Source organism: Streptomyces sp. NBC_01465 (genome assembly GCF_036227325.1).
Lineage (GTDB): Bacteria > Actinomycetota > Actinomycetes > Streptomycetales > Streptomycetaceae > Streptomyces.
In genome coordinates this window covers 738,904-796,574 of record NZ_CP109467.1, presented here as the reverse complement: position 1 = coordinate 796,574, position 57,671 = coordinate 738,904, and the positions used below count along the sequence as shown (strand labels likewise).

Genomic DNA, 57,671 nt, shown 5'->3' with positions numbered 1-57,671 from the left:
GACTTCACCGCGGGCTCCGTCGACCTGCTCGGCCGGATCGTCGACGCCACCGCCACCCGCGCCCGCGCCCGGGACATCCACGCGGGCGCCGAGCGCCGTACGCGCACCCTCGCCCGCAGGCTCTCGGCCAGGGCCGGCGAGGAACGAGGGCGCGCCGCCGACCTCGCCCAGCAGGTCACCGCCGCGGCCCACACGGTCACCGAGGCCGAGTCGGTCCGCGGCCGCCGCGCACTGATCGCCGCCGAACTCGCCTACCGGCACGCCTCGTTGGCGCTGACCGTCGCGGAGAAGTCGGCAGCCGCCCAGCGCAAGGAGCTCGCCGACGCCCGTACGCTGCACTCCGCCTGGCAGGCCGCCGAGGCCGTACTGCGCCACCGCGCGGCCGCAGACCGCTCCGCCCGGGTCGCCGTCGCGATCCGCGAGGCCGAGCGGGACGCGGCACCGGCGCTGGCCGCACGCGCCACGGCAGCCGCCGAGCTCGTACGGGCCCTGCACACCGCCGCCGAGGACGGCGAGCGCATCGCGGGTGAGCATGAGGAGCGCTCCGCCGCACTCCAGGAGGCGGGCGAGGCCGCGCACCGCGACGCCACCGCCGCCGCCACCGAAGCACAGCGCGCCCGCAGCGAGGCCGGACATCTGCGCCAGCGGCTCACCGAGGTCGAGCAGGAGACCGCCGAGGCGGTACGCGCGGGATGGCTCGACGACACCGCCCCCGACGCCGACCCCGCACGGGCCGCCCTCGCGGCCAGCGATGCGGAGAAGTCGGCGGTCGCCGCCTGGGACGCTGCCCGCGAGGCGGCCCGTACGACGGGGGAGCACGCCAAGGAGGCCGCCGGCGAGGAGAACCGCGCCGAGCTCGCGGCCGCCCGTGCCGCGGACGCCGCTACGGCTGCGGAGAACGCGTACGAGGCCGAGCGCCGTACGACGGAGTCGATCGCGGCGGACCCCCGTCTTGGCGAACTGCTCAGCCTCCCGCCCGCAGCCGCGGCCGGACTGCCGGGGCCCCGCCGGGGCGCGGGCGTCACCGGCGCCGAACGCGGCACCGCAGCGAGTCAGGACCCGGACGGATCGGGTGCTGCCCGTACGGAGGCGCCGTTCACCGCCGAAGAGCTGGACCGCAGCGCCGACGAGCTGCGGGAAGTCCTCGACCAGGGTGTGGCGGCCGCCGAGCGCCAGCTCTTCGAGCTGCGCACCGCGGCGGCCGACGACGCCCGGATCCTGGGCGCGCTCGGCGACGGCGGGCTCCTGCCGGCCGGACCCGATGTGCTGGCCGCCGTCGAGTATCTGGGCGAGCACGGCATCCCGGCGCTCCCCGGCTGGCGCTATCTCGCGCAGGCAGTCGACCCTGCCGACCATGCCGCTGTCCTCGCCGCCCGGCCCGAACTGGTCGACGGTGTGGTGATCACCGACCCGGCCGCGCACGTCCGGGCACGCGAAGTCCTCAGCGGTGCCGCCCTGTTGCCGCGCTCCGCCGTCGCCGTAGGAACCACCGCCGCCCTCCTGGCACCCGTCCCGGGGCCGGGCACCGGCGCCGACGGTGACGTCTTCCTCGTACCACCGAACCCGGCCATGCACGACGAGCACGCAGCCGACGAGGAGCGCCAGGCGCTGCGGTCCCGCACCGCCGAACGCGACGAGGAGATCCGCAACCTGGCCGCCCGGCTCGCCGGGGACCGCACGCTCGCGGCCCGGCTCGGCTCCTGGCGCGCGGACTGCCCGCCCGGGATGCTCACGGAACTCGCGGGGGCGGCACGGACGGCCAGGGACGCCGCCGAGGCCGCAGAAGCGGTCCTCGCCGAAGCGCGTACGGTACGGGCCGAGACCGAGGAGGCCGCCGCCGACGCGGCACGCGTACGGGACGAGCGCCAGGACACCGCACAGCGCGCCCGGCGCGTGGCCGACGTCCTGGCCGGACTCGCCTTCCGGCTGCGGGAGCGCGCCGGCTGGCAGGCGAAACTCCGCGAACTCGCCGACGAGACGGCCGAGTCGGAGGCCCGCGCCCACACCTGTCTGGAGCGGGCCAGGGCCGCCGACGAGGACCGCCGGGCCGCCCAGCGCACCGCCGACGACGCACACCGCACCGCACGCGCCCTGCGCGCGGAGCGCGCCGAGATCGCCGGTGTGCCCGAGAACATCCCCGACCCGGAGCCCGACGCCCCCCGCACGGCCCTGCCCGCCCTGCGCGAGGCGTACCGCGCCGCGTCCCAGCTGTACGAGAAGGTCGGCGTGGGCGCCGACCTCCGGGCCGAACAGGCCAGGGCCGAGAGCGACGAGAGCGCGGCCCTCGCCGAACTCGACCGGCTGACCAACAAGGTCCGCACCCGCGCCGCCCAGCTCCTCGAATCCACCGACGGCGCCGACGGCCCGTCCCGACAGGCGGCCGCGGCCCGTGCCGAGTCCCTCGTCCAGATGCTGGAGACCAGGGCCTCGACCGCGAGCGAGCAGCTCGGACGGCTGCGCGGCGAGGCCGAGCGCCTTGCCCCCGCCGACGGGGAGGACACGCACACCGAGCTCCCCGAGGAGCAGGTGCCCGCCGACGCGGACGCCGCCCAGGCACTGCTGCGCACCGCCACCTCCGAACTGGCCGCCTGCGCCGATGCGTTGGAGACGGCCCGCGCCGCCCACGCCGAACTGCTCCACGCGCACCGTGTTTCCGAGGACGCGGCGGGCGGTTTCGACGAGACCGCGGCGCTGCTGCGCGATCTGCTCCGCGACCGTCACGACGACGAGACGGACGAGTCGGAAGAGGCCCCCGAGCCGTACCCCGGCAGCCTGGAGGAGGCGCGCGGGTCCGCCGCCGAGACCCGCCGCTCGCTGCGCGGCTGCTCGGGAGACCTCTCCGCCGCCGAGGCGGCCGTCCGCGAGGCGAGCGACATCCTCGTACGGCACGCCAACTCCACCCGCTACGAGCAGGTGCGCACCCCCGCACGTCAGCAGATCCGCGAACTCCCCGCCTCCGCGCTGCCCGAGCACGCCGAGAAGTGGGCGGCGGCCTTCGCACCCAGGCTGCGCGTGCTCACCGACGAACTGGAGCAGCTGGAGCGGAACCGCGACTCCATCGTCGACCGGCTGCGCGGCCTCGTGGAGTCCGCGCTGACCACCCTCCGCTCCGCCCAGCGGCTCTCGCAGCTGCCCGAGGGGCTCGGCGAATGGTCCGGCCAGGAGTTCCTGCGGATCCGCTTCGAGGAGCCGGACCAGGCGACGCTCACCGAACGCCTCGGCGAAGTGATCGACGAAGCGACCCGCGCCGCCCTCAAGAAGAACTCGGACCTCCGCAGGGACGGTATGTCCTTGCTGCTGCGGGGCGTTCAGGCGGCACTGGAGCCCAAGGGCATCGCGGTCGAGATCCTCAAGCCGGACGCCGTGCTGCGTGCCGAGCGGGTCCCCGTCGGTCAGATGGGCGACGTCTTCTCCGGCGGTCAGCTGCTCACCGCGGCTATCGCTCTGTACTGCACGATGGCCGCCCTGCGCTCCAACGACAGGGGCCGCGACAAGCACCGCCACGCAGGGACGCTCTTCCTCGACAACCCCATCGGCCGCGCCAACGCCACCTATCTGCTGGAACTCCAGCGCGCGGTCTCCGACGCCCTCGGCGTCCAGCTGCTGTACACCACCGGCCTCTTCGACACCACGGCGCTCGCGGAGTTCCCGCTGGTGATCAGGTTGCGCAACGACGCCGACCTCAGGGCCGGGCTGAAGTACATCAGCGTGGAGGAGCATCTGCGGCCCGGACTGCCGCAGCAGGACCCCGACGGCGAAGTCGTGCACGGCGAGATCACCGCGACCCGCATGTTCAAGCGCGCCCCGGCGGCCGCCGGACAGGAAGCCTGACCGGGCGGGGGCCCGCGCATCCCGGGGCGGGGTTCAGGACTGCGGCGTCAGCCGCACCGGACCCCGCCGCCGTATCCGCTCGGCGTCCCGCGCCTCCTGCCGAGCCACCCGCCGCGCCTGCCGCCGCTCGCGCCGCAGCCGCCGCGCCGTACTGCTCGGCACCGACATCACGCCATTGCGCTGGTTCCACACCTGACGCGTGACCCAGACGTCCAGCACGCTCCAGGTCGCGACCACCGTACTGACCACACTGCTCACCACCATCGGGAAAGCCAGCCAGGACCCCGTGATGGTGGACAGGAACGCCACCATCGCCTGGATGGTCGTCACCGACACGATGAGCACGGCGCGCACCGCTGCCGTACGCACAGGATCGGGCAACCTCGGCCGCACAGCGGGCTCTTCGACCCACAGCGGACGCAGCGTGCCCCTCTCGTTGCCCTCTTCGATGCTCATGGACCCCTCACTCCCCGGTGCAGTCCGACACCCCTGTGGCTGCCCGGCTTGCGCCGTTTTACGCACCGCCCCCGTCCCTCGTACAGAAAGACGAACGATCCGCCCCGAAGATTCCCGGTCCGGGACAATTTTGGTCATCCATCCCCACAAAGCGGGTGTCGGGCGGGTGGCATATGGTCAACACCCTTGCCATTGGCCGAAAATGGTCCGGACGTGTCTTCGAGTTACCTGTGTGGCAGTAGTAGGCTCACGCCGTTTGTTGCCGGATTACCACCCCGCCTCGCGGGGTTGAGCTGGGGGAGGCCATGCGCTTTCGCGGGAAGTCCATCCGCCGGAAGATCGTGGCGTTGTTGCTGGTCCCACTTGTCGCTTTGACGGCAATCTGGGCCTTCGCCGTTTTTCTCACCGGGCGTGACGCCCTTCAACTGATGCGCACCGGAAGCGTCGTTGAGGATGTGGGCTACCCGCTCGTCGACTCCGTCCAGGAGATCCAGGAAGAACGGGCACTGACGCTGCGGTACCTCGCGGACCCGGGGGCGTCCGACGTTCTCACCGCCCTGCGGCAGCAGCGCCTCTCCACCGACTCGGTCCTCGCGCAGCTGCGCCGCAACGCGGAGCGCAGCAAGGGAAGTTCCGATCTGTCGACGAGCGACGCGAACCAACTCCGTTCCATTCTGGACGGATTCGCGGGACTCGGAGCCCTCCGGCAGAACGCCGGAGACCATTCGGTCACCCGTCGTGATGCCTACGACCAGTACAACCGGCTCGTCGACCCGGCCCTCACCTTCCTGCTCGCCCTGCCGACGCTCAACAACTCCGAGCTCGACAAGCAGGCGCGCGCGCTCGTCGGCATCAGCCGCGCCCGCGAGACCCTCTCCCGCGAGGACGCGCTCTTCGGCTCCGCACTGGTCGCCGGCCGCATGGACCCCAGGGACCTCCGCGACATCGGGGACCTCGCCACCGCACGCTCCGTCTACTACTCCGTCAGCCTGCCCCAGCTCCCCCGGCACGACCGCGACGCCTTCACCGCGTACTGGAAGGGCCCCCGCACGGTCTCCCTGCGCAACGCCGAGACCAACGCCCTCGCCGCAGGCCCCTCCGGCGCCGCCCGCTCCATACCCGCCGCCCGCTGGAAGGCGACCGCGTCGACCGCCCTCGGCGACCTCGACCGGATGGGCACCGAAGCGCGCGAGTCCTTCCAGGACCGGGTGAAGCCGGCCGCCGTCAACGTCATCGTCAAGCTCGCGGTCGCAGCCGCCCTGGGCATCGCCGGACTGACGGTCTCCCTCATCGTGTCCGTACGCATCGGCCGCGAGCTCGTCCGCGACCTGCGCCGGCTCCGCAAGGAGGCCCACGAGGTCTCCGGGGTCCGTCTGCCCAGCGTGATGCGCCGCCTCGCCTCCGGCGAACAGGTCGACGTCGAGACCGAAGCACCGCGCCTGGACTACGAGAAGGACGAGGTCGGCCAGGTCGGCCAGGCCCTCAACACCCTGCAGCGCGCCGCGGTCGAAGCAGCCGTACGCCAGGCCGACATGCGCCGAGGCGTCTCCGAGGTCTTCGTCAACCTCGCCCGCCGCAACCAGGTCCTGCTGCACCGCCAGCTGACCCTCCTCGACACCATGGAGCGGCGCACCGAGGACACCGAGGAGCTCGCGGACCTCTTCCGCCTCGACCACCTCACCACCCGTATGCGACGCCACGCCGAAGGCCTGGTGATCCTCTCCGGCGCCTCTCCCTCGCGCCAGTGGCGCAAGCCCGTCCAGCTGATGGACGTCGTACGGGCGGCCGTCGCCGAGGTCGAGGACTACGAGCGCATCGAGGTACGGAGGCTCCCGCGCATCGGCGTCGGCGGCCCGGCCGTCGCCGACCTCACCCACCTCATCGCCGAACTCCTCGAGAACGCCACGGTGTTCTCGCCCCCGCACACCGCGGTCCAGGTGCACGGCGAGCGCGTCGCCAACGGCTTCACCCTCGAAATCCACGACCGCGGACTCGGGATGGCGGCCGAAGCACTCCTCGACGCCAACCTCCGGCTCGCCGAGACCCCCGAGTTCGAACTCTCCGACACCGACCGGCTCGGCCTCTTCGTGGTCAGCCGCCTTGCCCAGCGCCAGAACGTCCGCGTCTCGCTGCAGCAGTCGCCGTACGGGGGCACGACCGCCGTCGTCTTCATCCCCGTCGCCCTGCTCACCGACGCCTCCGACATCGACACCAACGGCGTCGGCTTCCGCCTCGACCGCAAGGCTTCGGGCCCGACCGGCGAGCCCCGTGTGCGCGCCGCCCTCTCCCCGGTCCGGCCGGGGCTCCAGGACCCGCCGCCCCTCATCGACGGCCCGGTGGAACTCGAGGCGCCCGTCGAGGCGTTGACGTACGGCCAGACGCCCTTCGGGGACGAGGACAGCGAGCCCGGCGGGATCTTCCGCGGCCGCGAACAGCACCAGCAGGCACCCGACCAGGCACCCCGGGCCAGTGAGTCGGCGCGCCCCGACGCGACCGTCCCGCTGCTGCCCAGGCGCCGCAAACCGCAGCCGCCCACTCTGGTGTCCGACCACGGCCGCCGGGTGGACGTACCGGCGCCGAGGGCCCCCGAGCCGGCGGCGGCCGTACCCACGGACGCCCTGCCCCGCAGGGTGCGCCAGGCCAACCTGGCCCCGCAGCTCAGGGACACGACCGCGAGCGAGCAGCCCGCTGCCGCCGCGGACGACACCGAGCGCGACGCAGACGAAGTACGCAGCCGGATGGCCTCGCTCCAGCGCGGCTGGCAGCGGGGCCGGGAGCAGAACGGTGACGACGTCACCGCGAGCCCGGCCGAAACAGCACCAGGAACCACATCGGAGGGGACCGGTCGATGACCGCATCGAACGCCGCAGCACAGAACGCCACAGGGAGCTCCGGTGAGCTCAACTGGCTGCTCGACGAACTCGTCCAGCGAGTCGGGTCGATCCGCAAGGCGCTGGTGCTCTCCGGCGACGGCCTCCCGACCGGGGCCTCCAAGGAGCTGACCCGCGAGGACAGCGAGCACCTGGCCGCCGTCGCGTCCGGCTTCCACAGCCTCGCCAAGGGAGTCGGCCGCCACTTCGAGGCGGGCCGGGTCCGCCAGACCGTCGTGGAGCTGGACGACGCCTTCCTCTTCGTCACGGCGGCGGGAGACGGCAGCTGTCTGGCCGTCCTCTCCGACGCCGACTCCGACGTGGGCCTGGTCGCGTACGAGATGACGCTGATGGTCAAGCGCGTCGGCGCGCACCTCGCGACCGCGCCACGTTCCGGCCTGATCGCCGGAGGGTGAGTGGGATGCGATGACTGATCCGGCCCACTGGTTCGACGACGACGCGGGACCTGTAGTCCGTCCGTACGCGATGACGCGCGGCCGTACCAGCAGCGCGAGCAGGCACCGCCTCGACCTGATCGCCCTGGTCGTCCCGGAGCCCGCGGCGGACGACCCGGGCCGGGACCAGCGGCTCTCGCCCGAACATGTGGACATCGTCGAGCGCTGCGGCGACGCACCGCAGTCCATCGCCGAGCTCGCGGCGGGGCTCGATCTCCCCGTCGGGGTGGTCCGGGTCCTCGTCGGCGATCTCGTCGACGACGAACTCGTCCACGTCACCCAGCCCGTTCCGCCGGCCGAACTGCCGGACGTCAGCATCCTCCGTGAGGTAATCAATGGCCTTCGGGCGCTCTAGCCGCAGAACGCCGCCCATCGAGCCGGTGACCCTCAAGATCCTGGTCGCGGGCGGCTTCGGGGTCGGCAAGACCACCCTGGTGGGCGCGGTCAGCGAGATCAGGCCGCTGCGCACCGAGGAGACCCTCAGCGAGGCCGGCCGCCCCGTCGACTCGGTCGAGGGCGTGGAGCAGAAGAACACCACCACGGTCGCCATGGACTTCGGGCGCATCACGCTCCGCGAGGACCTGGTGCTCTATCTCTTCGGCACACCGGGCCAGGACCGCTTCTGGTTCCTCTGGGACGAACTGGCGCAGGGTGCGCTGGGCGCCGTCGTCCTCGCCGACACCCGCCGCCTGGAGGACTGCTTCGCCGCGATCGACTACTTCGAGCGGCGCTCCATCCCCTTCACCGTTGCCGTCAACTGCTTCGACGGGGCCGACCGTTACCCGGGCGACACGATCAGCTCGGCGCTCGACCTCGACCCCGGGGTGCCGGTGATGATGTGCGACGCACGCGACCGTGAGTCGGCGAAGGCCGTACTGATCGCCGTGGTCGAGCACGCGCTGGCCCAGGCGGGCAGGGCCCGCGAGCACGCCACCACGTAGAGCGCGCCGGTGCGGCCCGCACCCCCGCCGACCGGGGTACGGGCCGCAGCTCCGGGAGCGGATGCCTACTGCGCGTCCTCCTCCAGCCAGCCGAAGGAACGCTCCACCGCCTTGCGCCAGTTGCTGTACTCGCGCTCGCGCACCGAGCCCTCCATGTGCGGCGTCCACTCGACGTCGCGCTGCCAGTGCGCCTTCAGCTCGTCGAGGTCCGACCACACACCGGTGGCGAGCCCGGCCGCGTACGCGGCGCCCAGACACGTCGTCTCGGACACCTTCGGTCGGATCACCGGTACGCCCAGCACATCCGCCTGATGCTGCATCAGCAGGTTGTTGGCGGTCATCCCGCCGTCCACCTTGAGGGTCGTGATCTGTACCCCCGAGTCCTGGTACATCGCGTCGACGACCTCGCGGGTCTGCCAGCTGGTCGCCTCCAGGACCGCGCGCGCCAGGTGCCCCTTCGTCACGTATCGGGTGAGGCCGGTGATGACACCGCGGGCGTCCGAGCGCCAGTAGGGCGCGAAGAGACCGGAGAAGGCGGGCACGATGTACGCGCCCCCGTTGTCGTCGACGCTCGCCGCGAGGGTCTCGATCTCGTCCGCCGTACGGATGATGCCGAGCTGGTCGCGGAACCACTGCACCAGGGCGCCGGTGATCGCGATCGACCCCTCAAGGCAGTAGACCGGCGCCTCGCCGCCGATCTTGTACCCCATGGTGGTGATCAGCCCGCTCTTCGAAGGCACGGGCCGGTTGCCGGTGTTGAGCAGCAGGAAGCTTCCTGTGCCGTACGTGTTCTTCGCCGTGCCCGTGTCGTAGCAGGCCTGCCCGAAGATCGCGGCCTGCTGGTCGCCCAGCGCGGAGGCCACCGGTACACCTGCGAGCTGGCCGACGGCCGTCCCGTACACCTCCGCCGAGGACTTGATCTCCGGGAGGACCGCCTCGGGGACGTTCATCGCGGAGAGGATCGAGGCGTCCCACTGGAGCGTCTCGAGGTTCATCAGCATGGTGCGCGAGGCGTTGGTGACGTCGGTGACATGAACCCCGCCGTCGGTGCCGCCCGTGAGGTTCCAGATCAGCCAGGAGTCGATGGTGCCGAACGCGATCTCGCCGCGCTCGGCGCGCGAGCGCAGCCCGGGTACGTTGTCCAGCAGCCAGGCAGCCTTGGGCCCGGAGAAGTAGCTGGCGAGCGGCAGCCCGGTGAGGTCGCGGAAGCGGTCCTGGCCGTCGGAGGCGCCGAGTTCGTTGCAGAGCGCGGCGGTACGGGTGTCCTGCCAGACGATGGCGTTGTGCACGGGCTTTCCGGTCGCCCGGTCCCAGAGCACCGTCGTCTCGCGCTGGTTGGTGATGCCGAGGGCGCTGAGCTGGTCGGCGCGCAGCCCCGCCTTGGCGAGGGCCCCCGCGACCACGGCCTGGACCTTCGACCAGATCTCGGTGGCGTCGTGTTCCACCCAGCCCGGCTTGGGGAAGATCTGGCGGTGCTCGCGCTGGTCGACGGCGACGATAGCCCCGTCGTGATTGAAGATGATGCACCGGCTCGATGTGGTGCCCTGATCGATCGCTGCGACGAACTTGTCCGTCATGGCTGTCCCCTTGGTCGGACGACGTGTGGGTGGGCGGTCAGAAGGCGACGTTGTAGATGAGCCCCGCGAGGGCCCCGCCGATCAGTGGCCCGGCGACCGGCACCCATGCGTAACTCCAGTCCGAGGTGCCCTTGTTGGGGATGGGCAGCAGGGCGTGGACGATGCGCGGCCCCAGGTCACGGGCCGGGTTGATGGCGTAACCCGTGGGCCCGCCGAGGGAGAGGCCGATGCCGACCACGAGGAGGGCGACGACCAGGACCGTCGTGCCGGACGCGGCGAGCCCCGTGGTGCCGCCGAGGGCCAGCAGAGGCAGCACGAGCCCGATCGTGGCGATGATCTCGGTCATCATGTTGGCCACCGGGTTACGGATCTCCGGGGCGGTGGAGAAGATGCCGAGTGTCGGAAGCGCGGTCTCGGTGTCACGGTTGGCCTGGAACTGTGCGAAGTAGGTGAGCCAGCACAGGACGGCGCCCAGCATCGCGCCCACCATCTGCCCCAGCAGATAGACCCAGACCTTGTCCCACTTGCCGGTGTCGATCGCGATGCCGATCGTCACGGCCGGATTGAGGTGTCCGCCCGAGAGCGGCGCCGCGGTGTAGGCCCCGGCGAGAACACCGAAGCCCCATCCGAAGGCGATGGCCACCCAGCCGGCGGCCTTCGCCTTGGAGTGGTTGAGCGTGACGGCGGCGCAGACGCCCGCGCCGAACAGAATCAGGACTGCTGTACCGATGAATTCGCCGACGAAAATATCCCCATTGCTCATGGCGGCTCCTTGTCCCATGCCCGGGACAGGTGGGCCCCGGTCCTCCGTGCAGGGTGCGTTTCCCATGGCTACGGAGCCGGTGGCGGGCGTTCCCGCGCCCCGCGCGGCCTCCGTGACGGGCGTGCCGTGTCCGTGTGGGCGAGCCGCGTCCGGCGGCGCCGACAGACAACGGGAAGTGTTCACCGGTGGTGATGGAGCGTCAAGGTCGCGGGACGAACGGGCGTCCGGTGGCCCGAAATCCCCTTGCCCCGACCGGAGTTCAGCGAACGGCGATCACCGAGGAGCCGTGCCCGAAGAGCCCCTGGTTGGCGGTGATACCGGCGCGCGCTCCGGCCACCTGCCGTTCCCCGGCCGCGCCGCGCAACTGCCAGGTCAACTCGCAGACCTGAGCGATCGCCTGGGCCGGCACGGCCTCCCCGAACGACGCCAGACCGCCGCTCGTGTTGACCGGGACGCGGCCGCCGAGCGCGGTCGCCCCCTCGCGCAGCAGCTTCGCGCCCTCGCCCTCGCCGCAGAGCCCGATGTCCTCGTACCACTGCAGCTCGAGGGCGGTGGACAGGTCGTAGACCTCGGCCAGCGACAGCTCGTCGGGACCGATGCCGGCTTCCTCGTACGCGGCCCGGGCGATCGAGGCGCGGAAGGACTCCCCGGACGCCTCCACGGCCGCCGCCGAATCGGTCGCGATGTCCGGCAGGTCCAGTACGGACTTGGGGTAGACGGGGGTGTTGGTCGACACGGCACGGATACGGACGGGATCCGCGGCCCCGTGCCGGCGCGCGAAGTCCAGGCTGGTCAGCACCAGCGCCGCCGCTCCGTCGGAGGTCGCGCAGATGTCGAGGAGCCGCAGCGGGTCGCAGACGACGGCGGACGCGGCGACGTCCTCGGGTGTGACGGTCTTGCGGTAGCGGGCGTTGGGGTTGAGCGCTCCGGCTGCCGCGTTCTTCACCTTCACCTGGGCGAAGTCGTCGGGCGTATCGCCGTAGAGGGCCATCCTGCGTCGTGCGTAGAGCGCGAAGTAGGCGGGGTTGGTGGCGCCGAGCAGCCGGAAGCGCAGCCAGTCGGGGTCGTCGGGGCGCTCGCCGCCCGCGGGGGCGAAGAAGCCCTTGGGCGCGGAGTCGGCGCCCACCACGAGGGCGACGTCCGCGAGGCCCGCGAGGATCTGGGCCCTGGCCGTCGAGATGGCCTGCGCGCCCGACGCACAGGCGGCGTAGACGCTGGTCACCCGGGCGCCCTGCCAGCCGAGCGCCTGGGCGAAGGTGGCCCCCGCGACATAGCCGGGGTAGCCGCCGCGCACCGTGTCGGCGCCGACCACCGACTGCACGTCCTGCCAGCCGATTCCGGCGTCGGCGAGGGCCGCGCGGGCCGCGGTCGTTCCGTACTCGACGAAGCTGCGCCCCCATTTGCCCCAGGGGTGCATGCCCGCTCCGAGTACCGCTATGTCGCCGGTCATGAGCGTGCTCCCGTCGGCTGCCAGTGCCAGGTGGTCCAGGTGGTGTCGGTGTCCTCGCTGAGCACTCCGGGGACGACCTCCACCTCCGCCCCCACGGTCAGGTCGGCGAGCTCCACGCCGGGGGCGGCCTGGCCGAGCACCACCATCTGCTCGGCCTCCAGCTCGACGGCGAGCAGGACGTACGGCTTCCACTCCGCGGAGGGGTCGGAGACGTACGGGGCGGGTGGCCGGTAGCGCCCGTCGGTGTACGACCAGACGCGGCCGCGCGGCGAGAGCGGCCACTCCGTCAACTCCCCGCCCGTACAGGCCGGGTTGCGGCAGAAGGAGTCCTCGCGCGGAAAGAAGACCGCCGAGCAGGAGGAACAGCGGGTGCCGAGGAGCCGGAAGCCTCCCTCTTCGTCGTCGGCAGTGAACCAGCCGGCCACCACGGGTGTGCGCGTGCGTGCCAAAACCCCTCCCGGCATCAGTAATCTGACGGAACGTCAGAAGTGTGCCACGGCGTGTCGGAGAACCGGAAGTGGTCGGCCCGCGTCCGATAGGGAGTGAAGGAGGGGCCGGGACCCACGGGGGTGGTCCCGGCCCCTCCTTCACACCCTGCGCGTCAGTGGTGACCGGCCACGGACCGCCGTGCGACGGGGAAGTTGAAATAGGTGTCGGGGAAGAGCTCCGGCTTGAAGGTGTAGTGCCACCACTCCTCGGGGAGGTTCACGAACCCCTCGGCGCCGAGCGCGTCACGCAGCAGATCGCGGTTGGTCCGCTGAACGCCGGTGATCCGCGGGTCGTCGGTGTGTGCGAGCGTGTCGAAGCAGTCGAAGCCGGTACCCATGTCGACCGAGTTGTCGGGGAAGCGCTCCGCCTTCGGCGCGTAGCACGGGACCAGCTTCTGGCCGGGACGGTAGGGGCGCGTCGGCAGCGCGGGCAGCCGCACCAGCGTCAGGTCCATCGTGGAGCCGCGACTGTGCCCGGACTTCTCCGCGATGTAACCGTCCGCGAACAGACGGGTCTTGTCGACCTGCGGATAGAACTCCGCCTTCGTCTTCTCGTCGTCCAGGTCCTTCGCCCACCGCACGAAGTGGTCGACGGCCCGCTGAGGCCGGTAACAGTCGTACACCTTCAGCGAATAGCCCTTCCGCAGCAGCTTGATCTGCGCCCGGTGCAGAGCCTGCGCGGCCGGCTTGGTCAGGATGCAGAGCGGCTGCTGGTAGCCGTCGACCGGCGCGGCCACGAAGTTGTGCTCGTACGGGTAGCGCATCTCCTGGATGATCGTCGGATCCACGGAGCTCAGCGCCACGAACTCGCGTGGGGCCTTGGGCTCGGGCGTCGCCCGGGCGGTGGGGGAGAGGACGGTGACGGCCAGCAGCGTTGCAGCAGCGGTCACCAGGGCACGTACGGCAGAAGGCATTCGTGTCATGGGCACTCCATCTATCAGGTCAACGGCCTTCGGGGGAAGGGTGATCGGATACAGTCCGCGCCCATGGACTTCCGCAATCCGCTGCCTGTCGCCGTCGCCCTCCAGCCCGTCAGGGACAACGACAGAACGGGGCTCGCCGTCATCACCCGCACCATCGAGCCGCGCATCGGCGGCATCGCGCTCCCCGGCGGCTACATCGACCACCTGGAGGACTGGCGGCACGCGGTCGTACGGGAACTGCGCGAGGAGACCGGCATCGAGGCGGACCAGGACGGCGTACGACTGGCCGACGCGATGAGCGCCCCCGACGGATTTCTCCTGCTCTTCGGCCTCCTCCCCGAGCGCGCCCTGCAGGACCTGCCGCCTTCCGTGCCGACCGACGAGACGGCGGGCTGGCACGTCCTGTACGCCCCGCAGGACCTCGCCTTCCCGCTCCACACGGCAGCCCTGCGGTCGTGGTTCGCAGGCGCGTACGCCTAAATCCCCCTCACCCGCACCGGACGACCCGGCTCCACCGCACCCCCGTCGACGATCTGCTCCACCACCACCCGCCCCCTCACCAGCTTGGTGGTGAACCGCTCGACCTCCGGCGTCACCCACCCGTCCCCGGCGTCCCCCACGACGACCCCGCCCCCGGTGCGCCCCGCCGCCGGAGCCCACACCTCCAGCTCAAGACCACCGTCCGCGCCCCGTACGGGAATCACCGAACCGGCCCTCGCCAGTACGGGGATACGGGACAGCGGCGCATCCAGCAGCACCTGCCCGGGCCCCTCGTGCGCCTGCCCCGTCACCGTGTCGTACCACCGCCCCCGCGGCAGCCGCACCGCCCGCCGGTCGCCCCCGCGCTCGAACACCGGCGCCACCAGCAGCGCATCCCCGAGGAGGAAGGCGTCCTCGCAGTCCCGCAGCGCCCGGTCGGCCGAGGAACCCCACCACAGCGGCCGCACATAGGGAGCCCCGGTCAGCCGGGCCAGCTGCGCCAGTGTCATGAAGTACGGCCGCAGCCGTTCGCGCTCCTCCAGCGCGGCGCGCGCATGCTCAAGGACCTGAGGTCCGAACTCCCAGGGCTCCCGCCGCCCCGCCCAGATCGCCGCATGCGTACGGAACAGCGGCAGATACGCCCCGAGTTGGAGCCATCGCAGATACAGCTCCGGTGACGGCCGCCCGTCGAAGCCGCCCACATCGGGACCCGAGTACGGCACCCCGCACAGCCCGAGCCCCATCACCAGCGACAGCGAGGCGCGCAGCCCGGGCCACCCCGTCGTCACGTCCCCCGACCAGGTCCCGCCGTACCGCTGCATCCCCGCCCACCCGGACCGCGAGAACAGAAAGGGCCGCTCGTCGGGCCGGAGCCTCAGCAGACCCTCGTAGCCGGCCCTCGCCATCGTCAGCCCGTACACATTGTGGGCCTCGCGATGGTCCCCGCCCCGCCCCTCCAGGTCGTGCCGCGACGACCTGGGCAGCGTCGGATCCCCGAACGGGGCAAAGGATGCAGGCTCGTTCATGTCGTGCCACACCCCGGAGAACCCCTGCGCGAGCCGCTCCTCGTACAGTCCGCCCCACCACTCCCGCACTCGGGGAGCAGTGAAGTCGGGGAAGACGCACTCACCCGGCCAGACGACGCCGCGCGCCGGCCGCCCCCGTGCGTCCCGTACGAACGCGTCGACGGAAACCCCGCTGTCGTACACGGCGTTCCCCGCCTCCGCCCTCACCGCCGGATCGACGATCGACACGAGCCGCACCCCGTCCGCGCGCAGATCCTTGGCAAGCCCCGGCAGATCGGGAAAGTTCGCCCGGTCCACGGTGAAGACTTGGTGCCGGTCGTAGTGATCGATGTCCAAATGCAGAGCGGACAGCGGCAGATCCCGCTCCCGGTAGCCCGCCACGATCCGCCGCACCTCGTGCTCGCTGCCGAACCCCCACCGCGCGTGCTGCGTTCCGAGCGCCCACGACGGCGGCAGCGCGGGTGCACCCGTGAGCGCCGTCCACCCCTGCAGCACCCGCGCGGGCGTGCCCGCGACCACCCAGCAGCGCAGCGGCCCGCCCCCCATCCGCATCTCACTGGTGCCCGGCCTGTCGTGCCCGGACCCCTCGCCCTCCTCGCCCTCGGAGAGCACCACCTTCCCCTCCCACGTGGTGTCGTAGAAGGCCAGATGGGTCCCCGCATCGGCCACCACCAGCTGTACGGGCATGGTGATGTACAGCGGATCGTCGCCCCGGTCGAAGCCCCCGCGCGGATCGGTGTTCCACAAGGCATACGTACCGTCCCGCAGCCGGGGCCCCGCGCCCCGTCCGCCCAGACCGAAGAACCGTGCGTCCGCGGGCACTTCGGTCCGCTGCACCCACCGCGACTGCCCTCCGCCGGCCGGCTCCCACCAGCGCGGCGGCAGCTCCCGCCGCAGGACGACACCGCCGGGAGTCGTCAGCTCGACGGCCCCGTGCCGCGACACGGCGACCGTCAGCCGCTCCGAGACCACCCGCCAGCCGCCGTTCTTGTCCGGTTCGAGGAAGGCGCGCGCATCGGGCTCGGGCGCGTCCCCGTCGATCGCGTACGAGGGCAGCGGCCCGGCCCCGTCCCATCCCCAGAAGACCGCGCCCCCCGCGGCGACCGTGACCTGCAGCTCGGAGCGCGCGAACCGCACCACCCCGCCCCCCGGCCGCGGCTCCACACCGGTCAGCACGCCCGGCACGCGCGCCCGCTCGGCCCCGCGCGGCGGCAGCTCCCTGGCATCCGTACGCTGCCGCCGCCACGCGGAGCGCACGGCGCGCAGCCCCTGCACCGTTCCGACTGCCTTCACCGAGCGCACCAGGTCAGAGACGTCCATGCCGTTCACCCTGCCACCGACCACCGGCGCTGTGGGGGCCGTTCAACTTCCGTTCACCCGTGGTGGCACCACATCGCCGTACGCCCCACTATGGGCGGAACACCCTGGTGCAGAAGACGATCACATGGCATCGTCCCTGACAGCCGCGTCACGCGCACACCCCAGCACGTGCGCGCGACCCACGCAGACCACGCGTACAGCCCGGGAGCCGCCCCATGACCTCGACCCACGACGCCCCGCTCTGGCAGCCCAGCCAGGAGCGCATCGACGGCGCCACGATCACCCGCTTCCAGTCCTGGGCGGCAGAGCACCACGGCGCCCCGGCCGACGGCGGCTACGAAGCCCTCCACCGCTGGTCGGTCGAGAGCCTGGACACGTTCTGGCAGGCCGTGGCGGAGTGGTTCGAGATCCGCTTCTCGACCCCGTACGACGAAGTCCTCGCCGACCGCTCCATGCCCGGCGCCCAGTGGTTCCCCGGCGCCACCCTCAACTACGCGGAACACGCCCTGCGCACCGCCGAAGACCCCTCGCGCGCGGACGAACCGGCCCTCCTCCACGTCGACGAGACGCACGAGGTACAGCCCGTCAGCTGGTCCGAACTCCGCCGCCAGACAGGAGCGCTCGCCGCCCGTCTCCGCGCCCTCGGCGTACGCCCGGGAGACCGCGTCAGCGGCTACCTCCCCAACATCCCCCAGGCCGTCACCGCCCTCCTCGCCACCGCGGCGGTCGGCGCCGTCTGGACCTCCTGCGCCCCCGACTTCGGCGCCCGCTCGGTCCTCGACCGCTTCCAACAGGTCGAGCCCGTCGTGCTGTTCACCGTCGACGGCTACCGCTACGGCGGAAAGTCCCACGACCGTACGGAAACCGTCGCCGAACTCCGCCGCGAGCTCCCCACCCTCAACGCCGTGATCCACATCCCGCTCCTCGGCACCGAGGCCCCCGAGGGCGCCCTCGACTGGTCCGAAGCAACAGCCGGCACAGCGGACCCCGTCTTCCAGCAGGTCCCCTTCGACCACCCCCTCTGGGTCCTCTACTCCTCGGGCACCACGGGCCTCCCCAAGGCGATCGTCCAGTCCCAGGGCGGCATCCTGATCGAGCACTTCAAGCAGATCGGCCTGCACTGCGACCTCGGCCCCGGCGACCGCTTCTTCTGGTACACCTCCACCGGCTGGATGATGTGGAACTTCCTCGTCTCCGGCCTGCTCACGGGCACCACGATCGTCCTGTACGACGGCAGCCCCGGCTTCCCCGACACCGGCGCCCAGTGGAAGGTCGCGGAGCGCACCCGCGCCACCGTCTTCGGGACCTCCGCCGCGTACGTCATGGCCTGCCGCAAGGCCGACATCCACCCGGCCCGCGACTACGACCTCTCCACGGTCAAGTGCATCGCCACCACAGGATCCCCGCTCCCGCCCGACGGATTCCGCTGGCTCCACGAGGCGGCGGGCGACGATGTCTGGATCGCCTCGGTCAGCGGCGGCACCGACGTCTGCAGCTGCTTCGCCGGCGCGGTCCCCACCCTCCCGGTCCACATCGGCGAACTCCAGGCGGCCTGCCTGGGAACGGACCTCCAGGCCTGGGACCCCCAGGGCAAGCCCCTTACAGGCGAAGTCGGCGAACTGGTCGTCACCGCCCCCATGCCCTCCATGCCGATCCGCTTCTGGAACGACCCCGACGGCAGCCGCTACCACGACAGTTACTTCGACACCTATCCCGGCGTCTGGCGCCACGGCGACTGGATCACGATCACGGACCACAACTCCGTGGTCATCCACGGCCGTTCGGACTCCACCCTCAACCGCCAGGGTGTCCGCATGGGTTCATCGGACATCTACGAAGCGGTCGAATGCCTCCCAGAAATCAAGGAATCCCTCGTCATCGGCCTGGAGGAACCGGACGGGGGCTACTGGATGCCGCTCTTCGTCCACCTCGCCGAAGGTGCCACGCTCGACGACTCCCTGCGCACCCGCATCATCAGCACCATCCGCACCCAGCTCTCGCCCCGCCACGTCCCCGACGACATCATCGAAGTCGCCGGAGTCCCGCACACCCTCACCGGCAAGCGCATCGAGGTCCCGGTCAAGCGCCTCCTCCAGGGCACCCCCCTCGCGAAGGCGGTCAACCCGGGCTCGGTCGACAACCTCGACCTGCTCCGCTTCTACGAGACCCTGGCCCGCGACCGCCGCAGCTGATCAACCCCCGTACGTGGCCTCGGACTCACCCAGCACCTCCGCGAAGTCCGAGGCCAGCCGCACCGCGTCGGCCGTCTCCAGGGTGGCCGTCGTGATCCGTACAGCAGTGGGCGTGGCGATACGGAACCTCGCACCGGCCGCAACCCACCACCCCCGCGACCGCAGCCCGTTGACGACGGCGGACTCGTCCCGCACCGGCACCCACACATTCAGCCCGCTCGCCCCGTGCGCCCCGATCCCGCGCCCCCCGAGCTCCCTGATCAGAGCCTCGCGGCGCTCGGTATACACAACCTCCGCACGCCCGACCAGCGCCCGCGCCCGGGCATCGGACATGGTCCGCTCCACGGTCTCCTGCAGTACGTGACTGACCCACCCCGAGGTGAGCAGCATCCGCCCCTCGTGCCGGGCCAGCGTGGTCGCGTCACAGGCGAGCGCCGCCCACCGCAGATCGATCCCCAGATGCTTCGACACGGTCCGCACCTGAGCCCACCGCGCGAGCCCGCCCGACGCCAGTGAGTACGAAGCGGCCCCCGCGATCTCCGCGTTGTGATCGTCCTCGACGACCAGGACCTCCGAATACGCGCCCAGCACCTCCAGCAGAGCCGCCCGCCGCTCCTCCGAGAAGGCGCCGCCCATCGGACTCTGCCCCCGCGGACTGCACACCAGCGCCCGGGCCCCCGCCCGCAGCGCACCGCGCAACGCCTCGGGCCTGATCCCCTCGTCGTCCACCGCCACCGGAGCCATCCGCAGCCCCAACGCCGGTACGAGATCCAGCAGATGATGGAACCCCGGATCCTCCACGGCCACGGTGTCACCGGGCTTCAGCTCCACCGACAGCAGCCGCGCCATGCAGTCGAGCGCCCCATGCGCAAAGGTCACCTGCCCATCAGGCACCCCGTCCCGCGCGAACCACGCCCGCGCCAACTCCTCAAGACCGGCGAGCCGAGGCGAAGCCCGATGCGAACCATTCACGGGATCCACCCGCTCCGGAGGCAACAGCACCGGCAGGAACGCCGTATCGGGATGCCCGCCCGCAAGATCCCGCACCCCCTGAGGCACCCGCGGCGGCCGCCGGGCCCCCACGGCGGGCGCCTGCGCGACGACCGTCCCGCCGCGCCCGCGCGTCACCACGATCCCGCGCTGACGCAGCTCCTTGTACGCGGTCGCCACCGTCCCCGCGCTGACCCCGAGTTGGTCCGCGAGCCGCCGCACCGGAGGCAGGGCGTCCCCGGGACCGAGCCCGCCCTCGGCCACCACTTGCTCGACCGACGAGGCAATCCCCTTGGCGGTCGTACCACTGATCGCATATTGTGCTGCCACGTAGCAAAGTATGTACCGATACAAAGATGCAAGTCAAGGGGGATCAGTGAGTTTCAGCCGTCGCCGGGCCGCGCTGTACGCAGGGATACCAGGAGGCCGCGACGGCCGCCGCATGCTGTGGATCGCGCTGATCAACAAGGCGGGCACCGGCCTCTGGATGGGCGCGGCCGCCCTCTACTTCACCCTGGTGACCGGCCTCTCCGTCACCCAGGTCGGCCTGCTCATGGGCATCTCGGGAGCCGCCGGCATCGCGGGAGCCCCCCTCGCAGGACACCTCGCCGACCGGTTCCCCGTCACCCGCGTCCTCATCGGTGCCCAACTCCTGCAGGCCGTGGCCCTGTTGGCCCTGCTCACCACGGAATCCTTCTCCCTGCTCCTCCTCTACTCCGCCCTCGCCAGCCTCGCCGACCGCGGCGCCAACGTTCTCACCAAGCTGTACGCCGCCCGGATCGCAGGACCGGACCGCACCCGCTTCCAGGCGGTACAGCGCACCGTCTCCAACGCGGGCTGGGCCATCGGCGGCCTGGCCGGAGCCGGCGCCATCGCCGTCGGCACCCTCCACGCCTACCAGTCCCTGCTCGTCGGCAACGTGCTCAGCTTCATCGCCGCAGCCGTGCTCACGCTCCGCTGCGCCGAACCGCCCTCCCCCTCCCGGGTCGTGGCCGACTCCTCACGGACGGCCCCGGCCACCGCGCCGTCCAACCCCTGGCGCGACCGGACATTCCTCCTCTTCACGGCCACGGAGTCGGCACTCTTCCTCGACGACGCCGTACTCCAGGTCGGCGTCCCCCTGTGGATCGTCCACACCACGGACGTCCCGCACGGCCTGATCCCGCTCCTCATGGTCCTCAACTGCGTACTCGTCGTCCTCTGCCAGGTCCCGCTGTCCCGCTTCGGCGGCACACCGGAGAAGGCCCGCGCCCTCCTGCTCCCGCTCGTCGCCTGCTTCGTCGTCGGCTGCGCCGCCATGACGGCATCGGTCGCGGGCGGCACCGGACTGGCGATCGCCGCCCTCGTCTGCGCGGCCGTCGCCTTCACCTTCGCGGAGATCCTCCACTCCATCGCCTCGTGGGAACTCTCCGTGGCACTCGCCGCCGACGACGCGCAGGGCGCCTATCTCGGAGTCCACGGCCTGTCCTCCTCGGCGCAGCGCAGCGGCGGCCCGCTCCTGGTCACGGCAGTGATCGCCGCAGGCCCCTTCGCGTGGCCACTGCTGGGCGCGGGCGTGGTCGCGACCGTCGCGGCCCAGCGCCGTCTCGTACGCAACCGCCTTCCGCGACCCTCACTGTCAGTGGTGCCGGTTACGGTGAGTGAGCATTGATCGCACCGCCCAGGGGGAGACATGGCGCAGACCGGCACCACGACACAACAATCCAGGTCCATGCGGCGCGCACTGCGGCGTGAAGCGCCGAGCACGGTGGGTCTGCTCGCGGACGAACAGGACTTCGCGGAGATGAGGCGGTACGCCACCTTCGCCTTCGACGACCACCCGACCTATCTGCGTCAGGTCGACGCCCTGCTCAGGGCCCTGACCTCACAAGGCGTCCACACCACGGTCGCCCTCTTCGACCCCGAGGAGTACGAGGACTTCTGCGAGGCCTCCGGACTCGACCCGGACTCGGCCGACAGCCGCACGCGCTACACGGCGGACATCGCGGCGGCCGGCGCCTCCGTCCCGTACAGCGGCCAGCCCATCGAACGGCTCGTCCCCGAGCTCATCAACGAAGCGGTGAACCAGGCGACTTGGGAGTACGCGACGATGCTCCTGGCCGGACTGGGGGAGTGCGCCGACTGCGGCGAGGACATCGGCCAGTCGGCCTTCGCCCGCGCCTCCCGCACGCTGCTGCACCTGCTCGACAGCGCGGGCTCCGGCATCCACCACCTCGTCTGCAGCGTCCCCACGGAGGACGAACCGCTCCTGGCGGTGCTCCACGCGGAACGTCCACCGGGAGAACCGGCCCGGCTGGACCAGGCGGAGGGAGCCGCATTCCTCACGGTCCTTGCGGCAGGCATCGCCATCGAGAGCCCGGGCGGTCTGGTACTCCGTACGAGCGCCCCGTCACAACCGGACCGGGTCCACGGCTGGAAGCTCGACCGCGGCAACCTGGCACCCCTCACCGCCGGCGAGGTCTTCAACGCGTACTGCACCGACGCGGAGACAGGTGAACCGGTGGCGCCCGAATCGGGCGTCGAATACTGCGCGGGCTTCCCGCTCCCCGAGGAGGAATCCCACCACTGAAAAAGCCTGAGGGGCTTTCCACCGCACGCGGTGGAAAGCCCCTCGGACCCAACCTCTACTCGCCGGACAGAACCGCCTGCGCGGCGACACGCGCCTCTTCGGCGGAGTCCGCGGCACGGGCGGCGGCCGCGGCACGCTCGCACTGGGCGAGCGTGTACTTGGCGAGCGTCGCCCGCACGTACGGAATCGAAGCCGCACCCATGGAAAGGCTGGTGACACCGAGCCCCGTCAGCACACAGGCGAGCAGCGGGTCGGAGGCGGCCTCGCCACACACACCACAGCTCTTGCCCTCGGCCGAAGCGGCCTCGGCCGACATCGCGATCAGGTCCAGCAGCGCAGGCTGCCACGGGTCCTGCAGCCGCGACACCGCACCGACCTGGCGGTCGGCGGCGAAGGCGTACTGCGCGAGGTCATTGGTCCCCAGGGACAGGAACTCGACCTCCTGCAGGATCGACCGCGCCCGCAGAGCGGCAGACGGAATCTCGACCATCGCACCGAACTTCGCCTGGAGCCCGGCCTCGCGGCACGCGTCGGCGAACGCCTTGGCGTCGGTCCGGTCGGCCACCATCGGCGCCATGACCTCGAGGTACACGGGCAGCCCCTCGGCCGCCTTGGCCAGCGCGGTGAGCTGAGTGCGCAGCACGTCGGGGTGCTCGAGCAGCGAACGCAGCCCGCGCACACCCAGAGCCGGGTTGGGCTCGTCGGCAGGCGTCAGGAAGTCCAGCGGCTTGTCGGCACCCGCATCGAGCACCCGCACGACCACTCGGCCCTCGGGGAAGGCCTCGAGCACCGCACGGTACGAAGCAATCTGCTTCTCCTCCGACGGCGCCTTGGCGGAGTCGTCGAGGAACAGGAACTCGGTACGGAAGAGCCCGACGCCCTCGGCGCCCGCCTCCACGGCCGCAGGCACATCGCCCGGACCACCGACGTTGGCGAGCAGCGGCACCTTGTGACCGTCGGAGGTGGCACCGGGCCCGCTGGAAGCGGCAAGCGCCGCCTTCCGCGCGGCCGCGGAGGCCTCCATCTCGGCGCGCTTCTCGTCGCTCGGCTCGACGAAAATCTCCCCGGTGCTGCCGTCGACGGCAACAACCGTGCCCTCGGCGATCTCACCGGCGCCCGGCAGAGCGACAACGGCGGGAACCCCGAGCGCACGCGCCAGAATGGCGCTGTGGCTGGTAGGCCCGCCCTCCTCCGTCACAAAACCCAGCACCAGCGCGGGGTCGAGCAGAGCGGTGTCGGCGGGAGCGAGGTCCCGCGCGATGAGCACATAAGGCTCGTCGCTGTCCGGCACGCCCGGCATCGGAACACCGAGCAGCCGCGCCACGATCCGGTTCCGTACGTCGTCGAGGTCCGCAACGCGCCCCGCCATGTACTCACCGGCGCCGGCCAGCAGCTCCCGGTAGTGGGAGAACGCGTCGTACACCGCACGCTCAGCGGTGGACCCGACGGCGATCCGCCGGTCGGCGTCGACCATGAGCTCCGGGTCCTGGGCAATCATCGCCTGGGCCTCGAGCACGTGCTGTGCCTCGCCACCGGCCAGATTGCCGCGCGCAATCAGGTCAGCTGCCACAGCTTCCACGGCCTGCCGAGCGCGCCCCTGTTCGCGATCGGCCTCCTCCGCCGGAATCTGCTTGGCCGGCGGCTCCAGAACCGCCGTACCCATGTGCCGAACCTCGCCGATTGCCACACCGTGGCTCACGCCGACGCCTCGCAGCGTTGTCTGCATTTCACCCGTCTCCGATTGTTGCGGCGAACCGTTTCGCCGCGGTGGATGTCCAACGCGCCGTCAGCACGGCGCCGTTGTCACTGCCAGCCGAACAGAACGTCGTCGACCTTGACGTCGCCGTCCTCACGAACGTCGGAGAGGGACTCCGAGGTGGCCTCGAGTGCCACGATCGGGCACACCGGAGACTTGCCCGCAGCCTCGACGGCCGCCGGGTCCCACCGGACGATCTCCTGGCCGCGCGTCACGGTGTCGCCCTTGTTGACGAGCAGCTCGAAGCCCTCGCCGTTGAGCTGAACGGTGTCGATGCCGAGGTGCGTCAGCACACCGTGCCCCTCGCTGTCGACGACGACAAAGGCGTGCGGGTGCAGGGACACGATGATGCCGTCGACCGGAGCCACGGCAGCAGACGGCTCGCGTACGGGGTCGATGGCGGTGCCGGGGCCCACCATCGCGCCCGAGAACACGGGGTCCGGCACTGCGGCGAGTCCGATGGCGCGTCCGGCAAGCGGGGACGTCACGCTGGTCATAGGGAGCCTCCCAGGGGGTGGAGATTCGTGTGCCGCCGTCGCTACCTGTCCAGGACGGCGTACTGTTCAGAAGGGTAAGTCATAAGAAGTCCCGGTTCCGCATGAGAGCGACCGGTTGGCGGACCTAGGGGTGCACCACAAACGATTTGCCTCGTCTGCTGCCACCCTGTACTGTCGTACTCCTGCCTGACCCCAACGCGACTTTGAGTCGGGGGTCGGCGGCCTCTAATAAGCCAAGATCCTAACCCGGATTCCGCTTCTGCATGTCCGCAGAATTGGTGGTCAGGGAGAGCGAAAAGGCCTGATAGAGTGGTGGAACACCGAATGGGAAGCGCCCGGAGGAAAGCCCGAGAGGGTGAGTACAAAGGAAGCGTCCGTTCCTTGAGAACTCAACAGCGTGCCAAAAGTCAACGCCAGATATGTTGATACCCCGGCCCACCTCTGGTGGGTTGGTGGTTCCTTTGAAAAAGACCTTGTCTCTTAACTGAAGGCAAGGCAACACAGCGAGGACGCAGTGAACGGTCGGTCCTATTCCGACATGACCGTTCCGCTCTTCCGATGTGTGATCCCGATTACGGGAAAACATTCACGGAGAGTTTGATCCTGGCTCAGGACGAACGCTGGCGGCGTGCTTAACACATGCAAGTCGAACGATGAAGCCTTTCGGGGTGGATTAGTGGCGAACGGGTGAGTAACACGTGGGCAATCTGCCCTTCACTCTGGGACAAGCCCTGGAAACGGGGTCTAATACCGGATAACACCGGGTTCCGCATGGGACCTGGTTAAAAGCTCCGGCGGTGAAGGATGAGCCCGCGGCCTATCAGCTTGTTGGTGGGGTGATGGCCTACCAAGGCGACGACGGGTAGCCGGCCTGAGAGGGCGACCGGCCACACTGGGACTGAGACACGGCCCAGACTCCTACGGGAGGCAGCAGTGGGGAATATTGCACAATGGGCGAAAGCCTGATGCAGCGACGCCGCGTGAGGGATGACGGCCTTCGGGTTGTAAACCTCTTTCAGCAGGGAAGAAGCGAAAGTGACGGTACCTGCAGAAGAAGCACCGGCTAACTACGTGCCAGCAGCCGCGGTAATACGTAGGGTGCGAGCGTTGTCCGGAATTATTGGGCGTAAAGAGCTCGTAGGCGGCTTGTCACGTCGGTTGTGAAAGCCCGGGGCTTAACCCCGGGTCTGCAGTCGATACGGGCAGGCTAGAGTGTGGTAGGGGAGATCGGAATTCCTGGTGTAGCGGTGAAATGCGCAGATATCAGGAGGAACACCGGTGGCGAAGGCGGATCTCTGGGCCATTACTGACGCTGAGGAGCGAAAGCGTGGGGAGCGAACAGGATTAGATACCCTGGTAGTCCACGCCGTAAACGTTGGGAACTAGGTGTTGGCGACATTCCACGTCGTCGGTGCCGCAGCTAACGCATTAAGTTCCCCGCCTGGGGAGTACGGCCGCAAGGCTAAAACTCAAAGGAATTGACGGGGGCCCGCACAAGCAGCGGAGCATGTGGCTTAATTCGACGCAACGCGAAGAACCTTACCAAGGCTTGACATCGCCCGGAAAGCCGTAGAGATACGGCCCCCCTTGTGGTCGGGTGACAGGTGGTGCATGGCTGTCGTCAGCTCGTGTCGTGAGATGTTGGGTTAAGTCCCGCAACGAGCGCAACCCTTGTTCTGTGTTGCCAGCATGCCCTTCGGGGTGATGGGGACTCACAGGAGACTGCCGGGGTCAACTCGGAGGAAGGTGGGGACGACGTCAAGTCATCATGCCCCTTATGTCTTGGGCTGCACACGTGCTACAATGGCCGGTACAATGAGCTGCGATGCCGCGAGGCGGAGCGAATCTCAAAAAGCCGGTCTCAGTTCGGATTGGGGTCTGCAACTCGACCCCATGAAGTCGGAGTTGCTAGTAATCGCAGATCAGCATTGCTGCGGTGAATACGTTCCCGGGCCTTGTACACACCGCCCGTCACGTCACGAAAGTCGGTAACACCCGAAGCCGGTGGCCCAACCCCTTGTGGGAGGGAGCTGTCGAAGGTGGGACTGGCGATTGGGACGAAGTCGTAACAAGGTAGCCGTACCGGAAGGTGCGGCTGGATCACCTCCTTTCTAAGGAGCACTTCTTGTCAGCCTCGGCTGACCAGAGGCCAGTTCATCAGCGAACGTCTGATGCTGGTTGCTCATGGGTGGAACGTTGACTACTCGGCACGGTCTCTTCAGCACAACAAGTACTGCTTCGGCGTGGAACGTTGAGCGAAGAGGGATCGGGTCGGGCACGCTGTTGGGTATCTGAAGGTACGGGCTGTAAAGCCTTGTGTCTTCGGTTGCTGGCCCCAGTGCACTCGCTGAACTCAGCGGGGTGATGGGTGGTTGGTCGTTGTTTGAGAACTGCACAGTGGACGCGAGCATCTGTGGCCAAGTTTTTAAGGGCGCACGGTGGATGCCTTGGCACCAGGAACCGATGAAGGACGTGGGAGGCCACGATAGTCCCCGGGGAGCCGTCAACCAGGCTTTGATCCGGGGGTTTCCGAATGGGGAAACCCGGCAGTCGTCATGGGCTGTCACCCATACCTGAACACATAGGGTATGTGGAGGGAACGAGGGGAAGTGAAACATCTCAGTACCCTCAGGAAGAGAAAACAACCGTGATTCCGGGAGTAGTGGCGAGCGAAACCGGATGAGGCCAAACCGTATGCGTGTGATACCCGGCAGGGGTTGCGCATGCGGGGTTGTGGGATCTCTCTTTCACAGTCTGCCGGCTGTGAGACGAGTCAGAAACCGTTGATGTAGGCGAAGGACATGCGAAAGGTCCGGCGTAGAGGGTAAGACCCCCGTAGCTGAAACATCAACGGCTCGTTTGAGAGACACCCAAGTAGCACGGGGCCCGAGAAATCCCGTGTGAATCTGGCGGGACCACCCGCTAAGCCTAAATATTCCCTGGTGACCGATAGCGGATAGTACCGTGAGGGAATGGTGAAAAGTACCGCGGGAGCGGAGTGAAATAGTACCTGAAACCGTGTGCCTACAAGCCGTGGGAGCGTCGCTCATTGAGTTTACTCAATGGGTCGTGACTGCGTGCCTTTTGAAGAATGAGCCTGCGAGTTAGCGGTGTGTAGCGAGGTTAACCCGTGTGGGGAAGCCGTAGCGAAAGCGAGTCCGAATAGGGCGATTGAGTTGCACGCTCTAGACCCGAAGCGGAGTGATCTAGCCATGGGCAGGTTGAAGCGGCTGTAAGAGGTCGTGGAGGACCGAACCCACCAGGGTTGAAAACCTGGGGGATGACCTGTGGTTAGGGGTGAAAGGCCAATCAAACTCCGTGATAGCTGGTTCTCCCCGAAATGCATTTAGGTGCAGCGTCGTGTGTTTCTTGCCGGAGGTAGAGCACTGGATAGGCGATGGGCCCTACCGGGTTACTGACCTTAGCCAAACTCCGAATGCCGGTAAGTGAGAGCACGGCAGTGAGACTGTGGGGGATAAGCTCCATGGTCGAGAGGGAAACAGCCCAGAGCATCGACTAAGGCCCCTAAGCGTACGCTAAGTGGGAAAGGATGTGGAGTCGCAGAGACAACCAGGAGGTTGGCTTAGAAGCAGCCACCCTTGAAAGAGTGCGTAATAGCTCACTGGTCAAGTGATTCCGCGCCGACAATGTAGCGGGGCTCAAGCGTACCGCCGAAGTCGTGTCATTCCAGCACATACCCCCAACGGGGGCTGGGATGGGTAGGGGAGCGTCGTGTGCCGGGTGAAGCCGCGCCGGAAGGCAGTGGTGGACGGTTCACGAGTGAGAATGCAGGCATGAGTAGCGATACACACGTGAGAAACGTGTGCGCCGATTGACTAAGGGTTCCTGGGTCAAGCTGATCTGCCCAGGGTAAGTCGGGACCTAAGGCGAGGCCGACAGGCGTAGTCGATGGACAACCGGTTGATATTCCGGTACCCGCTTTGAAACGCCCAATACTGAGCCCATTAATGCTAAGCCCGTGAAGCCGTCCCGATCTCTTCGGAGTTGAGGGAAGTGGTGGAGCCGGTGACCCAAGGTGGTAGTAGGTAAGCGATGGGGTGACGCAGGAAGGTAGTCCAGCCCGGGCGGTGGTTGTCCCGGGGTAAGGGTGTAGGCCGTGTGATAGGCAAATCCGTCACACATTAAGGCTGAGACCTGATGCCGAGCCGATTGTGGTGAAGTGGATGATCCTATGCTGTCGAGAAAAGCCTCTAGCGAGTTTCATGGCGGCCCGTACCCTAAACCGACTCAGGTGGTCAGGTAGAGAATACCGAGGCGTTCGGGTGAACTATGGTTAAGGAACTCGGCAAAATGCCCCCGTAACTTCGGGAGAAGGGGGGCCATCACCGGTGAAGGAACTTGCTTCCTGAGCTGGGGGTGGCCGCAGAGACCAGCGAGAAGCGACTGTTTACTAAAAACACAGGTCCGTGCGAAGCCGTAAGGCGATGTATACGGACTGACGCCTGCCCGGTGCTGGAACGTTAAGGGGACCGGTTAGTGACCTTTCGGGGTTGCGAAGCTGAGAACTTAAGCGCCAGTAAACGGCGGTGGTAACTATAACCATCCTAAGGTAGCGAAATTCCTTGTCGGGTAAGTTCCGACCTGCACGAATGGCGTAACGACTTCTCGACTGTCTCAACCATAGGCCCGGTGAAATTGCACTACGAGTAAAGATGCTCGTTTCGCGCAGAAGGACGGAAAGACCCCGGGACCTTTACTACAGTTTGATATTGGTGTTCGGTTCGGCTTGTGTAGGATAGGTGGGAGACTTTGAAGCTGTGACGCCAGTCATGGTGGAGTCGCCGTTGAAATACCACTCTGGTCGTGCTGGATGTCTAACCTCGGTCCGTGATCCGGATCAGGGACAGTGTCTGATGGGTAGTTTAACTGGGGCGGTTGCCTCCTAAAGAGTAACGGAGGCGCCCAAAGGTTCCCTCAGCCTGGTTGGCAATCAGGTGTTGAGTGTAAGTGCACAAGGGAGCTTGACTGTGAGACCGACGGGTCGAGCAGGGACGAAAGTCGGGACTAGTGATCCGGCAGTGGCTTGTGGAAGCGCTGTCGCTCAACGGATAAAAGGTACCCCGGGGATAACAGGCTGATCTTCCCCAAGAGTCCATATCGACGGGATGGTTTGGCACCTCGATGTCGGCTCGTCGCATCCTGGGGCTGGAGTCGGTCCCAAGGGTTGGGCTGTTCGCCCATTAAAGCGGTACGCGAGCTGGGTTTAGAACGTCGTGAGACAGTTCGGTCCCTATCCTCTGTGCGCGTAGGAATATTGAGAAGGGCTGTCCCTAGTACGAGAGGACCGGGACGGACGAACCTCTGGTGTGCCAGTTGTCCTGCCAAGGGCATGGCTGGTTGGCTACGTTCGGAAAGGATAACCGCTGAAAGCATCTAAGCGGGAAGCCTGCTTCGAGATGAGTATTCCCACCCCCTTTGAGGGGTTAAGGCTCCCAGTAGACGACTGGGTTGATAGGCCAGATGTGGAAGCCCGGTAACGGGTGGAGCTGACTGGTACTAATAGGCCGAGGGCTTGTCCTCAGTTGCTCGCGTCCACTGTGTTAGTTCTGAAATAACGAACAACCGTGTCCATATCCGGTGGTTCAATTTCATAGTGTTTCGGTGGTCATAGCGTTAGGGAAACGCCCGGTTACATTCCGAACCCGGAAGCTAAGCCTTTCAGCGCCGATGGTACTGCAGGGGGGACCCTGTGGGAGAGTAGGACGCCGCCGAACTTCTTTTAGATGGGAAACCCCCGCACCTTTTGGTGCGGGGGTTTTCTGCGTTCCGGGGCCGGTGCCGGCCGGTGGGAACCCCCTGTGTACCTGTCGGCCGCGGCTGAGGGTAAGGTCAGGGGGCATCGTTGGCACGTTCCTCACAGGAGGCCCCCGGGTGGAGGTCCAGGAGACCCGAGTTCAGACGGACCGGGTCCTCACCATCCCCAACATCCTCAGCATGGCTCGCCTTCTTGGCGTGCCCGTCTTCCTGTGGCTGATTCTCCGCCCTGAGTTCGGCGGGCCGAAGAGTGACGGCTGGGCATTGCTCGTACTGATGCTCAGCGGCATCAGCGACTACCTGGACGGGAAGCTGGCCAGGCGGTGGAACCAGATCAGCAACCTGGGGCGCCTTCTCGACCCCGCTGCGGACCGGCTCTACATTCTCTCCACTCTGGTCGGTCTGACCTGGCGCGACATCCTGCCACTCTGGCTGACCGGTGCGCTATTGGCTCGTGAGCTGATGCTTCTGGTGATGGTGGGAATCCTCCGGAGGCACGGCTATCCGCCGCCGCAGGTGAACTTCCTGGGCAAGGCGGCCACCTTCAACCTGATGTATGCCTTCCCGTTGCTCCTGCTCAGCGACGGTCATGGGTGGCTGGCGTCCCTCGGGGCAGTTTTCGGATGGGCGTTCGCTATTTGGGGTACAACTCTGTATTGGTGGGCAGGGATCCTCTACGTAGTACAGGTCCGCCGGCTTGTCAGGGCGGACGCAGTAGCCGATTGAGCTCGTCGATGCGGTGCCGTGCGGTGTTGCCGGTGTGCGCATGATGCCTGAGAGGCTCTTCAGGACGGGTGAAGTCGGCTGACCCCCGTCGTCTCTCTAGGAGGACGCTTCCGACATGAAAGCCGTCGTGATGGCTGGTGGCGAAGGCACTCGCCTTCGCCCAATGACCTCGAGCATGCCCAAGCCGCTCCTGCCGGTGGCCAATCGGCCGATCATGGAGCATGTGCTGCGTCTGCTCAAGCGGCATGGGCTCAACGAGACCGTCGTAACCGTGCAGTTCCTCGCCTCGCTCGTGAAGAACTACTTCGGCGACGGCGAAGAGCTCGGGATGGAGCTCACCTATGCCAATGAGGAGAAGCCACTCGGCACTGCCGGCAGCGTGAAGAACGCCGAGGAGGCGCTGAAGGACGACACTTTTCTCGTCATCTCCGGTGATGCGCTCACCGATTTTGATCTGACCGATCTCATTGCTTTCCACAAGGAAAAGGGCGGACTCGTCACCGTCTGCCTGACACGGGTACCTAATCCGCTGGAATTCGGTATCACCATCGTCGACGAGGATGGCAAGGTCGAGCGTTTCCTGGAGAAGCCCACCTGGGGCCAGGTCTTCTCGGACACCGTGAACACGGGCATCTACGTCATGGAGCCCGAGGTCTTCGACTACGTCGAGGCCGATGCGTCCGTCGACTGGTCCGGCGATGTCTTTCCGCAGCTCATGAAGGAAGGCAAGCCGATCTACGGCTATGTCGCCGAGGGCTACTGGGAGGACGTGGGAACGCACGAGAGTTACGTCAAGGCTCAGGCCGACGTTCTCGAGGGCAAGGTCGACGTCGACATCGACGGCTTTGAGATCTCGCCGGGCGTCTGGGTCGCCGAGGGTGCGGAGGTCCACCCGGATGCCGTGCTGCGCGGTCCGCTGTACATCGGTGATTACGCCAAGGTCGAGGCCGACGTGGAGATCCGCGAGCACACGGTCGTCGGTTCCAACGTCGTGGTGAAGAGCGGGGCCTTTCTGCACAAGGCCGTGGTTCACGACAACGTCTACATCGGTCAGCACTGCAATCTGCGTGGCTGTGTGATCGGCAAGAACACCGACATCATGCGTGCGGCCCGGATCGAGGACGGCGCCGTCATCGGCGACGAATGCCTGGTCGGCGAGGAATCGATTGTTCAGGGCAATGTGCGGGTCTACCCGTTCAAGACCATCGAGGCCGGCGCCTTCGTCAACACGTCCGTCATCTGGGAGTCCCGGGGACAGGCGCATCTGTTCGGCGCTCGTGGAGTCTCCGGGATCCTCAATGTGGAGATCACGCCGGAGCTGGCGGTACGGCTGGCCGGCGCCTACGCGACTACGCTGAAGAAGGGGTCCACCGTCACCACGGCGCGCGACCACTCGCGCGGTGCGCGTGCGCTGAAGCGGGCCGTGATCTCGGCGCTGCAGGCGAGCGCGATCGACGTACGCGATCTGGAGAACGTACCCCTGCCGGTGGCGCGGCAGCAGACGGCGCGGGGCAGCGCCGGGGGAATCATGATCCGGACCTCTCCCGGTGTACCCGACTCCGTCGACATCATGTTCTTCGACGAACGGGGAGCCGATCTCTCGCAGGGGGGCCAGCGCAAGCTGGACCGGGTGTACGCGCGGCAGGAGTACCGGCGTGCGTTTCCCGGGGAGATCGGGGATCTGCACTTCCCGTCCAGCGTCTTCGACTCGTACACCGGTTCCCTGCTCCGTGATGTGGACACCACGGGCATTGCCGAGGCCGGGCTGAAAGTGGTCGTCGATGCGTCCAACGGCAGCGCGGGTCTGGTTCTGCCCAGCCTGCTGGGGCGGCTGGGCGTCGACGCGCTGACCATCAATCCGGGTCTCGACGAGTCCAGGCCGACGGAGACGGCCGACACCAGGCGATCCGGGCTGGTGAGACTCGGGGAGATCGTCGCCTCGGCCCGGGCCGCGTTCGGGGTGCGGTTCGACCCGGTGGGCGAGCGCCTGTCCCTGGTGGACGAGCGAGGGCGGATCGTGGAGGACGACCGGGCCCTTCTCGTGATGCTCGACCTCGTCGCGGCCGAGCGGCGCAGCGGGCGAGTGGCGCTGCCGGTCACCACCACGCGGATCGCCGAGCAGGTTGCGGCGTATCACGGGACACAGGTGGAGTGGACCACCACGTCACCGGACGATCTGACCCGGGTGGGCCGCGAGGAGACGACCATCTTCGGTGGGGACGGGCGTGGCGGCTTCATCATTCCGGAGTTCAGCAGTGTCTTCGACGGCTCGGCCGCGTTTGTCAGGCTGATCGGTCTGGTGGCCCGTACGCAGCTCACCCTGAGCCAGATCGACGCACGGATTCCGCGTGCGCATGTGCTCCGCAGGGATCTTGCCACTCCGTGGGCGGTCAAGGGGCTCGTCATGCGCCGCGTGGTGGAGGCTGCCTCCGACCGGTCCGTGGACACGACCGACGGCGTGCGGGTGGTGGAGACGGATGGCCGCTGGGTGATGGTGCTGCCCGATCCGGCGGAAGCCGTCACTCATCTGTGGGCCGAAGGGCCGGACGATGCCTCCGCCCAGGCGCTGCTCGACGAGTGGTCGGCGGTCGTCGACAGCGCAGGTCACTAGGCGATGGCGGTGTGCCGGACGGTGTAGGCGTACACCGTCCGGCACACCGGTGGGGCCATTCGGTACCTGACGCTCCGACGTGCGACGATGTGCGGCATGCCGCAGCAGCCCCCCATTCGGAGCACAAGCACTCCGCCCGCACGCCCCGATGCGTCGATGTCGCTGCTGACCAACGTGATGGACCACAGCCTGGACGACGGGTATGCGGAGGCGACGGCCCGGCAGGCAGCCGAGGGCCGTGCGGGGATGCCCCGAACTCTGCGCGCAAAGCTGGGACTTGCCGCCGGACTGGTACTTGCCGCAGCGGTCGTCACCGTGGGCGCGGCACAGGCCCGGGTCACCGCCCCGGTAGTGGCAAAGGAACGCCAGGAGCTCATCGACCGGGTCGAGTCGGAGACCTCGGCGGCCGACAAGGCGCAGGAGAAGGTGGACGCTCTCCGGGACGAGGTGAGCGAGCGCCAGCGCAAGGCCCTTGAACAGCACGGCGGGGACCAGGGCGAACTGGTGGCCCTGCTCTCCGGCGCCACGGAGGTGCACGGGCCGGGTGTGAAGCTTGTCGTGGACGACGCGAAGGACACCGACCAGGGCGGCGGCGGACCGCGCGAGAGCACCGGCTTCTCCGACACCGGCCGCGTACGGGACAGGGACATGCAGCGGGTCGTCAACGGTCTGTGGCAGTCCGGTGCCGAGGCGATCGCCATCAACGGGCAGCGTCTGACGGCGCTCTCGGCGATCCGGGCGGCGGGCGACGCCATACTGGTGGACAACAGGCCGCTCGTGCCGCCCTACACGGTGCTCGCGGTGGGGGACGGGAAGCGGCTGAGCACCGCGTTCCAGGACAGTGCCGACGGACAGTACCTGCACGTGCTGCAGGAGAACTACTCGATCCGCAGCAGCATTTCCGACCAGGACGAGGTGCGGCTGCCTGCCGCCCCGAGCCTGATCGTACGTACAGCACAGCCAGCGGCCGCCGCGTCGGCCAACACAGGGAAGGGCACATCGTGATCGCCGTACTGGGCCTCGTGGTGGGAGTCGTGGTCGGACTGTTTGTCCGGCCCGAGGTGCCGGCGGTGGTCGAGCCCTATCTGCCGATCGCGGTCGTGGCCGCGCTGGACGCGGTGTTCGGGGGCCTGAGGGCCATGCTCGACGGCATCTTCGTCGACAAGGTCTTCGTCGTCTCCTTCCTCTCGAACGTCGTGGTCGCGGCGCTGATCGTGTTCCTGGGCGACAAGCTGGGCGTCGGCGCGCAGCTGTCCACGGGCGTCGTGGTCGTGCTGGGCATCAGGATCTTCTCGAACGCCGCGGCCATCCGCCGGCACGTCTTCCGGGCTTGAGGCCGATGAGCAACGAAGAGCTTCCCGAAGAGGGACGGACCGAAGAAGAGCGGACCGAACCGGTTCAGCAGACGGGCCGGCAGCGGCTGGCCGCGGGGCTGTGGCCGCCGCGGCTCACGCGTGCACAACTCATCGTCGCTGTCCTGCTGTTCGTACTCGGTCTCGGACTCGCCATTCAGGTCCGTTCCACGAGCGACAACAGTGCGCTGCGAGGTGCCCGCCAGGAGGACCTGGTGCGCATCCTCGACGAACTCGACAACAGGACCCAGCGGCTCGAGGACGAGAAGCAGCGCCTCGAGGGTCAGCGGACCGAGCTGGAGAGCAGCTCGGACCAGGCGGAAGAGGCGCGGAAGCAGACGCAGGAGAAGGCGCGCCAGCTCGGCATCCTGGCGGGGACGGTGGCGGCACAAGGCCCCGGGATCACTCTGACGATCCAGGACCCGCACAAGGCGGTGCAGGCCGACATGCTGCTCGACACCATCCAGGAGTTGCGTGCGGCAGGCGCGGAGGCCATCCAGATCAATGACGTCAGGGTGGTGGGGGACACCTACTTCTCGGACGACGACGGCATCCGGGTGGACAGTCAGAAGATCAGCGCGCCGTACACCTTCAAGGTGATCGGGAAGCCGGAGGATCTGGAGCCGGCGCTCAACATCCCGGGCGGTGTCGTGCAGACTCTGGAGAAAGAGCAGGCCACCGCCACGGTGACACGAGTTGAGAAGATCGTCGTGGACGCCTTGCGACCGGCGAAGCGGCCTGACTACGCTCAGTCGTCATCGCAGTGAGACGGGGGTGCATGGGGGCCGTGGGACCAGGGCATGAGGTTGCGGGGGGTCGCCGCACCCCAAACAGGGTGCGTGGTGGAAACTGTCGGGTGGATACGCACGTTGTGTGGATGTCAGGTTCGGCAGGTGTGTTCGTTCAGGGTTCGTCCTGCCCCACGGGCGGGTCTGTTTCGGTCAAGGGGAATCGCCCGTGAAGTTGTTTGCGAAGTTGTTCGGCAAGAGCGCACGCGAGGACAGTGGCAACGCCACCGCCCGGCACCGTGCCCCGCGGCATGGCCAGGGTGAGGAGCAGGCAGGGGAACGCCCGCTCTTCCGCGATGAGGTGGCCGGTACCGGCGGCGACATTCCGGGCGCGCCGTCTGTTGACCCTGCCGGTCAAGGCCGCATAGGTTTCGGGGACCCATCGCAGGAGGATTCGTCCATGCCGGTTTGTACGAGGTGCGGGCATCGGAACGCCGAGGCCAGTCGGTTCTGCTCCAACTGTGGCGCTCCGCTGCGGGCGGGGGCGGTGCCCGAGCGGCCTTCGGAAACGACGTCGACCATCTCCATCTCGGGGCTGGAGGCCTACGAGGCGGAGGCGACCGGCCAGACCGCCACTCCGTCGCTGTCGCCCGAGGCCCAGGCCGCGGTCGACGCCCTTCCGCTCGGTTCGGCGCTCCTGGTGGTCCGCCGTGGACCGAACTCGGGCAGCCGCTTCCTGCTCGACGGCGAGCTGACCACGGCCGGCCGTCATCCGCAGAGCGACATCTTCCTCGACGACGTCACGGTGTCGCGCCGCCACGTGGAGTTCCGGCGCAGCGCCGACGGCGGCTTCACTGTCGCGGACGTGGGCAGCCTCAACGGCACCTATGTGAATCGCGAGCGCATCGATTCCGTTGCACTGGCGAATGGTGACGAGGTCCAGATTGGCAAGTACCGGCTGGTCTTCTACGCGAGCCAGCGGGGCGTGTGACCCCCCAGGGAAGGTCCATGCTGCACTCAACGACGGGCGGTGCCGGTGACGGCACCGCCCCTGCGGGCGGCCGTCCGGTGAGTATCGGAACCGTCCTGAACATACTGCGCGAAGAGTTCCCCGAAGTGACGATCTCCAAGATCCGCTTCCTGGAGGCCGAGGGACTCGTCGAACCGCAGCGCACTCCGTCGGGCTACCGCAAGTTCAGCGTGGGCGACGTGGAGCGGCTTGCCCAGGTGCTGCGGATGCAGCGGGACCACTATCTGCCGCTGCGGGTCATCCGCGACCACCTCGATGCGCTGGAACGCGGCGAGCAGGTTCAACTGCCCTCCCCGGACGCCGTGCAGGAGGGTCCCGAGGCGGAGCGTGCCACGGCTGCCCGTATCGGGCGGGACGTGCTTCTCGCCGCTGCCGAGGTCAGCGAGGAGGAGCTCGACGAGTGGGAGTCGTACGGCCTCATCGAGCCCGTGGCCGAGGGTGGCTATGACGCGGAGGCCGTGAATGTGGCGCGACTTGTGGCGGATCTGGGGCGATTCGGCCTCGAGCCCCGTCATCTGCGCGCCATGAAGGCGGCGGCCGACCGTGAGGCCGGGCTGGTGGAGCAGGTGGTCGCACCACTGCGCCGTCACCGCAATCCGCAGACCAGAGCGCATGCCGAGACGACTGCCAGGGAGCTCGCCACGCTGTCCGTCCGGCTCCATGCGGCACTGGTGCAGACGGCTCTCGGCGTCCGGTTGAGCTGAGTATGGGGGAGCCCGACTACCCAAAGGTGCCGGGCACGTCCTAGGGTTGCTGTGTGAACGAGCTCGACGTTGTGGGTGTCCGGGTGGAAATGCCCTCCAACCAGCCGATCGTTCTCCTGCGTGAAGTGGGAGGCGATCGGTACCTCCCCATCTGGATCGGACCGGGGGAGGCGACCGCGATCGCCTTCGCACAGCAGGGGATGGCGCCCGCGAGGCCGCTGACGCACGACCTCTTCAAGGATGTCCTGGAAGCGGTCGGCCAGGAACTCACCGAGGTCCGCATCACGGATCTGCGTGACGGTGTCTTCTATGCGGAGCTGGTCTTCGCCAGTGGGGTCGAGGTGAGTGCGCGGCCGTCCGACGCCATAGCGCTCGCGCTGCGCACCGGCACGCCGATCTACGGCAGTGACGGGGTGCTCGACGACGCGGGAATCGCGATCCCCGACGAGCAGGAGGACGAGGTGGAGAAGTTCCGCGAGTTCCTCGACCAGATCTCGCCCGAGGACTTCGGGACCAACAGCCAGTGACGTTCCGGCAGGGTCCCGTCAGCACATTCGAGTAGCCTTTCCCCGAAGAGGGGCACGGGAAACCACTCTCAGGGTGATTATCACTCGGCGTGCCGAGTGTGGCGATCGTTGACGCACCCCGGGTGACTGCCTACCGTCGAGAAGGCAGGTCAAGGACGGAGGTCGTCGTGAGCAGCAGCGTTGACGGTACGGCGGCGGGCGGGCCGTATCCGCATCACGGCGGAGCGGTCGAACATGTGGCCGACACGGTCGGATACCGGGGGCCGACCGCTTGTGCGGCGGCGGGCATCACCTATCGGCAGCTCGACTACTGGGCGCGCACGGGCCTCGTGGAGCCGAGCGTTCGGCCCGCGTACGGGTCGGGCACCCAGCGGCTCTACAGCTTCAGGGATGTCGTCGTTCTGAAGATCGTGAAGCGATTCCTCGACACGGGGGTCGCACTGCAGAACATCCGCACCACGGTCCAGCATCTGCGGGACCGTGGTTTTGTCGATCTCGAGCGGATGACGTTGATGAGCGACGGCGCGACGGTGTACGAGTGCACCTCGCCCGACGAGGTCGTCAATCTGCTCCAGGGCGGCCAGGGGGTCTTCGGCATCGCTGTGGGCGTGGTGTGGCGGGACGTGGAGAGCGCGCTCTCCCAGCTGCACGGGGAGCGGGTCGACACCGGCGAGACGCTGGTCGGGCACAACCCCTCCGACGAGCTGGCCAGGCGGCGCAACCGCGCCGTCTGAGCGGCCGGGGCGCCGCCGGCGGCCGATTGTCAGTGGCGTAGGGCAGCATCGGTGATGTGAGAGCCGCGCCCACCATCCTGCATCTGGACATGGATGCCTTCTTCGCCGCCGCAGAGCAGGCGGCGAAGCCGAGTCTGCGCGGGAAACCGGTGGTGGTGGGCGGGCTGGGGCCGCGCGGGGTGGTCTCCACCGCTTCGTACGAGGCGCGGCGCTTCGGGGTGGGGTCGGCGATGCCCATGGCGCAGGCGCGGCGGCTCTGTCCCAACGCCGCCTATCTGGTGCCGCGGTTCTCGTTGTATCGCGACGTGAGCAACCAGGTCATGGAGCTGCTGGCGCAGTTGTCGCCGCTGATAGAGCCGCTCAGCCTGGACGAGGCCTTCGTGGATCTGGAGGCCGGCGGGGCCGCCGACGACTCGGGGTCCGCGCGGGCGGTCGGTGAGCAGCTGCGGAAGGACATTCTGGCGGTCACCGGCCTCACCGGATCGGTGGGGCTCGCCGGGTCCAAGATGCTGGCCAAGATCGCGTCTGAGCAGGCCAAGCCGGACGGGCTCGTGCTGATCGAGCCCGGGACCGAGCGTGAGCTGCTTGCGCCGATGACCGTACGGACGCTTCCCGGCGTGGGGCCCGCCACCGAGGACCATCTGCGGCGGGCAGGGATGGCGATCGTCTCCGATCTCGCCACGGCGGGCGAGGACGAGCTCGTACGGCTGCTGGGGAAGTCGCACGGCGCCTCGCTGTACCGGATGGCCGTCGGGCACGACGAGCGGCCCGTGGTGGCCGAGCGGGACACCAAATCGGTGTCGGTCGAGGACACCTTCGATGTGGATCTGCACGACCGGGTGCGGGTCAGGACTGAGGTGGACCGGCTCGCCGTGCGGTGTGTGGAGCGGCTGCGGGGCGCCGGGAGGTCGGGGAGGACCGTTGTGCTCAAGGTGCGGCGGTACGACTTCTCGACGCTGACCCGGTCCGAGACGCTGCGCGGGCCCACCGACGACCCCGCGGTGGTGCGGGAGGCCGCAGGGCGGCTGCTGGAGTCGGTGGACACCACGGGCGGTGTGCGGCTCCTCGGCGTGGGTGTCACGGGTCTGGCCGACTACACCCAGGAGGATCTCTTCGCGCAGGCCGCCACCGAGCGGGCCGCGCTGGAGGAGGACGCGGAGGAGGTGGCGCCGCGGGAGGACGGAGCGGCGCCGGTGGAGGAGGAGAGCGTGCCGCCGGCCGAGCGGCGCTGGCCGGCGGGTCATGACGTACACCATGCCGAATTCGGAGCGGGGTGGGTCCAGGGGAGCGGGGTGGGGCGGGTCACGGTCCGGTTCGAGGAACCCTGGTCGGTGGTGCCGGGGCGGGTGCGGACGTTCCGGGTGGACGATCCCGGGCTCGAGCTGTCGCAGCCGTTGCCGCTCGTACGGACCGGGGATGCGGACGGGGCTGGGGACGGTCAGTCGTTGTCGCCCGCGAGCCGGCCGAAGTCGCGGTCCGGGGCAGAGGCGGGGGCCGAGACGTCGAGTCCGTAGTGGTGGTAGAGCTGGAGCTCCTGCTCGGGGGAGAGATGGCGACCCACCCCGAAGTCCGGGGCATCTTTGATCAAGGATCGCTCGAAGGGAACTCGAAGGGTGTCGTCGACGAGTTCGCTCGGCTCCAGGGGGACGAAGGCGTCCCTGCTGAAGAGGCCGGTGCGGACGGCTGCCCACTCCGGGACGCCGGTGGCGTCGTCGAGGTACACCTCGTCGACCGTGCCGATCTTGGTGCCATTGCGGTCGAATGCCTTGCGGCCGATCAGGCTGCGCGGATCGATGTCGGTCTGCACGGTCCCTCCAACTGGTCGCAACTGCTCTGTAAACACTACAAAAGTGCAGATCTGGGATGCCGTCCACTCGAAGACCTGGTGGTCCGGTGCGCTGGTAGGCTGGCGCACGGCTGCTGACCCCGCGCGGGAGAGTCCTCCGACGGAGATCGTCCGGGGGCGCCGAAGGAGCAAATCCTCCCCGGAATCTCTCAGGCACACGTACCGCGTGGACGAGGTCACTCTGGAAAGCAGGGCGGGCGTCGGGCGGGCACGTTCCGGAGCTCTCCCTCACCGACGGTGAAAGCCGGTGCGCCTTGTGCGGGCCGGTGAAACTCTCAGGTTGAGATGACAGAGGGGGAGGCCGTTCGGGCACCCGCGCCGTGGTGCCCCTCGCAGGTCGCGTCGACCAGGAGGCCTCCGCCATGACCGCCAACCGCATTCCGCTCTCCCAGCTGGAGCGTGGCATCCCCTTCGAGCAGCGCCACATCGGGCCCGATGCCGGGGCGCAGGCCAAGATGCTCGCCCAGGTCGGCTACGGCTCCCTGGACGAGCTGACCGCCGCCGCGGTGCCCGAGGTGATCAAGAGCGCCGGGGCGCTGCAGCTTCCCGACGCGCGGACCGAGGCCGAGGTCCTCGCCGAGCTGCGTGTCCTCGCCGACCGCAACCAGGTCCTTTCGCCGATGATCGGGCTCGGTTACTACGGCACCTTCACGCCGCCGGTGATCCTGCGCAACGTCATGGAGAACCCGGCCTGGTACACGGCGTACACGCCCTACCAGCCGGAGATCTCTCAGGGCCGTCTCGAGGCGCTGCTCAACTTCCAGACCGTCGTTGCCGATCTGACCGGTCTGCCCACCTCGGGTGCCTCGCTGCTCGACGAGGGCACCGCGGCCGCCGAGGCCATGTCGCTCGCGCGGCGGGTGGGCAAGGTCAAGAACGGGGTCTTCCTGATCGACTCCGACACACTTCCGCAGACCGTCGCCGTCATCGAGACGCGCGCCGAGCCGACCGGTGTCGAGGTCGTCGTCGCCGACCTGAGCGAGGGCATCCCCGCCGAGGTCGCCGAGCGCGGTGTCTTCGGAGTGCTGCTGCAGTACCCGGGCGCCTCCGGTCGCGTACGGGACCTCAAGCCCGTCATCGAGCAGGCCCACGAGCTCGGCGCGATCGTCACCGTCGCCGCCGATCTGCTGGCGCTGACGCTGCTCACCTCGCCCGGCGAGCTCGGTGCGGACATCGCGGTGGGCACCACCCAGCGGTTCGGGGTGCCGATGGGCTTCGGTGGTCCGCACGCCGGGTTCATGGCCGTACGCGAGAAGTTCGCGCGCAGCCTGCCGGGCCGGCTGGTCGGGGTCTCCGTCGACGCCGACGGCAACAAGGCGTACCGGCTGGCCCTGCAGACCCGCGAGCAGCACATCCGCCGGGAGAAGGCCACCAGCAACATCTGCACCGCCCAGGTGCTGCTCGCCGTCATGGCCGGCATGTACGCCGTCTACCACGGCCCCGACGGTCTGCGGGACATTGCCCGGCGCACCCACCGTTACGCCGCGATCCTGGCCGAGGGGCTGCGGGCCTCGGGCGTCGAGGTCGTGCACGGCAGCTACTTCGACACCCTGACCGTACGGGCCCAGGGGCGGGCCGCCGAGGTCGTCGCCGCCGCCCGTGAGCGGGGCGTCAACCTCCACCAGGTCGACGCCGACCATGTCTCCGTCGCCTGCGACGAGACCACCACACGCGTCCAACTGGCCGCCGTCTGGGCCGCTTTCGGGGCCGAGGGCGATGTCGAGGCGCTCGACGCGCAGACCGACGACGCACTGCCCGGTGCGCTGCTGCGCGACGACGAGGTGCTCACCCACCCGGTGTTCCACCAGCACCGCTCCGAGACCGCGATGCTCCGCTACCTGCGCAAGCTCGCCGACCGCGACTACGCGCTGGACCGGGGCATGATCCCGCTCGGCTCCTGCACCATGAAGCTGAACGCGACCACCGAGATGGAGCCGGTCACCTGGCCCGAGTTCGGGGCGATGCACCCGTTCGCGCCGGTCGACCAGGCCGCCGGGTACCTGACGCTCATCCATGAGCTGGAGGACCGGCTCGCCGAGGTCACCGGGTACGACAAGGTCTCCCTGCAGCCCAACGCCGGTTCGCAGGGCGAGCTCGCGGGGCTCCTGGCCGTCCGTGCGTACCACCGGGCCAACGGCGACCTGCAGCGCACCGTCTGCCTCATCCCTTCCTCCGCGCACGGCACGAACGCGGCCAGCGCCGTGATGGCCGGCATGAAGGTCGTCGTGGTGAAGACCGCGGACGACGGCGAGGTCGACGTCGCGGACCTGCGCGCCAAGATCGAGCAGTACCGCGACGAGCTGTCGGTGCTCATGATCACCTACCCGTCCACCCACGGCGTCTTCGAGGCGCACGTCGCCGACATCTGCGCCGAGGTGCACGAGGCGGGCGGCCAGGTCTACGTCGACGGCGCCAACCTCAACGCGCTGGTCGGTCTGGCCAAGCCGGGCAAGTTCGGCGGCGACGTCTCGCACCTGAACCTGCACAAGACCTTCTGCATCCCGCACGGCGGCGGCGGCCCGGGCGTCGGTCCGGTCGGTGTGCGCGCACACCTGGCGCCGTACCTGCCCAACCACCCGCTCCAGCCGACCGCGGGCCCCGAGACGGGCGTCGGGCCGATCTCGGCCGCTCCGTGGGGCTCCGCGGGGATCCTGCCGATCTCGTGGGCGTACGTACGCCTCATGGGCGGCGAGGGACTGAAGCGTGCGACGCAGGTCGCGGTGCTCGCGGCCAACTACATCGCCAAGCGGCTCGAGCCGCACTACCCGGTGCTCTACACCGGCCCCAACGGGCTGGTCGCGCACGAGTGCATCGTCGACATGCGGCCGCTGTCGAAGGCGACAGGCGTCAGCATCGACGACATCGCCAAGCGTCTGATCGACTACGGCTTCCACGCGCCGACGATGTCGTTCCCGGTGGCCGGGACGCTGATGATCGAGCCCACCGAGAGCGAGAACCTCCACGAGCTCGACCGGTTCTGCGACACGATGATCGCGATCCGCGGCGAGATCGAGCGGGTGGCGTCGGGCGAGTGGCCGGTGGACGACAACCCGCTGAGCAACGCCCCGCACACCGCGAGCGCACTCGGTGGCGCATGGGACCACCCGTACAGCCGCGAAGAGGCGGTCTTCCCGGCCGGAGTCTCGGCCGCGGACAAGTACTGGCCGCCGGTGCGCCGGATCGACGGGGCTTTCGGGGACCGTAACCTCGTCTGCTCCTGCCCGCCGCTGGACGAGTACGACAACTGACAGACACAAGAGGGGCCGGTTCCGGGGATGTCACCCGGGCCGGCCCCTTCGTCGTACCTGCGCCGCTAGGCGGCGGCCACCACCTGTCCCACGCCCAGGGGACGGTGCGGTGCGATGATCCGTCCGTCCGGCAGCAGCTCGCCGGTGTCCTCGAAGAGGAGGACGCCGTTGCACAGCAGGCTCCAGCCCTGCTCCGGGTGGTGTGCCACGAGGAGCGCGGCCTCCCGGTCGGCGGAGGCGGCTGTCGGGCAGGGTGGCTCGTGCTGGCACATGGATGCGTTCTTTCGCTGTGTCGTAGTGAGTGCGCTGACTGTCCTGCGGCTCGAACTCGTGTTCATGGCCGCCCCCCGGTTTCATCGGTCCGTTCCCAGTGTTGCCCCACGGACGTCAATCCGCAGGGATTTCGCGGCAGCACTTCCTACTACTCCATGACGCATCACCCGTGCGGACGGTTCAGCTCAACTGCACTGTCCCTTCGGGTGGTTCGGGGTGGCCGGTACGGGCTAGTCCGGATGGGGCGGTCGGTGGATCAGACGCGGGTGGTCAGGAGCGGTGGCGTCAGGCGCAGCGTCATCACGGGCAGCAGGTCGGCGACCCGGCGCGGGCGGTGGGCGGCGATGCCGGGCGGCGCGGGAGCGAGCGGCACCAGGAGGTCGGTGGGGGCGGGCATGGAGTCCGCGGGGTCGGCCTCGCAGTCGCCGTGCAGCCAGAGCGCCAGCATGTAGAGCTCGGGGATGGACAGCAGGCGCGGCTGGAAGTGCGTCTTCATCGCCTCGGCCTGGCGCAGGGCGTGCTCCGTGGAGGCGATGTAGGGGCCCTCGAAGAAGTGGGAGAAGGTCCAGCCGTCCGGCGTGAGGGTCGTCTCCGCCGCCGCCACGGCACGGTCGCCGCTGCGGATCAGGAAACGCCAGCCGGTCAGGCGGGTGCGGGGTGGCCGGCTGCCCGGCACGATCCGGTCCAGTACGTGGACCGGGAGGGGGAGTTCGGGGGTCAGGGGACCGGTGGCGGAGCGGAGGGCAGGGGTGCGGGCCTCGCGTACGGCGGTGGGGGAGCCGAGTGCTACGAGGACACTGCGCAGGGCGGGCGCGGGAGCCGGGGGGACATGCAGCGGCATGATGAGTCGCCTCTCACTTTTCGGAGACACGGTGACGCATGGGCGGTGCGGACGGCGATGTCAGCTTGCGGGGCCGGAGGGGGGCCGGGTGCGTGGGCCGGGGCGCCAACTCTCAGGCTCGTTCGCGGAGTTTATACGACACGTGTTCACACGATGTTTCGTCTAGCTGTCGCCGGTATTGCGGGCAAGTCGGTATTCGGCCCGAATTCGGTGGGCATTTACCCTATTTGGCAACGGTGCACCACCCTGGCCTCGGAAGAGGCTGCTCGAGCGGTCGGCCGAAAAGCGTCGGCGTTTTTCACCACGCCGGTACGGCCGGTAACTGCGGCATGCGTCATGCCGATGGAATGTGCCAGGGCAAGGCTACTCGCCGACGGGTCGTCCGCGGGGCGTTATGGATCAGTCAGCCTGGGCATTATCGACCGTGACGCGAGCGGCTGTTGCCGCAGGCCGCCCACTCGAGGAGGGACGCTTCGATGGGGGAGAAGGTCGTGGCAGGCGGCTTCGAGCTGTCCGATCGGCAGAGGTACCGGAGAAAGCTGCAGCAGTGCCTGGAGGGGCTGGAGAGGCTGCTGGAGGAGAGGCGGTTCGACCGGCCCAAGAATCTGATGGGGCTGGAGATCGAGCTGAATCTGGCCGGTGGCGACGGGATGCCCCGGATGATGAATGCCGAGGTTCTGGAGCGCATCGCGAGCCGTGATTTCCAGACCGAACTCGGAATGTTCAATCTGGAAGTGAATATTGTCCCGCACCGGCTCGGCGGCCGGGTATTCGATCAACTCGCGGAGGAGCTGCGCACCGGTCTTGCGTACGCCCACCGCAAAGCGAACGAGGTCGACGCCGGGATCGTCATGATCGGAATTCTGCCGACGCTGGCCCAGCGTGATCTGGTCTCCGCGAACCTCTCCGACGTGGACCGCTACATGCTGCTCAACGACCAGATGGTGGCGGAACGCGGCGAGGACTTCGTACTCGACATACAGGGCGTCGAGCGGCTGACCTGCACCTCCGGGTCGATCACCCCGGAAGCGGCCTGCACCTCCGTGCAGTTGCACCTCCAGGTCACCCCGGGCCGCTTCGCCGATGTGTGGAACGCCGCACAGGCCATCGCTCCGGTGCAGGTGGCGGTCGGTGCCAACTCGCCGTTCCTCTTCGGCCGCGAGCTGTGGCGCGAATCGAGGCCGCCGCTCTTCCAGCAGGCCACCGACGTCCGCCCGCCCGAGCTGCAGGCCCAGGGCGTACGGCCGCGGACCTGGTTCGGGGAGCGCTGGATCGACTCGGTCAAGGACCTCTTCGAGGAGAACCTCAGGTACTTCCCGCCGCTGCTGCCGATCTGCGACGAGGAGGAGCCGCTGCGGGTGCTCGACGACGGTGGCATACCGAAGCTGCAGGAGCTCGTGCTGCACAACGGGACGGTCTACCGCTGGAACCGGCCGGTGTACGGGATCGCCGACGGCGTCCCGCATCTGCGCGTGGAGAACCGGGTGCTGCCCGCCGGCCCCACCGTCACCGATGTCATGGCCAACGCCGCCTTCTACTACGGCCTGGTGCGGGCCCTGGCCGAGGACGCGCGGCCGGTGTGGCGCCGGATGCCCTTCGAGGCGGCCGACCGCAACTTCGACGCCGCCTGCCGGTACGGGATCGACGCCGAGCTGGAGTGGGTGCGCCCGGGGCGGACCGGCGGCATCACGAAGGTGCCCGCGGTGAAGCTCGTACGCGATGAACTGCTGCCCCTGGCGGCCGCCGGCCTCGATGCCTGGGGCATCGAGCCGGCCGACCGCGACCACTACCTGGGGGTGATCGAGGAGCGGTGCAGGCGGCGGGTCAACGGCGCGTCCTGGCAGGTCGACACGTACCACCGTGCACTGGAGGCCGGCCTGGAGCGGGAGGCCGCGCTGGCCGCCACCACCCGGCGCTACGCCGAGCTGATGCACCGGGGCGAGCCGGTGCACACCTGGCCGGTGGGGTTCCCGGGGCGGTCATGACGCCTTGGCGCTGGCGGCCGCGATCACCGCCTTGAGGAGTACGGCATGGATGTCCGCCGGGTCGTTGACCTGGTAGCCGGCGCCGCCGGTGGCCTCGGCGACCTGCTCGACCTCCGTCTTGTCGGTGTCGGGACCGACCGCGATCATGATCAGCGGGACGGGGCGGTGGATGTCGTTGAGCTGCTTGAGCTTGGCGATCAGAGCGGACCGCGAGATGCCGTTCTTGTCCTCGTTGACACCGTCGGTGAGAACGACCACCGCATTGAACTTGCCGCTCACATACGTCGCTTGCGCGTCCTTGAAGGCGGCGAGTGTCGTGTCGTACAGACCTGTCGCACCGCCCGGCACCGGCTCAAGAGCCGAGAACGCGGCGGAGAGGCGGTCGCGCTGGGTGCCGCCGCCCTTCACCGGATCGCCGAGGCGGACCGTCTCCACGCGCTTGCGGTAGTCGCGGTCCCCGTCGAGCCGGGTGGCGAAGTCCCACAGGCCGATCTCGTCCTCCGGTGTGAACTGGGCGAGGGCCTGCAGGAGCGAGGCCTTGGTGACGTCCATGCGCGTCTGGGAGCTGCTGCCCGGTACCAGTGTGGCCATGGAGCCGGACGCGTCGACCACCGTGGTCAGCCGGGCGCTCTGGACCGTGATCGTCCACATGCCGAGCGTCTCTTCGAGCTCCTGGTCGGTCAGCGGCTCGGGCGGTTCCTTGGTGTACGGCTGCGGCGGGAGGCCGCCCGCGGACTTCACAGTGGTGTTGCTGACGGGCTGGTCGGGGGTTCTGAAACCGTACTTCTCGATGGTGTGCCGGGCCGAGTCCTCGCCCAGCAGCGTCATGAAGCGCAGGGCCGCACGGCTCTGGTCCGTGGTGTGGGCGGCCTCGTCGACCAGGGTGTACGGGTAGTCCAGCTGCGGCGCGCCGTCCTTGGGGTAGAACAGGTCGAGCTTTTCGGCGGCGGACGCGGTGTTGTGGGCGAAGGCCGACTGCTCGGAGACGATCAGGGCCTGATTGCGGCGCGGATTGCCCTTCTCCGCGGCCGAGTCGTCGCGGGCGAGCGTGTCCAGGACCTGGCTGTCGCCGTCGGATATTCGCTGGGAGAGCACCTTCGCGGCCGCTGCGACCTGGGTCCCGCTGTCCGGGCCCGTACCCGCGGAGCGGCTGATGCTGCTGAGGGCGAGCAGACCGGTGGCGCTGCGGGCCGGGTCGGCCGCACCCAGGTGGATCTTGTCCGACTGCATGGAGGCTCCGGCCAGTTCCGCCCAGGTGTACGTCTTCCGCGGCCAGCCCAGTGACTTGGCGGCCGAGGGCACCATGCCCAGTGTGACCGGTGACGCGGCGACATTGCCGGACGCAGTGATCGGGACGCTCTTGCCCGTCGCCTGGGCGCGCTGCACCCACAGCTGGGAGTCCGGCAGCCAGATCTCGAAGTCCGGCTTGGCGGACATGGTGCTGAGGGCGTCGGAGACCTTGTACGAGTCGCGGGCCGTGACAGTGATGTCCATGCACTGGCCGTCGGTGGTGACCTTGTCCTTGCGGATGCGGTCGGCCACCGTACGGACGGCGGGAGCGATGTCGGGGGAGGCCACGAGGCGCAGTTTCACGGCGGAGTCGGAGCACGAGGTGGAGAAGCCCAGGAGCCCGCCCTGGGCCGCCAGTGCCGTGCCTGTCGCCACGCACAGGACCAGCATGGTGGCGATGGCCACCGTCCTGCGGCGCACTGGCGGTCGGACCCGGGTTCCCCCTGGCTCGAACTCATCGGGCAAGCTGTGACGTCCCATGCGGTGGTGCCCTTCCCACGGCCTGTCGTGTGCGATCTTCGTACCTGCCTCCGAGACCCTAGCGGGACGGTGGTGGGGATGAGGCGGGAACGGTCAACTGGAGGCAGGTGTGCAGGCGGAGGCGGGACGCGTGGCTGATTCTCTTCCCACAGAGGGGATCTCGCGACGGATCTTCCGGTCCGAAACGGTGCTGGTGCTGGCGCTTTCGCTCGGCGCGAGCGGAGTTTCGGCGCTGATCAGCTTTATCGGGTCGCTGACGAAGCCCGGCGGACTGAAGCAACAGGCCGCCACGCTCGTCGGCTCGTACGCGCCCGGGCGGCCGTGGCTTGATCTCGCCTGGCAGGTCTTCGGCATCGCGACCGCGCTGGTGCCCGTCGCGCTGGTGGCGCATCTCCTGCTGCGGGAGGGCGCCGGGCTGCGGGCGATCGGCTTCGACCGGAGCAGGCCGTGGCCGGATCTGGGGCGCGGGACGCTGGTCGCGGCGGGCATCGGGAGCGTCGGGCTCGCCTTCTATCTGGGGGCGCGGGCCGCGGGGTTCAACCTGACCGTGGTGCCGGAGTCGCTGCCGGACGTGTGGTGGAAGTTCCCGGTGCTGATCCTCTCCGCGGTGCAGAACGCCGTACTGGAGGAGGTGATCGTCGTCGGGTATCTGCTGCGCAGACTGGGGCAGTTGGGGTGGTCGCCGATGGCCGCGCTGGCGGCGAGCTCGGTGCTCCGCGGCTCGTACCACCTGTACCAGGGGATCGGCGGCTTCGTCGGGAACATGGCCATGGGTGTGGTGTTCGTGCTGCTCTACCGGCGCTGGGGACGGGTGGGCCCGCTGGTGGTCGCGCACTCGCTGCTCGACATCGGGGCCTTCGTCGGGTACGCGCTGTTGGCCGGCAAGGTGGGGTGGCTGCCGACGGCGTAGGCGCATGCGCAGGGGGCGTACGGATTTCTCCGTACGCCCCCTGAGGCGTTCTCGGGGTCGGTCAGGCGTGGAGTTCGCCGTCGATCACCGTGGCCGCCGATCCGGTCAGCAGGGTGCGGTCGCCGCGCAGTTGTGTCCGTACGAGACCGGAGCGGGCCGAGGCCTGCAGGCCGGTCAGCGTCTCGCGGCCCAGGCGGGCCGACCAGAAGGGGGCGAGCGCCGTGTGGGCGCTGCCGGTGACCGGGTCCTCGTCGATGCCCACGCGGGGGAAGAAGCCGCGCGAGACGAAGTCGTAGCCGCGCGAGGGGTCTTCGGCCGCCGCGGTGGCGATGATGCCCCGCCGGGAGTGGGCGACCAGGGCGGGGAAGTCGGGTGTGAGGGCGCGTACGGCCTTCTCGTCCGCGAGCTCGACCAGCAGGTCTCCGACGTGGTCCGAGGTGTCGTGGACCGACACCACCTCGGCGCCCAGAGCCTCGGCGACCCCGGCCGGGGCCTCGACCGGGGTGAGCGAGGACGTCGGGAAGTCGAGAGTGATCGTGCCGTCCTCCTGGGCCGTCGCCGTCAGGATCCCGCAGCGCGCGGCGAAGCGGACGGTGCCGGTCGCCGCGCCCGTGGTGTGCAGGACATGGGCGGTGGCGAGCGTGGCGTGGCCGCACATGTCGACCTCGGTGGCCGGGGTGAACCAGCGCAGCGCCCAGTCGGCCTCGCCGCCCGCGGGCAGCGGGTGGGCGAAGGCGGTCTCCGCGTGGTTCACCTCCGTGGCGACGTGTCGGAGCCAGACGTCGTCCGGGAAGGAGTCGAGGAGCAGGACCCCGGCCGGGTTGCCGGCGAAGGGGCGGTCGGTGAAGGCGTCGACGATTCGAATCCGCATGCCCCCGACGGTAGTGGCGGGGGAAAGCCGCAGGCCAAGGCCAATCTCGGGGATCTGGACTCTTCGGGTGTTGCCAAACGAACTGTTCCGATATATCGTTGACGCATCGCGACAGATCAACGATGGAAGGAAGTGTTTGCGATGCGTTCCCATACACATGGAAATTGCGGTCCCGGCCATCAGGGTCGGGGCGACTTCGAGGGGCGTCGTGGCGCCTTCGGCCCGTTCGGGCCGCCGTTCGGCGGGCCTTTCGGACCTGGAGGGCGTGGCGGCCGGGGCGGTCCCAGGGGGAGGGCGCGGCGCGGAGACGTGCGTGCTTCGATCCTGGCGCTGCTCAAGGACCGTCCGATGCACGGCTACGAGATGATTCAGGAGATCGGTGAGCGGAGCGGCGGCGCCTGGCGCCCCAGCCCCGGATCGGTCTACCCGACGCTCCAGCTGCTCGAGGACGAAGGCCTCATCACCAGTGAGAGCGAGGGCGGCAAGAAGCTGTTCACGCTCACCGACGCCGGGCGCACCGCGGCCGCCGAGGGGCCCGAGGCTCCTTGGGACGATGCCGGGCGCGGCGTCGACTGGGAGACGATGAACGAGATCCGCCAGGCCGGCTTCGGTCTGATGGAGGCGTTCGGGCAGGTCTGGAAGACCGGCACCCCGGACCAGCGCACGAAGGCGCTCTCGGTCATCACCGATGCCCGTAAGAAGCTGTATCTGATCCTCGCCGACGAAGACTGATACGCCCTGATAGCCCGAACACTGAGGCGCCCCACGGAGATCCGTGGGGCGCCTCAGTGCGTTGGTGTCGGCAGGTCGTTCAGGTGACCAGGCCGTTGAGTTTACGGAGCGACTCGTTGAGCGCTGCGGTCGCCGAGTCCTTGAGCTTGCCCGCCATCAGCGCCACCGCTGCGCCGGTGAACTCGCTGTCGATGCGGAGTGTGGTGGCGTCCCCGTCGGGGATGAGCGTGTAGCGCTGGCTGAGGGCGACACCCATCGGGCCCTTGCCGCGGATCGCGAGCACCCGGGCGGTCTCCAGCTCGTCTATGGTCCAGTTCACCTCGGCCGGGAAGCCCATGAGCTTCATGTTCTCCTGGTACGTGGTTCCGGCCTCCAGCGTCTCCGGCCCGCCCTTGGGGAAGTCGGTGTGCGTCATGCTCCACTCGCCGTACGAGCCGAAGTCGGTCAGCTGCGACCAGACCTTCTCGGCCGGTGCCTCGATACGTGCCTCCGCGCTGACTTCGGCCATGCGACCACCCCTTCTCGTCGGGTTGTGATGTCGCGCAAAGTAGCTGGCCGGCGCGGAACATTCAATACTGATGAACTGTCAGGTCTGCCAGATCTCCGCGGAGTCGAACCAGTCGCTGGCGCGCGGCCGGCGCATCTCGTCATGGCAGTGGAAGGCGGCCCAGAAGAGGTCGCCGTGCAGGGCGTCGTGCGGTGCGTACACGCGGTACACGTACTGCCGTCCGTCCTTCGCGAGAAGGGCGACCAGCCACACGGGCATCGGGTCCTCCGTCTCGTGGTGGCCGGGGTGGTGGTGTTGTGGGTGGGAGACGAGTGCGGGGCGGGCATCGGTTGCGTCGGCGGCGCGTGGCAAGGCGGCGCGCGCCCCCGGAGCGTTTTTCTGGCGTCTCATCCGCAAGGAGGAGAAGTCGGTCGTACGTGCCCACCTTCTGTCGGATGCGGAAATGGGCCCCCGCGGGGATGGATCGGGCGGCGGCGCCTGATGAGGTGGGAGATGTGCAAAGTTCTGTCCGGCCCGGAGACCAGCCCGCCCCGCCCCGTGCCGAGATCGAGGCCAGACTCACTGTGGAGCTGGCGACGGTGGTCACAGGCGCGCGCCGGCGTGCGCTGCGGGACGGCGACCGGCAGATCGACACTGCCCATCTGCTGCACTCGGTGATCGAGACCGATCCCGAAGTGCGCTCCGCCTTCGACGGTGGGCCCCAACTGGCCAAGGTGCTGGGCTACCTCGTGCAGCGCTCCATCGGGTACGGACTGAGATGGCAGGGGTCGGTGGAGGACTCCGGCGCGCTGCCCGTCGTGCGCGAGGCGGGGGTCGCCGGCTGGGCACCCAGTGCGGTCACCGCCATGGAGGGTGCGCTCGCGCGGGCCGACGGGCGCGGCGACCGACGGGCGTCCGGGCGCGATCTGCTTGCCGCACTCGCCGAGGACCGCGGCAGCCGTGCGGTCGAGGTGCTGATCCATGCGGGGGTGGACGTGGAGGCTCTCGCGGACCGTCTCGCGGAGGAGCCGTCTCGACAGGTGTCTTAGAGGTGACGCTCATGACGCCAGCTGTCATGATGTGCCGATGCACGCTCAGGGGAGGAGCGTCGGCCTGGGACTTGCCCTGCTGTCGGCGCTCGCATTCGGTGGTTCAGGGGTCGCGGCCAAGCCGCTGATCGAGGCGGGGCTCGACCCGCTGCACGTGGTGTGGCTGAGAGTGGCGGGCGCCGCGCTCGTCATGCTGCCCGTCGCCTGGCGGCACCGGAGTCTTGTACGGCGCAGGCCCGTTCTGCTCGCCGGGTTCGGACTGCTCGCGGTCGCCGGGGTGCAGGCCTGCTACTTCGCGGCGATCTCCCGGATCCCGGTCGGGGTCGCGCTGCTCGTCGAGTACCTCGCTCCCGCGCTCGTGCTGGGCTGGGTGCGTTTCGTACAGCGCAGGCCGGTGACCCGGGCCGCCGCGGTCGGAGTGATCCTCGCCGTCGGCGGACTCGCCTGTGTCGTCGAGGTCTGGTCGGGGCTCAGCTTCGACCTGGTGGGCCTGCTGCTCGCGCTGGGCGCGGCCTGCTGCCAGGTGGGGTACTTCGTCCTGTCCGACCAGGGGAGCGACGGGGAGGACGCGGCCGACCCGCTCGGTGTCATCGCGTACGGACTGATCGTCGGAGCCCTCCTGCTGACGGTTGTCGCCCGGCCCTGGGGCATGGACTTCTCGCTGCTCGGCGGGCACGCGGACATGAACGGGACGGCGGTGCCCGCCTGGCTGCTGCTGGGGTGGATCGTGCTGATCGCCACCGTCGTCGCGTACGTCACCGGTGTCGTCTCCGTGCGGATGCTCTCGCCCCAGGTCGCCGGCGTCGTCGCCTGCCTGGAGGCGGTCATCGCGACCGTGCTGGCCTGGGTGCTGCTCGGGGAGCATCTCTCCGCGCCGCAGATCGTCGGCGGGGGTGTGGTGCTGTTCGGCGCCTTCATCGCCCAGTCGTCCACGCCTAAGGCGCCTGCGGGGCCCGTGGCCGGTGAATCCGTGGGCGGGGCAAAGGTGTTGCAGGTCACGGATGCCGCCACCTAGGGTGACGCGCATGCCTTTGACCGTACTTCCGCCTCCTGCCGCCTAGCGCGGGCGGCTGCCTTTTTCTGACGTCGACCATGCCCGGGGTGTTCCCCGGGCGGTCCGTCGCTGCCCGCGCACAGAGCTGAGCGATCCACTCATCCCTGTCTGTGTGCGGAGAGAAGTCACGTGTCGAACACTGCTGTTGGGCTGCCCGTCGGGCGCAGCCTCGTCTTTCTGATCGTTGCCGGAATCGCCTGGGGCACCGCGGGTGCCGCAGCCTCGCTGCTCTACCGGGCCAGCGATCTCGGGCCGGTCGCCCTCACCTTCTGGCGGTGCGCCGGAGGGCTCGCGCTGATGCTGGTGGTACGGGTGCTGCGCCGCCCCCGTGCGGCGGCCAGGACCGTCGAACCACGCCGTCGCAAGGTGGCGCGCATCGCCACGACCGGATCCGCTTTCACCGTCTTCCAGGTCGCCTACTTCGCCGCGGTGCAGGACACCGGGCTCGCGGTCGCCACTGTCGTCACGCTCGGCGCGGGGCCCGTACTCATCGCCGTCGGGGCGTGGTTGACCATGGGGGAGCGGCTCGGCGGCGGCGGAATCGGCGCCGTGGCCGGGGCTCTCGGCGGCCTCGCGGTACTGGTCCTCGGGAGTGGCGGCGGGGCGGTCCGGCCCGCCGGAGTCGCCTGGGCGCTGCTGTCGGCCGCCGGGTACGCGGGCATGACGCTGCTGACGCGGCGCCTCGGCAGGTCGGGCGGCGGCGGTGACCCCCTCGCCACGGCCGCCTGGTCGTTCGCGGTCGGCACGGTCTGCCTGCTGCCGCTCGCCGCGGCCGAGGGTCTGATGCCGCACGCGGCCGACACCGGCCAGGTGGTCTGGCTGCTGGTGTACGTCGCCGCCGTGCCGACCGCCCTCGCGTACGCGCTCTACTTCGCGGGCGCCGCCGTGGTCCGGGCCGCGACCGTATCGGTGATCATGCTGCTCGAACCGGTCAGCGCGGCGGTCATCGCGGTCACCGTGCTCGGCGAGCAGCTCACGGCGGCCACCGTGGCGGGGACGCTGCTGCTGCTCGCCTCGGTCGCGGGCCTCGCGTACGGAGAGCTGCGGGCAGCGTCGGCCGCCCGGCGTCAGGCGCTGCTGGTCTGACGCCTGCGCAGCTGGTGGGCGCGCGCGGCCTCGTCCAGGGGGCCGCCGCGTCCGGCCAGCCCTTCGGCGATCCGGTCCTGGACGTCGAGGGGCTTGTGGCTCGCGTACTTGAACTTGGCCCGTACACCGGTCACTTCGAGGCGCAGACCGCGGATGCCGGAGAGCATGCGCCCGTACGGAGCCTCGCCGAGGGCCGCGGCGGCCGAGCCGCCCTCCGGCTGGAAGTGGGCCATCTGCAGGTTGAGCAGCGCCGCCTTCTCCGCCGGATCGTCCACCAGGTGCGCGGTGCAGCGCAGTTGGACGGCCGCGTAGAAGCTGGTGGGCACCCCGTGGTCGGACGGGGTGCCCACGGGCGCCTGCCAGGGGCCGGGGACGAACGCGTAGTCGTCCACCACGCTCAGCAGGACCTCGGGGCTCGCCTCCAGGGCGGGCCAGATCGGGTTCGGGCGGGCCAGATGGGTGAGGACCTCGCCGCGCTCGGTGTCGTACGCGAAATGCATGGGCTGTACGGACGGGGGCTCGCCCGGCAGTCCGTTGACCGCGAGCTGGCCGAAGTCGTGGGTGGCGAGCCACTGTTGCCACTCGCTGTCGTCGTGCGGTGCGTCCCAGGGGTGGATCAGCATCAGAGGGCCTTGAGGTAATCGGGGAGGGTGACGGCGGGGTCGAGGTCGTCGGCGGGGAGCGGTGTGCCGTGGCCGCGGGTCAGCGGGACGACGCCGGCCCAGTGGGGGAGCGCGAGGTCTTCGGGTTCGTCGTTCGAGGGGCCCGTGCGGAGCTTGGCCGAGACCTCGTCGAGGTCGAGGCGGAGCACGGCGGTCGCCGCGAGCTCCTTGGCGTTGGCCGGGCGGATGTCGGCGGAGCGGCCGGGGACGACGCCGTCGACGAGCGCGTCGAGGGCGGCGGAGCGCTCCTCGGGGTCGGTGACCTGGTGGGCGGTGCCGTGGATCACGACCGAGCGGTAGTTGAGGGAGTGGTGGAAGGCGGAACGGGCCAGGACCAGGCCGTCGACATGGGTGACGGTGACGCAGACGGGCAGGCCGGGGTCCTGCTCGCCCGCCATGCGCAGGGGGCGCGAGCCGGTGGAGCCGTGGAGGTAGATGCGCTCGCCGATGCGTCCGTAGAGCGTCGGGAGGACGACGGGGGCGCCGTCGCGGACGAAGCCGAGGTGGCAGACGTAGCCCTCGTCGAGTATCGAATGCACCAGTTCGCGTTCGTAGGAGGCACGTTCCCGGGAGCGGGTGGGGACGGTGCGCTCGGTCGGCTCGTAAGGGACTGCGGGCTCCGACATTGCGTCCTCCATTGCACTAGTGCATAATCTGCTTTGTGCTAGGAGCGTACGGAATCGAAGGTCGCCGCGCAATGGACATTGCCGCGAGCGTGGAGCAGGCCGTCGGCGCGGGCCGCCTGGAGCCGGGGCAACTGCTGCCCCCGCTCAGGGAGTTGGCGACCGAGCTGGGCGTCAATCCGAATACCGTGGCGGCCGCCTACCGGACCCTGCGCGACCGCGGAGTGATCGAGACGGCTGGGCGCAAGGGCAGCCGGGTGCGGCCGCGGCCTGCCATCTCGGCGCGCGAATCCATCCGTACGGACGTCCCCGACGGCGTACGCAATATCTCCAACGGCAACCCGGACCCGGCCCTGCTGCCCCCGCTCGGCGAGGCCCTCGCCGCGGCCGCGCACCACAACGACGAACACCCTGGCCTGTACGGACAGGACGCCGTCGACCCGGAGCTGGCCCGCCTGGCCCGCGCCGCGTTCGACGCCGACGGGGTGCCGGACGGGCGGATCGCGGTGGTCTCCGGGTCGCTCGACGGCATCGAACGGGTCCTGGCCGCGCATCTGCGCCCCGGTGACGCGGTCGCCATCGAGGACCCGGGTTGGGGCGCCCTGTTGGACCTGGTACCGGCGCTCGGCCTGCGGCCCGTACCCGTCGCGCTCGACGACGAGGGGCCGCTGCCCGGCGAGGTCGAACGGGCGCTGCGCGAAGGGGCCAAGGCGCTGATCGTCACCGCGCGGGCGCAGAATCCGACGGGCGCGGCCGTGGGCGGCGTACGGGCGCGCGAGCTGCGGGCCGTGCTGGCCTCGTACCCCTCGGTGCTGTTCGTCGAGGACGACCACGGGCACGGAATCGTCGATCTGCCGCTGCATCCGCTGTCCGGTGTCACGGACAAGTGGGCCTTCGTGCGGTCGACTTCGAAGGCGTACGGCCCGGATCTGCGGCTCGCCGTGCTGACCGGCGACGCGGCCACGGTCGACCGTGTGCTGGGGCGGCAACGGCTCGGTCCCGGCTGGGTCAGCAGGCTGCTGCAGCGCGCCGTCGTCCACCTGTGGAGCTCGGGCGCCGTGGATGCGCGCGAGGTCTCGCGAGCGTACGCGCGGCGCAGGGACGCGCTGGTGGAGGCGTTGCGGGCACGAGGTGTCGACGCCCACGGCCGCAGCGGCATGAATGTCTGGGTGCCCGTACCGGACGAGACGGGTGCGGTGGCACGGCTGCTGCACGCCGGGTGGGCCGTCGCGCCGGGGGCGCGCTTCCGGATGGCGGCGGCGCCCGGGGTCCGCCTCACCGTCTCCACGATGTCCGACGACGACATCGGGCCGGTCGCCGACGCCGTGGCGTCCGCGTCCGGCCCGGCGCCCGGGCGGCGTTACGACTGAGGTGCCGCCCGCTTCCGGGGCCTGGTCTGGGTGAGGGCGGCCCCCGCGAGGACGATCAGGGCGCCGACCGGGGTGTTCCAGCTGAGGCTCTCGC

The 57,671-nt window shown here is 69.2% G+C and carries 47 protein-coding genes, 3 rRNA genes and 1 riboswitch (2 of these 51 only partly in view); of the genes, 30 read left to right on the top strand and 20 right to left on the bottom strand.

The window, feature by feature from the left end:
* Window positions 1–3,831, top strand: the 3' portion of a protein-coding gene (locus OG707_RS03465) for a hypothetical protein (protein ID WP_329114183.1). It extends 867 nt beyond the left edge of the window; only the last 3,831 of its 4,698 coding nucleotides appear in the window; its start codon lies beyond the left edge, outside the window; it ends in the stop codon at window positions 3,829–3,831.
* 33 nt (window positions 3,832–3,864) lie between these two features.
* Here OG707_RS03465 and OG707_RS03460 read toward each other — a convergent pair whose 3' ends face one another.
* A complete protein-coding gene (locus OG707_RS03460) occupies window positions 3,865–4,287 on the bottom strand; it encodes a hypothetical protein (RefSeq protein WP_443071260.1) in 423 nt (140 codons plus the stop codon).
* A 305-nt stretch (window positions 4,288–4,592) separates the two neighbouring features.
* Here OG707_RS03460 and OG707_RS03455 point away from each other — a divergent pair, with 305 nt between their 5' ends.
* From OG707_RS03455 to OG707_RS03440, 4 genes are read left to right on the top strand one after another with little or no spacing between them, the layout of a single operon-like run.
* Window positions 4,593–7,139: a sensor histidine kinase gene (locus OG707_RS03455; RefSeq protein ID WP_329114181.1), complete on the top strand. Its 2,547-nt coding sequence runs from the start codon at window positions 4,593–4,595 to the stop codon at window positions 7,137–7,139.
* Window positions 7,136–7,573, top strand: a complete 438-nt coding sequence (locus OG707_RS03450; RefSeq protein ID WP_329114179.1) for a roadblock/LC7 domain-containing protein — start codon at window positions 7,136–7,138, stop codon at window positions 7,571–7,573. Before OG707_RS03455 ends, OG707_RS03450 begins: the two co-directional genes overlap by 4 nt.
* 10 nt (window positions 7,574–7,583) lie before the next feature.
* Window positions 7,584–7,967, top strand: a complete 384-nt coding sequence (locus tag OG707_RS03445; RefSeq protein WP_329114177.1) for a DUF742 domain-containing protein — start codon at window positions 7,584–7,586, stop codon at window positions 7,965–7,967.
* A complete protein-coding gene (locus OG707_RS03440; RefSeq protein WP_329114175.1) occupies window positions 7,948–8,553 on the top strand; it encodes a GTP-binding protein in 606 nt (201 codons plus the stop codon). Before OG707_RS03445 ends, OG707_RS03440 begins: the two co-directional genes overlap by 20 nt.
* Window positions 8,554–8,618: 65 nt before the next feature.
* On the opposite strand, the gene glpK is transcribed toward OG707_RS03440, so the two are convergent.
* The 5 genes from glpK to OG707_RS03415 all read right to left on the bottom strand — a co-directional run bounded on the left by glpK (window position 8,619) and on the right by OG707_RS03415 (window position 13,754).
* On the bottom strand, window positions 8,619–10,130 hold the full coding sequence (gene glpK / locus OG707_RS03435; protein ID WP_329114173.1) for a glycerol kinase GlpK: 1,512 nt from the start codon (window positions 10,128–10,130) through the stop codon (window positions 8,619–8,621).
* Between the two features lie 37 nt (window positions 10,131–10,167).
* Entirely contained in the window at window positions 10,168–10,893 is a 726-nt protein-coding gene (locus OG707_RS03430; RefSeq protein ID WP_329114170.1) for an MIP/aquaporin family protein, read from the bottom strand.
* A gap of 259 nt (window positions 10,894–11,152) precedes the next feature.
* Entirely contained in the window at window positions 11,153–12,343 is a 1,191-nt protein-coding gene (locus OG707_RS03425; RefSeq protein WP_329114168.1) for a lipid-transfer protein, read from the bottom strand.
* A complete protein-coding gene (locus OG707_RS03420; protein ID WP_329127596.1) occupies window positions 12,340–12,771 on the bottom strand; it encodes a Zn-ribbon domain-containing OB-fold protein in 432 nt (143 codons plus the stop codon). Before OG707_RS03420 ends, OG707_RS03425 begins: the two co-directional genes overlap by 4 nt.
* A gap of 173 nt (window positions 12,772–12,944) precedes the next feature.
* Window positions 12,945–13,754 (bottom strand): M15 family metallopeptidase, encoded by an 810-nt coding sequence (locus tag OG707_RS03415; protein WP_329114166.1) that lies wholly within the window; start codon window positions 13,752–13,754, stop codon window positions 12,945–12,947.
* Between the two features lie 63 nt (window positions 13,755–13,817).
* Here OG707_RS03415 and OG707_RS03410 point away from each other — a divergent pair, with 63 nt between their 5' ends.
* A complete protein-coding gene (locus OG707_RS03410) occupies window positions 13,818–14,234 on the top strand; it encodes an NUDIX domain-containing protein (RefSeq protein WP_329114164.1) in 417 nt (138 codons plus the stop codon).
* On the opposite strand, the gene OG707_RS03405 is transcribed toward OG707_RS03410, so the two are convergent.
* Entirely contained in the window at window positions 14,231–16,579 is a 2,349-nt protein-coding gene (locus OG707_RS03405) for a glycoside hydrolase family 31 protein (protein ID WP_329114162.1), read from the bottom strand. The genes OG707_RS03410 and OG707_RS03405 overlap by 4 nt on opposite strands.
* A 215-nt stretch (window positions 16,580–16,794) precedes the next feature.
* Between OG707_RS03405 and OG707_RS03400 the strand changes: the two genes are divergently transcribed.
* The gene (locus OG707_RS03400; protein WP_329114160.1) at window positions 16,795–18,771 is read left to right on the top strand and encodes an acetoacetate--CoA ligase; all 1,977 of its coding nucleotides are present in this window, start codon (window positions 16,795–16,797) and stop codon (window positions 18,769–18,771) included.
* Here the strand turns inward: OG707_RS03400 and OG707_RS03395 are convergent, their stop codons facing one another.
* Window positions 18,772–20,091, bottom strand: a complete 1,320-nt coding sequence (locus OG707_RS03395) for an aminotransferase class I/II-fold pyridoxal phosphate-dependent enzyme (protein ID WP_329114158.1) — start codon at window positions 20,089–20,091, stop codon at window positions 18,772–18,774.
* A 46-nt stretch (window positions 20,092–20,137) separates the two neighbouring features.
* Between OG707_RS03395 and OG707_RS03390 the strand changes: the two genes are divergently transcribed.
* Window positions 20,138–21,412: an MFS transporter gene (locus OG707_RS03390; RefSeq protein ID WP_329114156.1), complete on the top strand. Its 1,275-nt coding sequence runs from the start codon at window positions 20,138–20,140 to the stop codon at window positions 21,410–21,412.
* Window positions 21,413–21,433: 21 nt separating this feature from the next.
* Window positions 21,434–22,330 (top strand): hypothetical protein, encoded by an 897-nt coding sequence (locus OG707_RS03385; RefSeq protein WP_329114154.1) that lies wholly within the window; start codon window positions 21,434–21,436, stop codon window positions 22,328–22,330.
* Between the two features lie 55 nt (window positions 22,331–22,385).
* Here OG707_RS03385 and ptsP read toward each other — a convergent pair whose 3' ends face one another.
* Window positions 22,386–24,056: a phosphoenolpyruvate--protein phosphotransferase gene (gene ptsP / locus OG707_RS03380; RefSeq protein ID WP_329114151.1), complete on the bottom strand. Its 1,671-nt coding sequence runs from the start codon at window positions 24,054–24,056 to the stop codon at window positions 22,386–22,388.
* Between the two features lie 77 nt (window positions 24,057–24,133).
* Window positions 24,134–24,583, bottom strand: a complete 450-nt coding sequence (locus tag OG707_RS03375) for a PTS sugar transporter subunit IIA (protein WP_329114150.1) — start codon at window positions 24,581–24,583, stop codon at window positions 24,134–24,136.
* A 585-nt stretch (window positions 24,584–25,168) separates the two neighbouring features.
* Between OG707_RS03375 and OG707_RS03370 the strand changes: the two genes are divergently transcribed.
* The 13 genes from OG707_RS03370 (at window position 25,169) to OG707_RS03310 (ending at window position 40,284) form a co-directional block, all read left to right on the top strand.
* Window positions 25,169–26,694: ribosomal RNA gene (locus tag OG707_RS03370) — 16S ribosomal RNA — on the top strand.
* A gap of 304 nt (window positions 26,695–26,998) precedes the next feature.
* A 23S ribosomal RNA gene (locus tag OG707_RS03365) occupies window positions 26,999–30,124 on the top strand.
* A 77-nt stretch (window positions 30,125–30,201) separates the two neighbouring features.
* Window positions 30,202–30,318 (top strand): 5S ribosomal RNA (rrf, locus tag OG707_RS03360).
* Together the 16S, 23S and 5S rRNA genes form the textbook arrangement of a ribosomal RNA operon.
* A 157-nt stretch (window positions 30,319–30,475) precedes the next feature.
* The gene (locus tag OG707_RS03355) at window positions 30,476–31,084 is read left to right on the top strand and encodes a CDP-alcohol phosphatidyltransferase family protein (RefSeq protein WP_329114148.1); all 609 of its coding nucleotides are present in this window, start codon (window positions 30,476–30,478) and stop codon (window positions 31,082–31,084) included.
* Window positions 31,085–31,199: 115 nt separating this feature from the next.
* The gene (locus OG707_RS03350) at window positions 31,200–33,695 is read left to right on the top strand and encodes a mannose-1-phosphate guanyltransferase (protein ID WP_329114146.1); all 2,496 of its coding nucleotides are present in this window, start codon (window positions 31,200–31,202) and stop codon (window positions 33,693–33,695) included.
* A gap of 96 nt (window positions 33,696–33,791) precedes the next feature.
* Window positions 33,792–34,700, top strand: a complete 909-nt coding sequence (locus OG707_RS03345) for a DUF881 domain-containing protein (RefSeq protein WP_329114143.1) — start codon at window positions 33,792–33,794, stop codon at window positions 34,698–34,700.
* Window positions 34,697–35,029 carry a small basic family protein gene (locus OG707_RS03340; RefSeq protein WP_031069011.1) on the top strand — a complete coding sequence of 111 codons (333 nt, stop codon included), beginning with the start codon at window positions 34,697–34,699 and terminating at the stop codon, window positions 35,027–35,029. Before OG707_RS03345 ends, OG707_RS03340 begins: the two co-directional genes overlap by 4 nt.
* Window positions 35,030–35,034: 5 nt before the next feature.
* Window positions 35,035–35,814 (top strand): DUF881 domain-containing protein, encoded by a 780-nt coding sequence (locus tag OG707_RS03335; protein WP_329114141.1) that lies wholly within the window; start codon window positions 35,035–35,037, stop codon window positions 35,812–35,814.
* A gap of 190 nt (window positions 35,815–36,004) precedes the next feature.
* A complete protein-coding gene (locus OG707_RS03330) occupies window positions 36,005–36,766 on the top strand; it encodes an FHA domain-containing protein (RefSeq protein WP_329114139.1) in 762 nt (253 codons plus the stop codon).
* A 17-nt stretch (window positions 36,767–36,783) separates the two neighbouring features.
* Window positions 36,784–37,509 carry a transcriptional regulator FtsR gene (gene ftsR / locus OG707_RS03325; RefSeq protein WP_329114137.1) on the top strand — a complete coding sequence of 242 codons (726 nt, stop codon included), beginning with the start codon at window positions 36,784–36,786 and terminating at the stop codon, window positions 37,507–37,509.
* Window positions 37,510–37,562: 53 nt separating this feature from the next.
* Window positions 37,563–38,036 carry a bifunctional nuclease family protein gene (locus OG707_RS03320; protein ID WP_033327106.1) on the top strand — a complete coding sequence of 158 codons (474 nt, stop codon included), beginning with the start codon at window positions 37,563–37,565 and terminating at the stop codon, window positions 38,034–38,036.
* A 167-nt stretch (window positions 38,037–38,203) separates the two neighbouring features.
* Window positions 38,204–38,770: a MerR family transcriptional regulator gene (locus OG707_RS03315; protein WP_443071259.1), complete on the top strand. Its 567-nt coding sequence runs from the start codon at window positions 38,204–38,206 to the stop codon at window positions 38,768–38,770.
* Window positions 38,771–38,826: 56 nt separating this feature from the next.
* Window positions 38,827–40,284 carry a DNA polymerase IV gene (locus OG707_RS03310; protein WP_329114135.1) on the top strand — a complete coding sequence of 486 codons (1,458 nt, stop codon included), beginning with the start codon at window positions 38,827–38,829 and terminating at the stop codon, window positions 40,282–40,284.
* On the opposite strand, the gene OG707_RS03305 is transcribed toward OG707_RS03310, so the two are convergent.
* Window positions 40,209–40,577: a PRC-barrel domain-containing protein gene (locus tag OG707_RS03305; protein ID WP_329114133.1), complete on the bottom strand. Its 369-nt coding sequence runs from the start codon at window positions 40,575–40,577 to the stop codon at window positions 40,209–40,211. The genes OG707_RS03310 and OG707_RS03305 overlap by 76 nt on opposite strands.
* 114 nt (window positions 40,578–40,691) lie before the next feature.
* A riboswitch (glycine riboswitch) is annotated at window positions 40,692–40,791 on the top strand.
* Window positions 40,792–40,978: 187 nt separating this feature from the next.
* Here OG707_RS03305 and gcvP point away from each other — a divergent pair.
* Window positions 40,979–43,864 (top strand): aminomethyl-transferring glycine dehydrogenase, encoded by a 2,886-nt coding sequence (gene gcvP / locus OG707_RS03300; protein ID WP_329114131.1) that lies wholly within the window; start codon window positions 40,979–40,981, stop codon window positions 43,862–43,864.
* Between the two features lie 65 nt (window positions 43,865–43,929).
* On the opposite strand, the gene OG707_RS03295 is transcribed toward gcvP, so the two are convergent.
* The gene (locus tag OG707_RS03295; RefSeq protein WP_329114129.1) at window positions 43,930–44,136 is read right to left on the bottom strand and encodes a DUF5999 family protein; all 207 of its coding nucleotides are present in this window, start codon (window positions 44,134–44,136) and stop codon (window positions 43,930–43,932) included.
* 257 nt (window positions 44,137–44,393) lie between these two features.
* A complete protein-coding gene (locus OG707_RS03290; RefSeq protein WP_329114127.1) occupies window positions 44,394–44,978 on the bottom strand; it encodes a hypothetical protein in 585 nt (194 codons plus the stop codon).
* 476 nt (window positions 44,979–45,454) lie between these two features.
* Here OG707_RS03290 and OG707_RS03285 point away from each other — a divergent pair, with 476 nt between their 5' ends.
* On the top strand, window positions 45,455–46,963 hold the full coding sequence (locus OG707_RS03285) for a glutamate-cysteine ligase family protein (protein ID WP_329114126.1): 1,509 nt from the start codon (window positions 45,455–45,457) through the stop codon (window positions 46,961–46,963).
* Here OG707_RS03285 and OG707_RS03280 read toward each other — a convergent pair.
* Complete coding sequence (locus tag OG707_RS03280) at window positions 46,958–48,733, bottom strand: substrate-binding and VWA domain-containing protein (RefSeq protein WP_443071258.1); 1,776 nt, start codon at window positions 48,731–48,733, stop codon at window positions 46,958–46,960. The two genes, OG707_RS03285 and OG707_RS03280, sit on opposite strands and share 6 nt — an antisense overlap.
* Window positions 48,734–48,842: 109 nt before the next feature.
* On the opposite strand from OG707_RS03280, the gene OG707_RS03275 reads away from it, so the two are divergent.
* Window positions 48,843–49,643 carry a CPBP family intramembrane glutamic endopeptidase gene (locus tag OG707_RS03275; protein ID WP_329114122.1) on the top strand — a complete coding sequence of 267 codons (801 nt, stop codon included), beginning with the start codon at window positions 48,843–48,845 and terminating at the stop codon, window positions 49,641–49,643.
* 61 nt (window positions 49,644–49,704) lie between these two features.
* On the opposite strand, the gene OG707_RS03270 is transcribed toward OG707_RS03275, so the two are convergent.
* On the bottom strand, window positions 49,705–50,514 hold the full coding sequence (locus tag OG707_RS03270) for a PhzF family phenazine biosynthesis protein (RefSeq protein ID WP_329114120.1): 810 nt from the start codon (window positions 50,512–50,514) through the stop codon (window positions 49,705–49,707).
* A gap of 141 nt (window positions 50,515–50,655) precedes the next feature.
* On the opposite strand from OG707_RS03270, the gene OG707_RS03265 reads away from it, so the two are divergent.
* On the top strand, window positions 50,656–51,246 hold the full coding sequence (locus OG707_RS03265; protein ID WP_329114118.1) for a PadR family transcriptional regulator: 591 nt from the start codon (window positions 50,656–50,658) through the stop codon (window positions 51,244–51,246).
* 79 nt (window positions 51,247–51,325) lie between these two features.
* Here the strand turns inward: OG707_RS03265 and OG707_RS03260 are convergent, their stop codons facing one another.
* Entirely contained in the window at window positions 51,326–51,754 is a 429-nt protein-coding gene (locus tag OG707_RS03260; protein ID WP_329114116.1) for a type II toxin-antitoxin system Rv0910 family toxin, read from the bottom strand.
* A 78-nt stretch (window positions 51,755–51,832) separates the two neighbouring features.
* The gene (locus OG707_RS03255; protein WP_329127593.1) at window positions 51,833–52,012 is read right to left on the bottom strand and encodes a hypothetical protein; all 180 of its coding nucleotides are present in this window, start codon (window positions 52,010–52,012) and stop codon (window positions 51,833–51,835) included.
* 200 nt (window positions 52,013–52,212) lie between these two features.
* On the opposite strand from OG707_RS03255, the gene OG707_RS03250 reads away from it, so the two are divergent.
* The 3 genes from OG707_RS03250 (at window position 52,213) to OG707_RS03240 (ending at window position 54,922) form a co-directional block, all read left to right on the top strand.
* Window positions 52,213–52,782: a Clp protease N-terminal domain-containing protein gene (locus OG707_RS03250; protein WP_443071470.1), complete on the top strand. Its 570-nt coding sequence runs from the start codon at window positions 52,213–52,215 to the stop codon at window positions 52,780–52,782.
* A 37-nt stretch (window positions 52,783–52,819) separates the two neighbouring features.
* Complete coding sequence (locus OG707_RS03245; RefSeq protein WP_329114112.1) at window positions 52,820–53,797, top strand: EamA family transporter; 978 nt, start codon at window positions 52,820–52,822, stop codon at window positions 53,795–53,797.
* A gap of 168 nt (window positions 53,798–53,965) precedes the next feature.
* Window positions 53,966–54,922 carry a DMT family transporter gene (locus OG707_RS03240; RefSeq protein ID WP_329114111.1) on the top strand — a complete coding sequence of 319 codons (957 nt, stop codon included), beginning with the start codon at window positions 53,966–53,968 and terminating at the stop codon, window positions 54,920–54,922.
* Here the strand turns inward: OG707_RS03240 and OG707_RS03235 are convergent.
* Complete coding sequence (locus tag OG707_RS03235) at window positions 54,904–55,545, bottom strand: FMN-binding negative transcriptional regulator (protein ID WP_329114109.1); 642 nt, start codon at window positions 55,543–55,545, stop codon at window positions 54,904–54,906. The two genes, OG707_RS03240 and OG707_RS03235, sit on opposite strands and share 19 nt — an antisense overlap.
* The gene (locus tag OG707_RS03230) at window positions 55,545–56,210 is read right to left on the bottom strand and encodes a pyridoxamine 5'-phosphate oxidase family protein (protein WP_329114107.1); all 666 of its coding nucleotides are present in this window, start codon (window positions 56,208–56,210) and stop codon (window positions 55,545–55,547) included. The genes OG707_RS03235 and OG707_RS03230 overlap by 1 nt, the downstream gene beginning before the upstream one ends.
* 35 nt (window positions 56,211–56,245) lie before the next feature.
* On the opposite strand from OG707_RS03230, the gene OG707_RS03225 reads away from it, so the two are divergent.
* Window positions 56,246–57,577, top strand: coding sequence for an aminotransferase class I/II-fold pyridoxal phosphate-dependent enzyme (locus OG707_RS03225; RefSeq protein WP_329114105.1), 1,332 nt, complete (start codon window positions 56,246–56,248; stop codon window positions 57,575–57,577).
* On the opposite strand, the gene OG707_RS03220 is transcribed toward OG707_RS03225, so the two are convergent.
* Window positions 57,568–57,671: the final stretch of a DMT family transporter gene (locus OG707_RS03220; protein ID WP_329114103.1), read on the bottom strand. Its footprint extends 862 nt past the window's final position; only the last 104 of its 966 coding nucleotides appear in the window; the start codon falls outside the window, past its right edge — the gene reads right to left on this strand; it ends in the stop codon at window positions 57,568–57,570. The genes OG707_RS03225 and OG707_RS03220 overlap by 10 nt on opposite strands.

Coding starts and splice junctions, on each gene's coding strand:
- OG707_RS03455 (WP_329114181.1), top strand. CDS start 4,593: ATGCGCTTTCGCGGGAAGTCCATCCGCCGGAAGATCGTGGCGTTGTTG.
- ptsP (WP_329114151.1), bottom strand. CDS start 24,056: ATGCAGACAACGCTGCGAGGCGTCGGCGTGAGCCACGGTGTGGCAATC.
- OG707_RS03440 (WP_329114175.1), top strand. CDS start 7,948: ATGGCCTTCGGGCGCTCTAGCCGCAGAACGCCGCCCATCGAGCCGGTG.
- OG707_RS03280 (WP_443071258.1), bottom strand. CDS start 48,733: ATGGGACGTCACAGCTTGCCCGATGAGTTCGAGCCAGGGGGAACCCGG.
- OG707_RS03265 (WP_329114118.1), top strand. CDS start 50,656: ATGCGTTCCCATACACATGGAAATTGCGGTCCCGGCCATCAGGGTCGG.
- OG707_RS03285 (WP_329114126.1), top strand. CDS start 45,455: ATGGGGGAGAAGGTCGTGGCAGGCGGCTTCGAGCTGTCCGATCGGCAG.
- OG707_RS03295 (WP_329114129.1), bottom strand. CDS start 44,136: ATGTGCCAGCACGAGCCACCCTGCCCGACAGCCGCCTCCGCCGACCGG.
- OG707_RS03245 (WP_329114112.1), top strand. CDS start 52,820: ATGCACGCTCAGGGGAGGAGCGTCGGCCTGGGACTTGCCCTGCTGTCG.
- OG707_RS03350 (WP_329114146.1), top strand. CDS start 31,200: ATGAAAGCCGTCGTGATGGCTGGTGGCGAAGGCACTCGCCTTCGCCCA.
- OG707_RS03230 (WP_329114107.1), bottom strand. CDS start 56,210: ATGTCGGAGCCCGCAGTCCCTTACGAGCCGACCGAGCGCACCGTCCCC.
- OG707_RS03430 (WP_329114170.1), bottom strand. CDS start 10,893: ATGAGCAATGGGGATATTTTCGTCGGCGAATTCATCGGTACAGCAGTC.
- OG707_RS03445 (WP_329114177.1), top strand. CDS start 7,584: ATGACTGATCCGGCCCACTGGTTCGACGACGACGCGGGACCTGTAGTC.
- OG707_RS03460 (WP_443071260.1), bottom strand. CDS start 4,287: ATGAGCATCGAAGAGGGCAACGAGAGGGGCACGCTGCGTCCGCTGTGG.
- OG707_RS03270 (WP_329114120.1), bottom strand. CDS start 50,514: ATGCGGATTCGAATCGTCGACGCCTTCACCGACCGCCCCTTCGCCGGC.
- OG707_RS03260 (WP_329114116.1), bottom strand. CDS start 51,754: ATGGCCGAAGTCAGCGCGGAGGCACGTATCGAGGCACCGGCCGAGAAG.
- OG707_RS03345 (WP_329114143.1), top strand. CDS start 33,792: ATGCCGCAGCAGCCCCCCATTCGGAGCACAAGCACTCCGCCCGCACGC.
- OG707_RS03410 (WP_329114164.1), top strand. CDS start 13,818: ATGGACTTCCGCAATCCGCTGCCTGTCGCCGTCGCCCTCCAGCCCGTC.
- OG707_RS03415 (WP_329114166.1), bottom strand. CDS start 13,754: ATGACACGAATGCCTTCTGCCGTACGTGCCCTGGTGACCGCTGCTGCA.
- OG707_RS03450 (WP_329114179.1), top strand. CDS start 7,136: ATGACCGCATCGAACGCCGCAGCACAGAACGCCACAGGGAGCTCCGGT.
- glpK (WP_329114173.1), bottom strand. CDS start 10,130: ATGACGGACAAGTTCGTCGCAGCGATCGATCAGGGCACCACATCGAGC.
- OG707_RS03335 (WP_329114141.1), top strand. CDS start 35,035: ATGAGCAACGAAGAGCTTCCCGAAGAGGGACGGACCGAAGAAGAGCGG.
- OG707_RS03375 (WP_329114150.1), bottom strand. CDS start 24,583: ATGACCAGCGTGACGTCCCCGCTTGCCGGACGCGCCATCGGACTCGCC.
- OG707_RS03250 (WP_443071470.1), top strand. CDS start 52,213: ATGGATCGGGCGGCGGCGCCTGATGAGGTGGGAGATGTGCAAAGTTCT.
- ftsR (WP_329114137.1), top strand. CDS start 36,784: ATGCTGCACTCAACGACGGGCGGTGCCGGTGACGGCACCGCCCCTGCG.
- OG707_RS03400 (WP_329114160.1), top strand. CDS start 16,795: ATGACCTCGACCCACGACGCCCCGCTCTGGCAGCCCAGCCAGGAGCGC.
- OG707_RS03405 (WP_329114162.1), bottom strand. CDS start 16,579: ATGGACGTCTCTGACCTGGTGCGCTCGGTGAAGGCAGTCGGAACGGTG.
- gcvP (WP_329114131.1), top strand. CDS start 40,979: ATGACCGCCAACCGCATTCCGCTCTCCCAGCTGGAGCGTGGCATCCCC.
- OG707_RS03425 (WP_329114168.1), bottom strand. CDS start 12,343: ATGACCGGCGACATAGCGGTACTCGGAGCGGGCATGCACCCCTGGGGC.
- OG707_RS03255 (WP_329127593.1), bottom strand. CDS start 52,012: ATGCCCGTGTGGCTGGTCGCCCTTCTCGCGAAGGACGGACGGCAGTAC.
- OG707_RS03235 (WP_329114109.1), bottom strand. CDS start 55,545: ATGCTGATCCACCCCTGGGACGCACCGCACGACGACAGCGAGTGGCAA.
- OG707_RS03385 (WP_329114154.1), top strand. CDS start 21,434: ATGGCGCAGACCGGCACCACGACACAACAATCCAGGTCCATGCGGCGC.
- OG707_RS03290 (WP_329114127.1), bottom strand. CDS start 44,978: ATGCCGCTGCATGTCCCCCCGGCTCCCGCGCCCGCCCTGCGCAGTGTC.